A 45,797-nucleotide genomic window follows, 5' to 3' on the forward strand; every position below is an offset into this window, starting at 1 on the left:
AAACGACGATTTAGATGTTATAAGAGATCGCGCTGATTTCGTGATGATAAATAACTTCACTAATGAAATGATGTATCGTGATGGTCAAATTGAAGGCACGATTGATTTAAATCAGTACTATTATAAAAATAGATCAAATGCAGCAAGTTTTATTATGATGGATTATAAAAAAGAAACTAAGTAAACGAACAAAAGAATTTTTTGTTTTTTAATACGTGAATAATAAGATTATTGATATAAAGGTTTTCAAAGGTTATACAAAAAGATAAAACATTTATGATTCGTAGATCAACGTAAAGTAATGTTGATAAATGGTTTAAAACGTTTCATTTACATTACTGTTTATTTATGAATATGTAACAATGCATAGATAAAATTGTTAAACGGTTTTAATAATGTTAAACTTTATTATCGTAGTCAAACTGAATGTATAACAACAATGACCTAAGAGGTGTGGATATGAATAAACACAAGAAAGGTTCTATTTTTGGAATAATAGGACTTGTTGTCATATTTGCTGTTGTCTCATTTTTATTTTTCTCAATGATATCCGATCAGATATTTTTCAAACATGTTAAATCCGACATTAAGATTGAAAAGTTAAATGTTACATTAAACGATGCAGCAAAGAAACAAATAAATAATTATACGAGTCAACAGGTATCAAATAAAAAGAATGATGCATGGAGAGATGCATCTGCAACTGAAATTAAAAGTGCAATGGATAGCGGTACTTTTATCGATAATGAAAAGCAAAAATATCAATTTTTAGATTTATCAAAGTATCAAGGGATTGATAAAAATAGAATTAAACGTATGTTAGTAGATAGACCAACGTTATTGAAACATACGGATGATTTCTTAAAAGCTGCTAAAGATAAGCACGTTAACGAAGTTTATTTAATTTCACATGCATTATTAGAAACTGGCGCAGTTAAAAGTGAATTAGCTAATGGAGTCGAAATTGATGGCAAAAAATACTACAATTTCTATGGAGTAGGAGCCCTTGATAAAGACCCAATTAAAACAGGTGCAGAATATGCTAAAAAGCATGGTTGGGATACACCTGAAAAAGCTATTTCAGGCGGTGCTGATTTCATTCATAAGCACTTCTTATCAAGCACAGATCAAAATACATTGTATAGTATGAGATGGAATCCAAAAAATCCAGGAGAACATCAATATGCTACTGATATTAAGTGGGCAGAAAGTAATGCAACAATTATCGCTGACTTTTATAAGAATATGAAGACTGAAGGAAAATACTTCAAATACTTTGTGTATAAAGATGACAGTAAACATTTGAATAAGTAATTTGATAGAGTTAAGTTATGATATAACTTGCTCAAGTATAAAAAGACGCTTTCTATCGCAATAAATAGAAAGCGTCTTTTTATTTCTTAAAATATGATAAGTGTTAGATACAACCCTATGAGGGTTATAAATAGTACTGGAATTGTAATGATGATACCAGTTTTAAAGTATGTGCCCCAAGAAATCTTAACATCTTTTTGTGTTAAGACGTGTAACCACAGTAATGTAGCTAAAGAGCCTATCGGTGTAATTTTTGGACCTAAATCAGAACCGATAACATTCGCATAAATTAGGCCTTCTTTTAACATGCCATGGACATTTGATTGACCAATAGCAATCGCATCTATTAAAACTGTAGGCATATTATTCATTATTGATGATAAAAACGCTGAAATGAAGCCCATTCCCAAAATGGTGCTAAATAGACCGTAATTGGAAATATATTCTAATATTTTAGCCAATATTAAAGTAATGCCAGCATTTCTTAAGCCGAATACGACGATATACATACCAATTGAAAATAATACTATATTCCAAGGTGCGCCCTTAATGACTTGCTTAATATTTACAGCATTTGATTTACGAGCCAACATTAGAAAAATAAAAGCAATGATTCCAGTGAAAATTGATACCGGAATTTTAGTAAATTCACTGATTAGATAGCCGAAAAGTAATATAACTAGAACAATCCATGAAATTTTAAATAGCTTTAAATCATTAATGGCATCTTTAGGATGCTTTATATTATTATCATCAAACGTTTTAGGTATCGCCTTTCTAAAATATAACCACAATACTATAATACTTGCTAAAAGCGAGAATAAATTAGGTATAATCATTCTACTAAAATATCGAACGAATCCTACATGAAAATAATCAGCAGATATAATATTCACTAGATTGCTCACGATCAAAGGTAAAGAAGTTGTGTCAGCTATAAAACCACTCGCAATAATAAAAGGGAATATGGCCCGCTTACTAAAACCTATATTTTTAACCATCGCTAATACAATAGGCGTTAAGATTAACGCTGCGCCATCATTTGCGAAAAATGCAGCAACAATGGCACCCAATAATATGATATAAACGAACATTTTTAAACCATTTCCTTTTGAAGCATGAAGCATGTGAATAGCTGACCATTCGAATAATCCAACTTTATCTAATATTAATGAAATAAGAATGACTGAGACAAAAGTCAAAGTAGCATTCCAAACAATACCTGTTACTTCGAAAACATCGGAAAAACTTACAACACCAGTAATAACAGCAATAAAGGCACCAGTTAATGCGGTAATGCCAATATCTAGGCCTTTAGGTTGCCATAATACAAATAATAAAGTTACTAGAAAAATGAGTGTCGCTAAAGTTGTCATCATTAGCATTCACCAGTCTTAAGGTTATGACAAAAACATCGTTGGTTAGAGGTATGAACCTTAGACAAGTTATTAATTACGGACTCAAAAATATTATGATTAAGCTGGTATAAATGTTTATTTCCGATTTTTCGTGTCGTAACTAAGTTGGTTTTTACTAATGCTTTCAAATGATAGCTAAGTGTGGGTTGAGAGAATTGAAAATGTGCTAACAAATCACAAGCGCATAACTCTCCACAAGAAAGTAAATCTAGTATTTCTAATCTGCTTGAATCTGATAAAACTTTTAAAAATGTTGCTAGTTCTTTATACGTCATAACATACCTCCTAGACGTTAAATAGATTATCATCTATATAGATGAATGTCTATGTTCCTTTGGTATATTACACGATATGACTATGTAATTTGAATTTGGTTTTAGTATTAAAAGGGTATTAAAGATAAATTATAGATATTGATTTTGCAAAATATACTCTTTGTTTTGCATTGAAAAAGGTGATTAGCCATATCTTGAGTGTATGGCCAATCACCTTAGTTGAATTTATTTTGTAATCAAGGGTATTGATTAAGAAGCTTTGTTTTTACGACTAAAAATCATAAATAGAATTACTAATGAGATTAATATCTTTGCTATAAATTTCAATTTAATTCACCTCGTTAAAAATATTTTAACACAAACACTAAGGTTGATATTAAATGAAAAGTTTTAAATGGTTTAATGGTTGTGAAAGTGAAATAATAGCTTACCTTAATAAATTTTATTGGAAATACCAAATTGCTATAATTATAGGTAATAGTTTAAATATAATATTTTGAATTACAAAAGGATGGATGATATATGCGTGTAGCAATAATAGGCATGGGAACTGCTGGTGTAAGTGTATTGAGAGAGTTAGTTAAGCACCCGAAGTTTAATCAATTAGATATAGATTTATACGATGATAAAGTAAATATGGGACAGGGCGTACCATTTCAAAATGATAGTTCTGAGCTGCTAATTAATATGCCTTCGAAAAAGATGAGTTTAAATTTAGATGATGAGACTGAATTTTGGAAGTGGTATAAACAACAAACTGATTTTAATTTTGATGAACCTGCATATTTACCGAGATTTGTATTCGGACATTATATGAAATCTTATTTATCTATGTTCACGAAAAAATATCCAAATATATCAACTAATTATAATAAAGTTCAAGAGATTTATACAAATTCTAATATCGATGAAACGAATTTAACTTATTACATATGTACTACAAATTCAGAACAATCATGGCAAGCGTACGATTATGTATTTTTAACATGTGGTACATTTGCCTACCATGATCCATATAACTTAAAGGGTAAAAAAGGATATATCGCTACGCCTTATCCAACATATAATACGTTAGACGAAGTAAATGAACTGGACGATATTGCGATTATTGGTACAGGCCTTGCCAGTTTAGATGTTGTCCGTTATGTTGCTGCTCATCATCCGAAATTACCAATTACTATGACGAGTCGTTCTGCTCATTTACCAAGTGTAAGAGGTACAATGATAGACGTGACATTCAAGTACTTAACTAAAGACAAATTAAATGACATTAAAAAACATCATTTCGGCAATGCACCGCTTGATACTATAGTTTCTTTATTTTTAAAAGAATGTGCTGAATATGACATTGATTTTAAAAAATTAGTACATAGACGTACAGGAAATCATATTGCAGATTTGAAGTATGATTTAGCGCGTCCAACAGAAATGGGCATTTTCCAAAGTATGATTGAACATTTGAAAGAGAATTTAAATTGGATATGGAATAGCTTAAGTATTGAAGATCAACATCAATTTAATCAAAAATACTCAAAGATGATTCAATTAAATTCAAATCCAATGCCTCCAAGAACTGCTGAACTAATTATTGAATTAATAGAAAATAAGTCTTTAATTTTGAAAAAAGATTTAGAAGATGTGAAACATGATGGCAAGTTGTATTATTTTTCATACAAAAACCAAGAATCAGTAGACATGTATAATGTTGTCATTAACGCGACAGGTGCAAAAAGTCATTTAAATGAATTGGATCAAGATGATCAATTAATTAAAAATCTTGAAAATAGACAAATTGTACAAGCACATCCAATGGGAGGCATACAAATCATACCGGAAACCAATCAAGTTATTAGTCCAAGGTTTGGAACATTAACAAATATGATTGCGATAGGTCAAATGACAAACGGTGTTAATAAACTACGAAATGGTGTGAAAATGATAGTAGAACAAGTTGCGCATACAGTATCTCAATTATATGATGCTTTAGAATCGAATGAGCAACAACAGCGCAGTTACAATCAATAATTTGTAACTAGAAGATAATAAAGAGAACGCTCTATAGAGACGAATTGAAGGTTTGATTTTAATGTCTGTTAGTAAGAATCATATCAATGAGATGCCTATAGTACTCAGATTATATTAAATTAAAACCGTCATTAATTGTTTTTTCAGAAAACATATAGTATCATTTTAAATGTAGTTGACATACTACGTACTCAAATAATCTATAACAATTTCATATATAATTCTTTCGGGGCAGGGTGAAATTCCCAACCGGCAGTAAATAAAGCCTGCGACCTGCTAGTATGTATCATATTAGTGGCTGATCTAGTGAGATTCTAGAGCCGACAGTTAAAGTCTGGATGGGAGAAAGAATGTTAATTATCGACAAAGATAATGTAGCGTATTTGTAAAAATGTGTACAAATAGGCTTATTTAACGATAAATTTTTCTCCTTGCATCTTAATTCATGATGTGAGGATTTTTGTTTATAGAGGTGATCATTTGAGTCAATTTATGGATTATGCGATTCAACTTGCAAATATGGTACAAGGTCAAACAGGTGTTAATCCACCCGTTGGCGCTGTTGTAGTTAATGAAGGTAGGATTGTTGGTATTGGTGCACACTTGAGAAAAGGTGACAAGCATGCGGAGGTTCAAGCACTTGATATGGCACAACAAAATGCTGAAGGTGCGACGATTTATATTACGTTAGAGCCATGTAGTCATTTTGGTTCAACACCACCCTGTGTTAACAAAATTATTGATTGTAAGATAGCAAAAGTAGTATACGCAACAAAAGACAATTCGTTAGACACACATGGTGATGAGACGTTACGGGCTCACGGTATTGAGGTTGAATGCGTTGATGATGAACGGGCATCACAATTATACCAAGACTTTTTTAAAGCAAAAGCAAAGCAACTGCCACAAATTACAGTGAAAGTATCTGCAAGTTTAGATGGTAAACAAGCGAATGATAATGGACAAAGTCAATGGATTACTAACAAAGAGGTTAAACAAGATGTCTATAAGTTAAGACATCGACACGACGCAGTGTTAACTGGAAGACGTACAGTTGAATTAGATGATCCACAATATACTACACGTATTCAAGATGGAAAAAACCCTATAAAAGTAATATTGTCTAAGTCTGGGAATATTCATTTTAATCAGCAAATTTATCAAGATGAATCAACACCAATTTGGATATATACTGAAAATCCAAATTTAACAAGCAATCAAACACATATTGAAATTATTTACTTGAAGTCTTGTGATTTAACAACAATTCTTCACAATTTATATAAAAGAGGAGTTGGAACTTTGCTAGTCGAGGCAGGTCCAACCACTACTTCAGAATTTCTCCAATCTAATTATATAGATGAATTTATTCTCTATTATGCCCCGAAATTAATTGGCGGATCTGGAAATTATCAATTTTATCAAACAAATGATGTGATTGAGATACCAGATGCGAACCAATTTGAAATTGTTCATTCCGAGTTATTAAATCAAAATGTTAAATTAACTTTACGAAAGAAGTGATGATGCATGTTTACTGGCATCGTTGAAGAAATAGGTGTCATTAAAAGTGTTCAAATTCGTCAATCAGTCAGGACGATTGAAATTGAAGCACATAAGATTACGGCAGATATGCATATTGGTGATTCCATCAGTGTTAATGGTGCATGTTTAACAGTGATTGATTTTAATCAGACATCTTTTACTGTTCAAGTAATTAAAGGCACTGAAAATAAAACCTATTTAGCAGATGTTAAGCGACAATCAGAAGTAAATTTAGAGCGTGCCATGAGTGGTAACGGTAGGTTTGGTGGACATTTTGTCCTCGGTCATGTAGATGAACTAGGAACAGTTTCAAAAATAAATGAAACAGCCAATGCCAAAATTATTACGATTCAATGTAGCCAACATATTAATAATCAGTTAGTTAAGCAAGGGTCTATTACTGTGGATGGTGTTAGTCTAACGGTATTTGATAAGCATGATAACAGTTTTGACATTCATCTTATTCCAGAAACGAGGCGTTCAACGATTTTATCATCCAAAAAATTAGGAGATAAAGTACATTTAGAAACAGACGTTTTGTTTAAATATGTTGAAAATATTTTAAATAAAGATAAAGACCAATTATCTGTAGATAAATTAAGAGCATTTGGTTTTTAGGAGGGGTAGCATGCAATTCGATAATATTGACAGTGCTTTAATGGCTTTAAAAAATGGAGAACCAATTATTGTAGTAGATGATGAGAATCGTGAAAATGAAGGTGATTTAGTAGCGGTTACTGAATGGATGAACGATAATACCATTAATTTTATGGCGAAAGAAGCAAGGGGATTAATATGCGCACCAGTGTCTAAAGATATTGCACAACGTTTGGATTTGGTACAAATGGTTGATGATAACTCCGACATCTTTGGTACGCAATTTACAGTGAGTATTGATCATGTAGATACAACAACAGGAATTAGTGCTTATGAACGTACATTGACTGCCAAAAAGCTCATTGATCCTAGTAGTGAAGCTAAAGATTTTAATCGTCCTGGTCATTTATTTCCATTAGTAGCACAAGATAAAGGCGTATTAGCTAGAAATGGACACACAGAAGCGGCTGTTGATTTAGCTAAACTTACTGGTGCCAAGCCCGCTGGTGTCATTTGTGAGATTATGAATGATGACGGCACGATGGCGAAAGGACAAGATTTACAAAAGTTTAAAGAAAAACATCAATTAAAGATGATTACGATTGATGATTTAATTGAATATCGTAAAAAATTAGAACCAGAAATTGAATTTAAGGCAAAAGTGAAAATGCCTACAGATTTCGGAACATTTGATATGTATGGTTTTAAAGCGACATACACAGATGAAGAGATAGTTGTACTGACAAAAGGTGCAATTCGACAACATGAAAATGTACGCTTACATTCTGCGTGCCTTACAGGCGATATTTTCCATAGTCAACGTTGTGATTGTGGTGCTCAACTTGAATCGTCTATGAAGTATATCAATGAACATGGTGGCATGATTATTTATCTACCTCAAGAAGGTCGTGGCATAGGATTGTTAAACAAATTACGCGCATATGAATTAATTGAGCAAGGATATGATACAGTAACTGCAAATTTAGCATTAGGTTTTGATGAAGATTTACGAGATTATCATATTGCTGCACAGATTTTAAAATATTTTAACATCGAACATATCAATTTATTAAGTAATAATCCAAGTAAATTTGAGGGATTAAAACAATATGGCATTGATATTGCAGAAAGAATTGAAGTTATCGTACCAGAAACGGTACATAATCATGATTATATGGAAACGAAAAAAATAAAAATGGGTCATTTAATATAGGAGGACTTTAACATGAATTTTGAAGGTAAATTAATTGGAAAAGATTTGAAAGTTGCAATCGTAGTTAGTCGATTTAATGATTTTATCACTGGAAGATTACTTGAAGGTGCAAAAGATACTTTGATTCGACATGATGTTAATGAAGACAATATTGATGTAGCATTTGTGCCAGGTGCGTTTGAAATTCCTTTAGTAGCTAAAAAATTAGCCTCATCAGGAAATTATGATGCAGTAATTACATTAGGATGCGTAATTCGCGGTGCTACGTCTCATTATGATTATGTTTGTAATGAAGTCGCGAAAGGTGTTTCTAAAGTGAATGATCAAACTAATGTACCAGTCATATTTGGTATTTTAACGACTGAAAGTATTGAACAAGCTGTGGAAAGAGCAGGTACGAAAGCTGGCAATAAAGGTGCTGAAGCAGCAGTAAGTGCAATTGAAATGGCTAATTTATTAAAATCTATAAAAGCATAGAGCACTGTTGTGAGTTCATAATCAAAGATTTATAAATGTTTCAGAACTGCCAATATAACATTTAGGAGCCTAGAACATTGATTATTGTTCCAGACTCCTAAATTATTGTTTATGTCTTGCTCTATTTACGGCATAATTTTTTAATTGTACTTAAACCTAACATAACTGTAGCTCCTAAAGCTGCAATTATGCCAACACGTTTTAAGCCAGCAGGTTTCACAAATTCTTTTACAGCAAGAGATAGGTTTTGTGGGCGTTCTGCTAATCTTCTCATAAAATACGCAAACCAATCATCGCCATAAGGTACATAAATAGTGAAATTATAGCCTTCATTTGCGATTTCTTCTGCTAACTCTGATCTAAAACCATAGAGCATTTGGAATTCCATACGATCTTTTTCAATGTGATTTTCTTTCATAAATTGTTTTACATGATTAATGATGCGATGGTCATGTGTTGCAATTGAAGTGAAATTGCGTGCGTTTAACAAACGTTGTTCAATTATTTTGATGTAATTTGCATCTACGTCTTCCTTAGATTGAAATGCAATTGATTCGTTTTCTTTATATGCACCTTTAACCAAACGTAATCGTAAATCTTGGTACTTATCAACTAATTCGTGGCTATCGTATAAATATGCTTGAATTACAGTACCAACATTTCTAAATTCGCCTTTTAAGCGATCTAAAACTTGAACAATTTGTTGCAGGCTAGCATATTTTTCAGTATCAATATTTATATGCATATTGTTGTAAGTATTTGCTTTAAGTAAAATCTCTCTTAAATTTTGGTAAGCTAATTCTAAGTCGAATTCTGCACCTAACTGACTCAATTTAACAGACATATGTGCCTTTACGCCATGTTGATGAAGCGCGTCCATAATTGTTAAAATTTGTTCTTTAGCATGATTACTTTCTTCAACTGTACCGACAAATTCCCCTAAATTGTCTACCGTAACAGCGATATTCTTGTCATTTAAGTATTCGATTGTATTAATTAACTCTGGAATTGTATTTCCGGCAACGACTTTATTGGCGCCCAAACGTGGGCCCACTTTTTTTGCTGCGTTGTTTAAAAAACTATTATTAGATAATCCGATAAAAAAATTCTTTAATAGTGCCATTGCTACTCCTCCAAACCCTTGTGTTTACAATAAGTTTAGCATGAAAAAAATATTCGAGAAAGCGTTTTCATCAAAAACAATCAAAAATAATTATGTATAATTACACTATTATTGATGTTGATTTCATTTATATATAATAATATGGACAACAATAATACTATAAATAGAAATCTACATAGTGAATTTGCTATAATTATGTTATTGAAGATTAATGAAAAAGGGGCAGTATAATAATGTGGAAGTGGGAAGCTGAAAATGATGCGAAAGGCGTCGTTGTTATTGCTCATAATATATTAGAACATACGGGAAGATATGCATATGTTATTACGATGTTAAGAAGAAATGGCTATCATGTGATTATGGGAGATTTGCCTGGTCAAGGTCAAACTTCAAGAGCTAATAAAGGACAAATTGAAAACTTTCAAACGTATCACGAAAGTTTGCTAGACTGGTTAAAGATAGCTAATGAATATAAAATTCCTACTTATGTATTAGGGGTAGGACTTGGCGGTTTGATTTTATTAAATTTACTTGAAAAAGTAGAATTGCCAATCGAGGGGATGATGTTAATTTCTCCTATGCTAGAACTTCAAAAGAATGGAAAAAATCGTAAAGATAAACTTGTTTCAAATATAGGTAAAATTTCAAAAGACACACGTTTTAATGTTGGTGTAGAACCAAAAGATTTAACACGTAATTTAGAAATTGTTGAAGAAACAGTTAACGATGGTTTAATGTTAAAAAAAGCAACGTATCATTGGTATAATACAATTAATGAGACGATGAAAGATACGATGGCTCATATTCATGACATTCAACCAATGCCAACGCTATTAATGTATGGAACGAAGGATTTAATTGTTGATACTAGGGCAATTGATGAGTTTAAAGAAAAATATCAAACACCTGAATTATATTTTAAAGCTTGGCAAGGTTTTTACCACGAGGTTCACAATGAGCCAGAACGTGATGAAGTAATGCGTTATATTCTGACTTTCTTAAATAACAGCGTCAATACAATGGGCTTTATTGTTGAAGATGACGAAATTGTAGAAATTTAATATTCTAAAAAGATGAGACAGTAGATGCTCATCTTTTTTTTTACTTTTTTAAGGTTGAGAATGTATATCACATTTTATACACATTTGATTTGTAAGAAATGTTTTGATTTATACAAATCATATCTTGAAAAATAACCAATTTAGCCTCATTCGGTTTGATTTAATTTGTTAAATTTAAGGCTAACTAATTAATTTAGTTTAATCAATTTTCATGAGAGTTATATGTAATAAAAATTCAATGCGTATCTTTTTTGAAGAAATATATGTAGAATTGTTGCAATTTAATGGTAATATTGATATATTTTCTTTGTATATAAATTATAAAATTAATATGTAATAGAGTGATTTGTTTTATGTACTATTATCTTATTTCTAAATATTAACTCTATTGATTATTGGTTTTTATACTTATTTAATTTTATTCAACTTTGACAATTGAATAGAAAGCAAGTTTATTTACACTTGTAGTTTTATGCATAAGTTAGCACATACAAGTTTCGGGATTGTTGGGATGTTTGTTAATACTTGTATGGTAGCTAAATATGTGATTATTAATTGGGAGATGTTTAGCATGAAAAAAGTAAATAACGACACTGTATTTGGGATTTTGCAATTAGAAACACTTTTGGGTGACATTAACTCAATTTTCAGCGAGATTGAAAGCGAATACAAAATGTCTAGAGAAGAAATTTTAATTTTACTAACTTTATGGCAAAAAGGTTCTATGACGCTTAAAGAAATGGACAGATTTGTTGAAGTTAAACCGTATAAGCGTACGAGAACGTATAATAATTTAGTTGAATTAGAATGGATTTACAAAGAGCGTCCTGTTGACGATGAAAGAACAGTTATTATTCATTTCAATGAAAAGTTACAACAAGAGAAAGTAGAGTTGTTGAATTTCATCAGTGATGCGATTGCAAGTAGAGCAACAGCAATGCAAAATAGTTTAAACGCAATTATTGCTGTGTAAGTTTAATAGCATAAAAAGAGGTTTTCATTAAGTTGAAAACCTCTTTTTGTTGTTGGTATTAATTTTTCAAATGTTGACTACTCAATCCTAAATTATAAATAGTATAGCGCAGCAAATGCTTAAGAAATTTTTTCTATGGCACAAATGAATGGAGCATGATTACGTTGGTTTAAAAATTGATATTGCAAAACTTGCGCATGCTTTTGATCCAAAGTACTCAAGTAATCAAGCAATGCATGCTTCTCAATTTGTCCTTCGCTATGACCATGATATATAACAAGTACAATAATACCTTCAATTGACATTAATGATAGCAATGAATTAATAGCTTGGATTGTCGTGTCAGGCTTTGTCACGATAGATTTATCACCTTTAGGCAAATAACCTAGGTTAAAGATGGCTGCATCAATATGACCTTTATGTGCATCATTTATATGATGTTCAATATTTTCATGTCCATCTTTTATTAAAGAAACATGATTGAAATCCTTAACTTTATCACGTGTATTTTCCAAAGCTAAATCTTGAATGTCGAAACCATAAACATGTCCTTCTGGTACTTGTTCGGCTAAAAATAAAGTGTCATTGCCGTTACCGCAAGTTGCGTCTACAACAATACTTTCTGGTGTTATATGTTGTTTAATAAGTGTTTTTGAAAAAGGGAGTATACGTTCTAATTTCATTGCTTCACCTTAGACTTGTAACGCAAGCCTTGATAAGAATTTCTACGTGCTAATTCAGCATCGATGCCATTTAATACTTCCCATTTATTAACACTCCACATTGGACCTACCATGATATCTATTGGACCATCACCGGTAATTCGGTGAACGATCATTTCAGGGGGAATCACTTCTAATTGGTCCACAACTAGGTTTGTGTACTCTTCTTGAGTCATAAAAGTTAATAAACCTTTATCGTATTGTTTTACCATCGGTGTACCTTTTAACAAATGAAGTAAATGAATTTTAATACCTTGTACATCCATTTGTGCAACTTCTTTGGCAGTAGCCATCATCATGTCATAGTCTTCGCTAGGTAAGCCATTAATGATGTGTGTACATACATTGATATTATGCTTACGTAATTTTGCCACACCATCATAATAAGTTTTCATATCATGGGCACGATTGATTAAATCAGATGTTGACTGATGGATTGTTTGTAGTCCTAATTCAACCCATAAGTATGTTCGTTGATTCAAATCTGCTAAATATTCGACAACATCGTCTGGTAGACAGTCAGGACGCGTACCAATAGATAATCCCACAACACCCGGTTCTTTAAGTACAGGTTCGAATTTTTCTTTTAATACTTCAACCGGTGCATGTGTATTTGTAAATGCCTGAAAATAAGCAATATATTTTCCTTCGTGCCATTTCTCATGCATCTTTTCTTTAATTTCTTTAAATTGTACTGCGATTGAATCTGCACGATTACCTGCAAAGTCTCCGCTACCTGCAGCAGAACAAAATGTACATCCACCATGTGCTACAGTGCCATCGCGGTTAGGACAGTCAAACCCGCCATCCAATGCAACTTTAAATATTTTTTGTCCAAATTTATTTTTTAAATGGTAATTCCATGTGTGATAACGTTTGTTTTCAAAAGCGTATTGGAAATGATTGCCCATATGTCATTTTCCTTTCTATAAAAAAAGAGTTCTAAGTACAGATTTTAACATATTTTAATGTTATAGTGTTTATTATAGTTTGACAAAAAAGAGAGAGGAACTATGAAATATGAATATACCTAAATCAGTCTGGTGGCTAGTAATTGGCATGGCGTTAAATATTACTGGTTCCAGTTTTTTGTGGCCTTTAAATACAATTTATATGAAACAAGAACTTGGAAAAAGTTTAACTGTTGCTGGTTTAGTGCTAATGATAAATTCATTTGGCATGGTTATTGGAAACTTATTAGGTGGTTCACTATTTGATAAATTAGGTGGATACAAGACGATTTTAATTGGAACTTTCACTTGTCTTTGTAGTACAACGCTACTTAATTTCTTTCACGGGTGGCCTTGGTATGCTGTATGGCTTGTAATGTTAGGCTTTGGTGGCGGAATGATTATTCCTGCGATATACGCTATGGCTGGAGCAGTGTGGCCGAATGGCGGAAGACAAACGTTTAATGCGATATACTTAGCGCAAAATATTGGTGTGGCTGTCGGTGCTGCAATGGGCGGCTTTGTCGCAGAATTTAGCTTTAACTATATCTTTTTAGCCAATCTTATTATGTATGTTGTGTTTGCGCTTGTCGCGGTAACGCAATTTAATATTGAAATTAATGCAAAAGTTAAATATCCAACTCATTTAGATATTACTGGTAAAAAGAATAAAGCAAGATTTATTTCATTAGTACTAATTTGTGCAATGTTTGCAATTTGTTGGGTTGCATATATTCAATGGGAGTCTACAATCGCATCATTTACACAATCTATTAATATTTCAATGGCACAATATAGTGTCTTATGGACAATTAACGGAATAATGATTTTAGTAGCACAACCATTAATTAAACCGATTCTCTATCTGTTAAAAGGAAACTTAAAGAAGCAAATGTTTGTCGGCATCATCATTTTTATGTTGTCGTTCTTTGTCACGAGTTTTGCTGAAAACTTTACAATATTTGTTGTCGGTATGATTATTTTAACTTTTGGAGAAATGTTTGTATGGCCAGCAGTTCCAACTATAGCCAATCAGTTAGCGCCAGATGGTAAGCAAGGACAGTACCAAGGTTTTGTGAATTCAGCTGCTACAGTAGGAAAAGCATTTGGTCCATTTCTTGGTGGTGTATTAGTTGATGCGTTTAATATGCGCATGATGTTTATCGGTATGATGCTACTACTTGTATTTGCATTAATATTATTAATGGTTTTCAAGGAGAATAATACGCAACCTAAAAAAATAGATGCATAATGAGTAAATAGAATTAACGTTATAGACTTGAAATAAATGTCGTTATAACATAATATTAATTTGTATAATTTAATTTCGTTTGGAGCTTTTCTACAGAAAGCTAGTGATGCTGAGAGCTAGTGTTAAGGACTAAATGTAAATCGTATTAATTTTAAATTGAATGAATGACATCTCTTACTATTAAAATGAGTGCACAATTTTTGTGAAATAGGGTGGTAACGCGGCAAATGTCGTCCCTATGTAAATAGAATAGTTAGAGGTGTCTTTTTTATTGAATAGGAGGAAATGTGTTGAATTACAACCACAATCAAATTGAAAAGAAATGGCAAGACTATTGGGACGAAAATAAAACATTTAAAACAAATGATAACTTAGGTCAAAAGAAATTTTATGCTTTAGACATGTTTCCATATCCATCAGGTGCTGGTTTACATGTTGGACATCCTGAGGGTTATACAGCAACAGATATCATTTCAAGATATAAAAGGATGCAAGGTTATAATGTATTACATCCGATGGGGTGGGATGCATTCGGATTACCAGCAGAGCAATATGCTTTAGACACTGGCAACGACCCACGTGAATTTACAAAGAAAAATATCCAAACTTTTAAACGACAAATTAAAGAATTAGGGTTCAGTTATGATTGGGATCGTGAAGTTAATACAACAGATCCAGAATACTATAAATGGACACAGTGGATTTTCATACAGTTATATAACAAAGGTTTAGCATACGTTGATGAAGTTGCAGTTAACTGGTGTCCAGCATTAGGCACTGTTTTATCTAACGAAGAAGTGATTGATGGTGTCTCTGAACGTGGTGGACATCCAGTTTATCGTAAGCCGATGAAACAATGGGTACTTAAAATCACAGAATATGCAGATCAATTATTAGCAGATTTAGATGATTTAGATTGGCCTGAGTCTTTAAAAGATATGCAGCGCAATTGGATTGGACGTTCTGAAGGGGCCAAAGTTTCATTTGATGTAGATAATACGGAAGGAAAAGTAGAAGTATTTACGACTAGACCAGATACTATCTATGGTGCATCATTCTTAGTCTTAAGTCCTGAACATGCATTAGTTAATTCAATTACAACTGATGAATATAAAGAAAAAGTAAAAGCTTATCAAACAGAAGCTTCTAAAAAGTCAGATTTAGAACGTACAGATTTAGCAAAAGATAAATCAGGTGTGTTTACTGGTGCATATGCAATTAATCCTTTATCTGGTGAAAAAGTACAAATTTGGATTGCTGATTATGTATTATCAACATATGGTACTGGAGCAATTATGGCAGTACCAGCGCATGATGACAGAGATTATGAATTTGCTAAAAAGTTTGATTTGCCAATCATTGAAGTCATCGAAGGTGGAAATGTTGAAGAAGCAGCATACACTGGTGAAGGTAAACATATTAATTCTGGTGAACTTGATGGTTTAGAAAATGAAGCGGCAATTACTAAAGCTATTCAATTATTAGAGCAAAAAGGTGCTGGCGAAAAGAAAGTTAATTACAAATTAAGAGATTGGTTATTCAGTCGTCAGCGTTATTGGGGCGAACCAATTCCTGTCATTCATTGGGAAGATGGAACAATGACAACTGTTCCTGAAGAAGAGCTACCATTGTTGTTACCTGAAACAGATGAAATCAAGCCATCAGGGACTGGTGAGTCTCCACTAGCTAATATTGATTCATTTGTAAATGTTGTAGATGAAAAAACAGGTATGAAAGGACGTCGTGAAACAAATACAATGCCACAATGGGCAGGTAGTTGTTGGTATTATTTACGTTACATCGATCCTAAAAATGAAAAAATGTTAGCAGATCCTGAAAAATTAAAACATTGGTTACCTGTTGATTTATATATCGGTGGAGTAGAACATGCGGTTCTTCACTTATTATATGCAAGATTTTGGCATAAAGTCCTTTATGATTTGGGTATCGTACCTACTAAAGAACCTTTCCAAAAATTATTTAACCAAGGTATGATTTTAGGAGAAGGTAATGAGAAGATGAGTAAATCTAAAGGAAATGTAATCAATCCTGATGATATAGTACAGTCTCATGGTGCAGATACTTTACGTCTTTACGAAATGTTTATGGGACCTTTAGATGCTGCAATTGCATGGAGTGAAAAAGGATTAGATGGGTCTCGTCGATTCTTAGATCGCGTATGGCGTTTAATGGTAAATGAAGATGGAACATTGAGTTCAAAAATTGTAACTACAAATAATAAATCTTTAGATAAAGTTTATAACCAAACTGTTAAAAAGGTAACAGAAGACTTTGAAACATTAGGATTTAATACTGCTATTAGTCAATTAATGGTATTTATTAATGAGTGTTATAAAGTTGATGAAGTTTATAAACCTTACATTGAAGGCTTCGTTAAAATGTTAGCACCTATTGCACCACATATCGGTGAAGAATTATGGTCAAAATTAGGACATGAAGAGTCTATTACGTACCAACCTTGGCCAACTTATGACGAAGCACTACTTGTAGATGATGAAGTAGAAATCGTTGTTCAAGTAAATGGTAAATTGAGAGCTAAAATTAAAATTGCTAAAGATACATCAAAAGAAGAAATGCAAGAAATTGCCTTATCTAATGACAATGTTAAAGCGAGTATTGAAGGTAAAGACATCATGAAAGTCATCGCTGTTCCTCAAAAATTAGTCAATATTGTAGCTAAATAATGTTTTAAGGAGGACTTTGAAATGAAGTCAATTACTACAGATGAATTAAAAAACAAACTTTTAGAATCTAAACCAGTTCAAATTGTTGATGTTCGTACTGACGAAGAAACAGCAATGGGATATATTCCTAATGCAAAGTTGATTCCAATGGATACCATTCCGGATCATTTAAATTCATTTAATAAAAATGAAATATATTATATTGTATGTGCTGGTGGAGTTCGAAGCGCTAAAGTTGTAGAATATTTAGAGGCAAATGGCATTGATGCCGTAAATGTCGAAGGCGGCATGCACGCATGGGGCGATGAAGGTTTGGAAATAAAAAGTATTTAAAGTAGTGACATAATTTAAAATAATATTACATTTGTAATGACACCAAGTAACGTTTCGGTTGCTTGGTGTTTTTTGGTATGAATTACTTTCTGTTACAAAACAATCTAAAGCGTTCTTGTTATGTTTTATTAAGATTTTAATTACAAAACGGAAACTAAATTGTAATAAAATAAAACTTTATTTTATAAAATGATGATGATAAAATTGAGTGAACTTAAAATATTGTACAAAATAATATAGCTATAAACATAATATGAGGGAGCGTATATTTTTAGCATAATTCTTAACAACACAGCAGAGAACAGACAACCAGGAGGAAAATGAAATGAATTTGTTAAAGAAAAATAAATATAGTATTAGGAAGTATAAAGTAGGCATATTCTCTACTTTAATCGGAACAGTTTTATTACTTTCAAACCCAAATGGTGCACAAGCCTTAACTACGGATAATAATGTACAAAGCGATACTAATCAAGCAACACCTGTAAATTCACAAGATAAAGATGTTGCTAATAATAGAGGTTTAGCAAATAGTGCGCAGAATACACCTAATCAATCTGCAACAACCAATCAAGCAACGAATCAAGCATTGGTTAATCATAATAATGGTAGTATAGTAAATCAAGCTACGCCAACATCAGTGCAATCAAGTACGCCTTCAGCACAAAACAATAATCATACAGATGGCAATACAACAGCAACTGAGACAGTGTCAAACGCTAATAATAATGATGCAGTGTCGAATAATACCACATTAAATGTACCAAATAAAACAAATGAAAATGGTTCAGGAGGACATCTAACTTTAAAGGAAATTCAAGAAGATGTTCGTCATTCTTCAGATAAACCAGAGCTAGTTGCAATTGCTGAACCAGCATCTAATAGACCGAAAAAGAGAAGTAGACGTGCGGCACCGGCAGATCCTAATGCAACTCCAGCAGATCCAGCGGCTGCAGCGGCAGGAAACGGTGGTGCACCAGTAGCAATTACAGCGCCATACACGCCGACAACTGATCCTAATGCCAATAATGCAGGACAAAATGCACCTAACGAAGTGCTGTCTTTTGATGACAATGGTATTAGACCAAGTACCAACCGTTCTGTACCATCAGTAACAGTTGTTGATAATTTACCAGGCTTTACACTTATCAATGGTGGTAAAGTAGGTGTGTTTAGTCATGCGATGGTTAGAACAAGTATGTTTGATTCAGGAGATGCTAAGAACTATCAAGCACAAGGAAATGTAATTGCATTAGGTCGTATTAAGGGAAATGATACAAATGATCATGGTGATTTTAATGGAATTGAAAAATCTTTAACAGTAAATCCAAATTCTGAATTAATTTTCGAATTTAATACGATGACTACAAAAAACTATCAAGGTGTGACAAATTTAATAATTAAAAATGCTGATAATGATACTGTTATTGCAGAAAAATCAGTAGCTTATGGTCCGATTTGGCGTTTGTTTAAAGTGCCTGAAAATGTTAGTCACTTAAAAATTCAATTTGTACCTAAAAATGATGCAATAACAGATGCGCGTGGCATTTATCAACTAAGAGACGGTTATAAATACTATGACTTTGTTGACTCAATTGGTCTACATTCTGGTTCGCATGTTTATGTTGAAAGACGAACAATGGAACCCACAGCTACTAATAATAAAGAATTTACAGTCACAACTTCATTAAAGAATAATGGTAACTTCGGCGCTTCATTTAATACAGATGATTTTGTATATAAAGTTCAATTACCTGAAGGGGTAGAATATGTTAATAACTCATTGACTAAAGATTTTCCAAGCAGTAATTCAGGTGTTGATATGAATGATTTTAATGTGACGTATGATGCGGCGAATCGAGTGATAACAATTAAAAGTACTGGTGGAGGTTCAGGTAACTCGCCGGCACGATTAATGCCTGATAAAATATTGGATTTAAAATATAAGTTGCGTGTTAATAATGTACCGACACCAAGAACAGTAACATTTAATGATACATTAACATATAAAACGTATACACAAGATTTTATTAATTCACCTGCTGAAAGTCATACTGTAAGTACAAATCCATATACTATCGATATCATCATGAATAAAGATGCATTACAAGCCGAAGTTGACAGACGCATTCAACAAGCTGATTATACATTTGCGTCATTAGATATCTTTAATGGTCTGAAACGACGCGCACAAACGATTTTAGATGAAAATCGTAACAATGTACCATTAAATAAAAGAGTTTCTCAAGCAGATATTGATTCATTAACTAATCAAATGCAACATACGTTAATTCGAAGTGTTGATGCTGAAAATGCAGTTAATAAAAAGGTTGACCAAATGGAGGATTTAGTTAATCAAAATGATGAATTGACAGATGAAGAAAAACAAGCAGCAATACAAGTTATCGAGGAACATAAAAATGAAATAATTGGTAACATTGGTGACCAAACGACTGATGATGGCGTTACTAGAATCAAAGATCAAGGTATACAGACCTTAAGTGGGGATACTGCAACACCGGTTGTTAAACCAAATGCTAAAAAAGCAATACGTGATAAAGCAACGAAACAAAGGGAAATTATCAATGCAACACCAGATGCTACTGAAGACGAGATTCAAGATGCACTAAATCAATTAGCTACGGATGAAACAGATGCTATTGATAATGTTACGAATGCTACTACAAATGCTGACGTTGGAACAGCTAAAAATAATGGCATCAATACTATTGGAGCAGTTGTTCCTCAAGTAACTCATAAAAAAGCTGCAAGAGATGCAATTAACCAAGCAACAGCAACGAAAAGACAACAAATAAATAGTAATAGAGAAGCAACTCAGGAAGAGAAAAATGCAGCATTGAACGAATTAACTCAAGCAACCAACCATGCTTTAGAACAAATCAATCAAGCAACAACAAATGCTGATGTTGATAACGCCAAAGGAGATGGTCTAAATGCCATTAATCCAATTGCTCCTGTAACTGTTGTTAAGCAAGCTGCAAGGGATGCCGTATCACATGATGCACAACAACATATCGCAGAGATCAATGCTAATCCTGATGCGACTCAAGAAGAAAGACAAGCAGCAATTGACAAAGTGAATGCTGCTGTAACTGCAGCAAACACAAACATTTTAAACGCTAATACCAATGCTGATGTTGAACAAGTAAAGACAAATGCGATTCAAGGAATACAAGCAATTACACCAGCTACAAAAGTAAAAACAGATGCAAAAAATGCCATCGATAAAAGTGCGGAAACGCAACATAATACGATATTTAATAATAATGATGCGACGCTCGAAGAACAACAAGCAGCACAACAATTACTTGATCAAGCTGTAGCCACAGCGAAGCAAAATATTAATGCAGCAGATACGAATCAAGAAGTTGCACAAGCAAAAGATCAGGGCACACAAAATATAGTTGTGATTCAACCGGCAACACAAGTTAAAACGGATGCTCGCAATGCTGTAAATGATAAAGCGCGAGAGGCGATAACAAATATCAATGCTACACCTGGTGCAACTCGAGAAGAGAAACAAGAAGCGATAAATCGTGTCAATACACTTAAAAATAGAGCATTAACTGATATTGGTGTGACGTCTACTACTGCGATGGTCAATAGTATTAGAGACGATGCAGTCAATCAAATCGGTGCAGTTCAACCGCATGTAACGAAGAAACAAACTGCTACAGGTGTATTAAATGATTTAGCAACTGCTAAAAAGCAAGAAATTAATCAAAACACAGATGCAACAACTGAAGAAAAGCAAGTGGCTTTAAATCAAGTGGATCAAGAGTTAGCAACGGCAATTAATAATATAAATCAAGCTGATACAAATGCGGAAGTAGATCAAGCGCAACAATTAGGTACAAAAGCAATTAATGCGATTCAGCCAAATATTGTTAAAAAACCTGCAGCATTAGCACAAATCAATCAGCATTATAATGTTAAATTAGCTGAAATCAATGCTACACCAGATGCAACGAATGATGAGAAAAATGCTGCGATCAATACTTTAAATCAAGACAGACAACAAGCTATTGAAAGTATTAAACAAGCTAACACAAATGCAGAAGTAGACCAAGCTGCGACAACAGCAGAAAATAATATTGATGCTGTTCAAGTTGACGTAGTGAAAAAGCAAGCAGCACGAGATAAAATCACTGCTGAAGTGGCGAAGCGTATTGAAGCGGTTAAACAAACACCTAATGCAACTGATGAAGAAAAGCAGGCTGCTGTTAATCAAATCAATCAACTTAAAGATCAAGCATTTAATCAAATTAATCAAAACCAAACAAATGATCAGGTAGACGCAACTACAAATCAAGCGATAAATGCTATAGACAATGTTGAAGCTGAAGTAGTAATTAAACCAAAGGCAATTGCAGATATTGAAAAAGCTGTTAAAGAAAAGCAACAGCAAATTGATAATAGTCTTGATTCAACAGATAACGAGAAAGAAGTTGCTTCACAAGCATTAGCTAAAGAAAAAGAAAAAGCACTTGCAGCTATTGACCAAGCTCAAACGAATAGTCAGGTCAATCAAGCGGCAACAAATGGTGTATCAGCGATTAAAATTATTCAACCTGAAACAAAAGTTAAACCAGCAGCACGTGAAAAAATCAATCAAAAAGCGAATGAATTACGTGCGCAAATTAATCAAGATAAAGAAGCGACAGCAGAAGAAAGACAAGCGGCACTAGATAAAATCAATGAATTTGTAAATCAAGCCATGACAGATATTACGAATAATAGAACAAATCAACAAGTTGATGATACAACAAGTCAAGCGCTTGATAGCATTGCTTTAGTGACGCCTGACCATATTGTTAGAGCAGCTGCTAGAGATGCAGTTAAGCAACAATATGAAGCTAAAAAGCGCGAAATTGAGCAAGCGGAACATGCGACTGATGAAGAAAAACAAGTTGCTTTAAATCAATTAGCGAATAATGAAAAACGTGCATTACAAAACATCGATCAAGCAATAGCGAATAATGATGTGAAACGTGTTGAATCAAATGGTATTGCTACGTTAAAAGGCGTAGAACCGCACATTGTGGTTAAGCCTGAAGCACAACAAGCAATAAAAGCAAGTGCAGAAAATCAAGTAGAATCAATAAAAGATACACCACATGCAACAGTTGATGAATTAGATGAAGCGAATCAATTAATTAGCGACACACTCAAACAAGCGCAACAAGAAATAGAAAATACAAATCAAGATGCTGCTGTTACTGATGTTAGAAATCAAACAATCAAGGCAATAGAGCAAATAAAACCTAAAGTAAGACGTAAACGAGCTGCGCTTGATAGCATTGAAGAAAATAATAAAAATCAACTCGATGCAATCCGAAATACGTTGGATACTACTCAAGATGAAAGAGATGTTGCTATTGATACTTTAAATAAAATTGTAAATACAATTAAAAATGACATTGCACAAAACAAAACGAATGCAGAAGTGGATCGAACTGAGACTGATGGCAACGACAACATCAAAGTGATTTTACCTAAAGTTCAAGTTAAACCAGCAGCGCGTCAATCTGTTGGTGTAAAAGCCGAAGCTCAAAATGCACTAATCGATCAAAGCGATTTATCAACTGAAGAAGAAAGACTAGCTGCTAAACATTTAGTAGAACAAGCACTTAATCAGGCTATTGATCAGATCAATCATGCAGATAAGACTGCCCAAGTTAATCAAGATAGTATAAATGCTCAAAATATTATTTCAAAAATTAAACCAGCGACAACAGTTAAAGCAACAGCATTACAACAAATTCAAAATATCGCTACAAATAAAATTAATTTAATTAAAGCAAATAACGAAGCGACAGATGAAGAACAAAATATTGCAATTGCACAAGTTGAAAAAGAGTTAATTAAAGCTAAACAACAAATTGCTAGTGCAGTGACTAATGCTGATGTGGCATATTTATTGCATGATGAGAAAAACGAAATTCGTGAAATCGAACCTGTTATTAGCAGAAAGGCGTCTGCTCGAGAACAATTGACAACATTATTCAACGATAAAAAACAAGCAATTGAAGCGAATATTCAAGCAACGGTAGAAGAAAGAAATAGTATATTAGCACAGTTACAAAATATTTATGACACTGCTATTGGACAAATTGATCAAGATCGTAGCAATGCACAAGTTGATAAAACAGCATCATTAAATCTACAAACAATACATGATTTAGATGTACATCCTATTAAAAAGCCAGATGCTGAAAAAACGATTAATGATGATCTTGCACGCGTCACTGCTTTAGTGCAAAATTATCGAAAAGTAAGTAATCGTAATAAGGCTGATGCATTAAAAGCTATAACTGCTTTAAAATTACAAATGGATGAAGAATTAAAAACAGCACGCACTAATGCTGATGTTGATGCAGTTTTAAAACGATTTAATGTTGCATTAAGCGATATAGAAGCAGTAATTACTGAAAAAGAAAATAGCTTACTGCGAATTGATAACATTGCTCAACAAACATATGCGAAATTCAAAGCGATCGCAACACCAGAACAATTAGCTAAAGTAAAAGTATTAATTGATCAATATGTTGCAGATGGCAATAGAATGATTGATGAAGATGCGACATTAAATGACATCAAACAACACACGCAATTCATTGTTGATGAAATTTTAGCAATTAAATTACCAGCTGAAGCGACGAAAGTATCACCAAAAGAAATTCAGCCAGCTCCAAAAGTTTGTACGCCTATTAAAAAAGAAGAGACACATGAATCGCGCAAAGTTGAAAAAGAACTTCCAAATACAGGTTCTGAAGGAATGGATTTACCATTGAAAGAATTTGCACTGATTACAGGTGCGGCTTTGTTAGCTAGAAGACGTACTAAAAACGAAAAAGAATCATAATTAACGAAATGACCTTAATATAACGACACTTTTTAGTGACTCAGTTATATTAAGGTCATTTTTAATTGAATGAAAAAGTTGATCTACTAAAGAGAATCGAACCAAATTTTATACTATTATTCCATTGATGTATGTGAGTAATGACCGGCATATAATCCAGCGACATGTCCTGTTACGAGTGCACTTGTAATATTATAACCACCAGTATAACCATGTATATCTAATACTTCACCACATAAAAATAATCCCGGAACTAATTTAGACATCATTGTTTTAGGTTGAATTTCTTTAAGTGACACACCACCACCTGTGACAAATGCCTTATCTATAGGTAATGTCCCGTTCACCTTAAATACAAATCCTTTAAACATATTTACTAAGTCGTTCAATTGTTGATTTGATAAGTGATGTGATGTGGTATTTTCATCGATTCCAGCTTGTTCCAGCATGAACAGTAAGTAGCGCTCTTCAATTAGACCATGCAAACTGTTTTTAATGATTTTATCTGGTGTGTCCGATAATAATGATGTGATGTGTTGTTTTAATTGTTCATGGTTTAATTCAGGAAATGCATCGATTGCCATAGAAATGTGCTGTGTCTTTTGATTTTTTTGTTCTTTATAAACAAACTGACTACATCTTAATGCAGCTGGACCACTGATACCAAAATGAGTAAATAACATATCCATTTGATGACTGATGCGTTTTTTACCATTTTTCTTAAGTACTGACAATTCAACATCTTTTAAACTTAAACCTTTTAGACGATTGGATTTGATGAAAGGTTCAGCTGATGTAATTGGAACTTCGGTCGGGAATAACTCAGTAATGGTATGACCTAAATCTTTTGCGAACTTATAACCATCACCAGTTGAACCAGTTTGAGGGACACTTGTTCCACCTGTAGCAATCACTAGCGAATGGCTTTCATAACTATTATTTTGAGTATGTACAGTGAAAGTTTGGTCTGTATTAACTTCGATTCTACTAACAGCTTCTTCTTCTTTAATCGTTACATGTTGGCGTTCGATAGTTGTCACTAATGTATCAACCACGTCTTGTGCTTTGTTGGAAACTGGAAACATACGTCCGTGATCTTCTTCTTTTAATTTAACACCCCTAGACTCAAAAAAATCTATGATGGATTCATTATCAAAAATTGAAAAGGGACTATATAAAAATTTCCCATTTCCAGGAATGTTCTTAATAATTTCAGCATATGGTAATCGATTAGTTACGTTACATCTACCGCCACCAGATATTTTGAGTTTACGACCTAGACCTTTCTTTTTTTCAATGAGTAACACACTGCTACTTTGTTCGCTTGCAGCTACTGCCGCCATTAAGCCGCTAGGTCCGCCTCCGATAATAATTGTTTGATACATATACGCTTCCTCCAAATTTGTTACTGGACATTCAATTGCTATTTTATAGTACTTTTTTAAACTTTGCTATATCTCTTGTGTTATGAGATGACAATTATGTTGAATATATTTATAATGTGAACTTCATAAAAAATGAAGATGTATGTGTATGATAAGAATGATTTTTCTACTGTTATGCGATGTTCATCTCAAATAGTAGTATAATGTTTATATGAAATTTCGTAATATTCTAATCAAAATCGAGTATTCAATGACAATGCGTTGATAATTTTGTTATGATAATTCATTGAATATACGACAATGAAATAAAGTTTTGTGATATATTCATAATAATGAAAAATGATTTTACAGAGAAATAGCTTTGAGTTTACAAAACTTTAATAAACATGAGATAGGGAGATTCGTAATGAGTGAAAGTAAAGAAATGGTGCGTGGAACCTTTTTAATTACCATTAGTATATTAATTACCAAGGTATTGGGCGTACTTTTTATCATTCCATTCAACTATTTAATTGGTGGACAAGAAAATATGGCGCCGTTCACATACGCTTATGCACCATATAATATTGCAATTGCAGTTGCGACAGCAGGTGTACCTTTAGCAGCTTCGAAATATGTTGCGAAATATAATGCTATTGGGGCATATAAAGTCAGTCAGAAATTTTATAAATCGAGTTTTATTGTAATGAGTATTACCGGTGTTTTAGGTTTCTTGGTACTGTATTTCCTAGCACCTTATATTTCTGAATTAACATTAGCTAGAAACGTTCATGATAAAAACGGTTGGTCAGTCGATGATATTACTTGGATTATAAGAATCATTAGTATGGTTGTTATCTTTATTCCTGTATTAGCGACATGGAGAGGTATATTCCAAGGTTATAAATCTATGGGGCCAACAGCAGTGTCAGAAGTAACTGAGCAAATTGCACGCGTGATTTTCATATTAATCGGAAGTTATTTAGTACTAAATGTCTTTGATGGCTCTATTTTATTAGCCAATGGTATTGCTACTTTTGCAGCAGCAGTTGGTGCGATTATTGGTATATTCACACTCTGGTATTACTGGAGAAAGCGTAAGCATAATATTGATCGTATGGTCGAATCTGATTACACAGATATAGATGTGTCATATGGCAAGATGTATAAAGAAATTATTGCTTATAGTATACCGTGCGTTATTGTAAGTTTGAATTATCCATTATTTAACTTAGTAGATCAATTTACACATAACGGTGCTTTATCTTTAGTTGGTATACCTTCACAGTTACAAGATATATTCTTTAATATGCTAAATATGTCAACTAATAAAATTGTAATGATTCCGACATCATTAAGTGCTGGTTTTGCAGTGAGTTTAATTCCTTATATTACAAAAACATTTGCAGAAGGTCGCTTACATGAAATGCATCATCAAATTAGAACATCTATTGGTGTATTAATGTTTATAACTGTTCCAGCTAGTATTGGAATTATGGCCTTGGCACAACCATTATTCACAGTTTTCTATGGTTACGATCCAATTGTTTTAGGTCATGACCCTAACCATGATGGTAGTCGCTTATTATTCTATTATGCGCCTGTAGCAATACTAATTTCACTATTAAGTGTAACGGCATCAATGTTACAAGGTATAGATAAACAGAAATTAACAGTTTATGTTATTTTAGCTTCTGTAGTTATCAAGTTAGCGTTAAACTATCCATTAATTATGTTATTCCATACACCTGGTGCAATTTTAAGTACTAGTATCGCATTATTATTTGCAATTGGATGTAATTTCTATATTCTTAAAAAATATGCGAAGTTTAAATTCAGCTATAGTTGGATTCATTTTGCAAAAATATTCTTGTATTCATTTATTATGATGCTAGGTGTAGAATTAGTATTTTTCCTTGCAAATCTATTCTTAGAACCTACTAAACTTGGTTACTTAATCATTATTATTTTAGGTGTTACAGTAGGTATTCTAATTTACGGTACAATCACAATTAAAACGCGTCTTGCGGACGAATTCTTAGGTGAAATTCCTGAAAAATTAAGACGTAGAGTTAGGTTTTTACGATGAGAATAGATAAATTTTTAGCAAATATGGGCGTCGGTACACGTAATGAGGTCAAACAGTTACTTAAAAAAGGCCTTGTAAATGTCAACGAACAAGTAATTAAATCACCAAAAACACATATAGAACCAGAAAACGATAAGATAACAGTTCGTGGAGAATTAATAGAATACGTTGAAAATGTCTATATTATGTTAAATAAGCCAAAAGGTTATATATCGGCAACTGAAGATCATCATTCAAAAACCGTTATTGATTTAATACCTGAATACCAACATCTAAATATTTTTCCGGTTGGTCGTCTTGATAAAGATACAGAAGGGCTTTTATTGATAACGAATGATGGTGATTTTAATCATGAGTTAATGAGTCCAAAGAAACATGTTTCTAAAAAATATGAAGTTATTTCAGCAAATCCTATCACTGAAGACGACATTCAAGCTTTTAAAGAGGGTGTAACACTGTCTGATGGCAAGGTTAAGCCTGCAATATTAACTTATATTGATAATCAAACGTCACACGTAACAATTTATGAAGGAAAATATCATCAAGTTAAACGAATGTTTCATAGCATTCAAAATGAGGTATTACATTTAAGACGTATCAAAATTGCTGATTTAGAATTGGACAGCAATTTAGATTCAGGAGAATATCGTTTATTAACTGAAAATGATTTTGACAAATTAAATTATAAATAAAAGGGAGACGATTGATATGGCAAAAGGTAATTTATTTAAAGCGATTTTAGGTATAGGTGGCGCTGTAGCAGCTGTACTTGTTACACGTAAAGATAGTCGTGACAAGCTGAAAGCAGAATATAATAAATATAAACAAGATCCTCAAAGCTATAAAGATAATGCTAAGGATAAAGCGACGCAATTAGGAACAATTGCTAATGAAACAATTAAAGAAGTAAAAACAAATCCGAAAGAATATGCTAATAGATTAAAAAATAATCCAAAAGCATTTTTCGAAGAAGAAAAATCAAAATTTACCGAATATGACAATAAGACTGACGAAAGTATTGAAAAAGGTAAATTTGATGATGAAGGTGGCGCAGCACCAAATAATAATTTACGTATCGTCACTGAAGAAGATTTAAAAAAGAATAAAAATGCATTATCTGATAAAGAATAAGATGTGAGTAGGATAGAAATGATAAGGGAGTGGGACAGAAATCATATTTTCGCAAAATTTATTTCGTCGTCCCACCCCGGCAAGGTTGACTAGAATTGAAAAAAGCTTATTACAAGCGTATTTTCATTCAGTCAACTACTGCCAATATAATATTGTAAACTATAGGACATTTATTAGTGTTTCAGGTTCTTTATCGTTAGTCATAGCTAATATGCATATAGAAAGAAGAATACATGCGTGAAACTCATTCATAAGAAATACTAATATCTAAAGAAAACGTATTTCTTTATCTTTTCGAAATTCTCTGTGTTGGGGCCCTTACCCCAACTTGCACATTATTGAAAGCTGACTATTGGCCAGCTTCTGTGTTGGGGCCCCGCCAACTTGCACATTATTGAAAGCTGACTATTGGCCAGCTTCTATGTTGGGGCCCCGCCAACTTGCATTGTCTGTAGAATTTCTTTTCGAAATTCTCTATGTTGGGGCCCCGGGGCGCATTTTCGTTCGGTTAATTACTGTCAATATTAAATTGTGCGCCTAGTACATTGACTTATATCTCGAGCTCTTGAATATGTGTATTTTAAATATATAAATTAAAAAAGGAACAAAGCAGCTATTTATGATTTGTGTCATATCGATAGCATCGTTTTGTTCCTTTTTATTATTTTCTGACATCTTATTGTAGTTTTTATATCATTTCATGTAAAATAGAATTTAACTTATAGAAAAAAGGAAGTCGATTTCGAATGTGGAAAGAAAAAGTTCAACAATACGAAGATCAAATCATTAATGACTTAAAAGGATTATTAGCAATTGAAAGTGTGAGAGATGATGCAAAAGCATCAGAAGACGCACCAGTTGGTCCAGGTCCTCGTAAGGCATTAGACTACATGTATGAAATTGCACATAGAGATGGATTTACAACACATGATGTGGATCATATTGCAGGAAGAATTGAGGCAGGTAAAGGAAATGACGTATTAGGTATCTTATGTCATGTTGACGTTGTTCCTGCTGGTGATGGATGGGATAGTAATCCGTTCGAGCCGGTTGTAACAGAAGATGCTATCATAGCTAGAGGTACACTTGATGACAAAGGTCCAACAATTGCTGCTTATTATGCAATTAAGATACTAGAAGATATGAATGTGGATTGGAAGAAACGTATTCATATGATTATTGGTACGGATGAAGAATCTGATTGGAAATGTACGGATCGCTATTTTAAAACAGAAGAAATGCCAACATTAGGTTTTGCACCAGATGCGGAATTTCCATGTATTCATGGTGAAAAAGGCATTACAACATTTGATTTAGTTCAAAATAAACTTACTGAAGATCAAGATGAACCTGATTATGAATTAATAACTTTTAAATCTGGTGAACGTTACAACATGGTACCTGATCATGCAGAAGCAAGAGTGCTTGTTAAAGAAAATATGACAGATGTTATTCAAGACTTTGAGTACTTTTTAGAACAAAATCATTTACAAGGTGATAGTACTGTTGATAGTGGCATTCTAGTTTTAACAGTTGAAGGTAAAGCGGTTCATGGTATGGATCCATCTATCGGTGTGAATGCGGGTCTTTACTTACTAAAATTCTTAGCATCATTAAATCTTGATAATAATGCACAAGCGTTTGTAGCATTTAGTAATCGCTACTTATTTAATTCAGATTTTGGTGAAAAGATGGGAATGAAATTCCATACAGATGTCATGGGTGACGTGACAACTAACATTGGTGTTATTACATATGATAATGAAAACGCAGGTCTTTTCGGTATCAACTTACGCTACCCAGAAGGATTTGAATTTGAAAAAGCTATGGATCGTTTTGCAAATGAGATTCAACAATATGGCTTTGAAGTGAAATTAGGTAAAGTCCAACCACCACATTATGTTGATAAAAATGATCCTTTTGTACAAAAGTTAGTTACTGCATATAGAAATCAAACAAATGATATGACTGAACCTTATACTATAGGTGGCGGTACTTATGCGAGAAACTTAGACAAGGGTGTAGCATTTGGCGCAATGTTTAGTGATTCTGAAGATTTAATGCATCAGAAAAATGAATATATCACTAAAAAACAGTTATTTAACGCAACTAGTATTTACTTAGAAGCAATTTATTCATTATGCGTGGAGGAATAATATATGGAAAAAATTTTTTTAAATGGTGAGTTTGTAAGTCCAAGTGAAGCAAAGGTTTCATACAACGACAGAGGATACGTATTTGGCGATGGTATTTATGAATACATTCGAGTATATAATGGTAAGTTATTTACAGTAACAGAACATTATGAAAGATTTTTACGTAGTGCCAATGAGATTGGTTTAGATTTAAATTATTCTGTAGAAGAATTAATTGAACTATCTCGTAAATTAGTTGATATGAATCAAATTGAAACTGGGGCAATTTATATTCAAGCAACGCGTGGTGTAGCTGAAAGGAATCATAGCTTCCCGACACCTGAAGTAGAACCAGCAATTGTTGCTTATACAAAGAGTTATGATCGTCCTTATGATCATTTAGAAAATGGTGTGAATGGTGTTACCGTTGAAGATATCCGATGGTTACGTTGCGACATTAAAAGCTTGAACTTATTAGGAAATGTATTAGCAAAAGAATATGCTGTGAAATATAATGCAGTTGAAGCAATTCAACATCGAGGTGAAACTGTAACTGAAGGATCTTCAAGTAATGCTTATGCAATTAAAGACGGTGTGATTTATACACATCCGATTAACAACTATATTCTTAATGGTATTACACGAATTGTAATTAAAAAAATTGCCGAAGACTATAACATCCCATTTAAAGAAGAAACGTTTACTGTAGATTTCTTGAAAAACGCAGATGAAGTTATTGTTTCAAGTACTTCAGCTGAGGTTACACCTGTTATTAAATTAGATGGTGAACCAGTTAATGATGGTAAAGTTGGCCCAATTACACGTCAACTACAAGAAGGATTTGAAAAGTATATAGAGTCACACAGTATTTAAAATTCTTTCATCATATTTTTAGATTAAATTACTTAAATTTATCAACTTTCGTAAGTGAATTATGTTATAATTTAAAACGAAGCTTAAAAGTGTTGTTTAGAAAACACATATTAGTAAAAAGTGCCATTTTGTTTCTCATTTTCAGTTGAAATATAATGATAAAAATTATAAAATTTTCTATGAGTTACAAATATGATGTGCATCATATTTTACTAAGTACGTAAATGTTACAGTTCATAAATTTATGCTAACCATGAAAATGGGATAGCAATTATTTTGAAAACTAGAGTTTATCGCCTACAGAGATTCAAAAACATGTAGTTTTAGACACGGTAACATTATATGTCATGTAAGCGACTTTAGAATGTATGGTGTCAATGACAGACATATTGATTTAATTTAAGTTGTTTAATGTAGGCATTAGTTTAGGATTTACAATAATTATCTGGACATAATATTTGTACCAGTATGGTGTTATAAATTAGAATATATGGCTCTTGAAAAACCTATTTCTAGAGCCATTTTCTAATTGAAAGTGAGGTGGACGAGTTGGAGCAGTTTTATCAATTAGGGTGGACACTTGATTCAGCAGGTGGTGCATCTGGTGAAGCATATATGGCTGAACAAGATGGACAAAAGTTGTTTTTAAAACGAAATTCAAATCCATTTATTGCGGCATTATCAGCAGAAGGTATTGTGCCCAAATTAGTATGGACGAAACGCATAGAAACAGGCGAGGTTGTTACAGCACAACATTGGAAAAATGGGCGTGAACTATCTTCAAACGAAATGAAGCAAACAAGAGTTGCACATTTATTAAAGAAGATACACAATTCTAGACCTTTATTAAGTATGTTAAAGCGTATGGAAATGGAACCTATTACTCCTGAGATTATGCTTAATAAAATTAATGCCTCTTTATCAAGAGAAGTTTTAACACATCATATTGTGAGAAAATCATTAACCTATTTAGAAGAGCATATACCGAGTTTAGATTCGCGTTTCTTCACTGTTGTACATGGTGATGTGAATCATAATAATTGGTTATTATCCGATCGAGATGAACTATTTTTAGTCGATTGGGAAGGTGCAATGATTGCAGACCCGGCAATTGATATCGGAATGCTGCTTTACAACTATGTTCCACAACAACAATGGTCTGAATGGCTTGAAACATATGGTGTTCAAGAGAGCTTGAATTTAAATAAACGTATGAAATGGTATACGGTAATTCAATCTATAGGTCTTGTTCAATGGTATGAAGAGCAAAAAAGATATAAGGATATGAACACTTGGCTTAAATTCCTAAATGAAGTTATGAATAGTAACATGTTTATTTAAGAGGAGAATAAAATATGAGAGTTCGATACAAACCATGGGCTGAAGATTATTTAAAAGATCATCCTGAATTGGTTGACATGGACGGTCAACATGCAGGGAAAATGACTGAATGGTTTGATAAAACGCAACCGATACACATTGAAATTGGTTCGGGTATGGGGCAGTTTATTACAACATTAGCTGCTCAAAATCCTCATATTAACTATATTTCAATGGAACGTGAGAAAAGTATCGTTTATAAAGTATTGGATAAAGTTAAAGAGATGGGTTTAACAAATTTAAAGATTATTTGTAATGACGCCATTGAATTAAATGAATATTTTAAAGACGGCGAAGTTTCGCGTATTTATTTGAACTTTTCAGATCCATGGCCAAAAAATCGTCATGCAAAACGACGTTTAACGTATCATACGTTTTTAGCGTTGTATCAACAAATCTTAAATGATGAAGGAGATTTACATTTTAAAACTGATAACAGAGGACTATTTGCCTACAGTTTAGAAAGTATGTCTCAATTTGGAATGTATTTTACAAAAATAAATCTAAATTTACATCAAGAAGACGATGGCAGTAATATTTTAACAGAATATGAAAAGAAATTTTCGGATAAAGGGTCACGTATTTATCGTATGGAAGCGAAATTCCATTCACAAAAATAGAGCACTTATGAGGGTATGTACACATACAATCATAAGTGTTTTTTCGTACTATAATGGTTATATAGATAAAGGTTCTATAATAAATCGGACTGATGGAAAAAAGTATTTTACTTTTCATCTGTCCGATTTTTTGATTTTGAATATAAAAAAAGCGCAATTATCTCTATAATTAAAAGTGACTAAACAAATAACTAAAGGAGATAATGCGCCTATGAATAATGTTACACTAAATACCTTTGATTTAAAAGAATACAGCTTGCATTTTACTTGTAAATTTTAATTATTAATTTAAAATTACAGGCCGATGGTTATGATGCATTTACATATAATATGATTGCATTAATCTTTATAAGTAGTTAGAAGTGTATTAGTGTGGGGCGTTTCGTTTTTGTTCGCATTTATGAATAGTGATATGATGTAATAAACACATGCTAATTGTAATAACGAATACAGAAAGAATAGGTGATGTTGTGAAAATCGGGGATATATCTATTCATTATCTAAATGGCGGCAATACAAAAATGGATGGCGGTGCAATGTTTGGTGTTGTTCCGAAGCCGTTGTGGTCAAAGCAATACAATGCAAATGAACGAAATCAAATCAATTTACCGACACATCCAATTTTGATTCAAACGGCTCAATATAATTTGATTATAGATGCGGGTATTGGTAATGGTAAATTATCTGAAAAGCAATTACGTAATTTTGGAGTAGATGAAGAAAGTCATATTATTACTGATTTGGCAAATTATAATTTAACGCCAAAGGATATTGATTATGTGCTAATGACACATATGCATTTTGATCATGCTGCCGGTTTGACTGATCAAGCGGGACATGCAATTTTTGAAAATGCGATTCATGTTGTGCAACAAGATGAGTGGCATGAGTTTATTGCACCTAATATAAGAAGTAAATCAACTTACTGGGATAAGAATAAAGGCGATTATAGTAACAAGTTGATTTTATTCGAAAAACATTTTGAACCGGTTCCGGGTATCAAGATGCAACATAGTGGAGGTCATAGCTTTGGCCACACGATTATTACGATTGAAAGTCAAGGAGATAAAGCAGTTCATATGGGTGATATATTCCCAACTACTGCACATAAAAATCCTCTATGGGTAACGGCATATGATGATTATCCTATGCAATCGATTCGTGAAAAAGAACGCATGATACCATATTTTATTCAGCAACAATATTGGTTCTTGTTTTATCATGATGAAAACTACTTTGCTGTAAAATACAGCGATGATGGTGAAAACATAGATGCATATATTTTACGTGAAACATTAGTTGATAATAACTAAAATAAAGATGTATTACTAAACAAATTTTCAAAAATAAAAAATTGAGCCACATCCAATCTTACTAATTAGGGTGTGGCTCATTTTTAAGTTTTACGATCCAAATCAAATATGGATAAAATTCGTATTAACGCTCTACAATGTTAATGACTTCACCAGTATATGCATCTGCATAAAAATCATAATGAATATTTTGACCATTTTTAATAGTTGTAATTCCACCTTGATAAACTAAACGGTATTTATCAGTTTCAGGATGAACGAATGGTTCATAAACGATATATGAGCCTTTGACATTCATAAAATATGATTTTACTTCATTAAGTACTTTAACGGGATTATAGCGTTTACGATTAATATATTGGATGATTGAAATGGTAGAAATAATTACAATGGCTACTGCAATTATTGTTGGAATTATATATTTCAGTTTAGTCATCATTTATGCTCCCTTGATTTCAAATTCATATCATTAGTTTACCATATTGAAGATGATATAATAACTTATAAGGAGTGAGAACTTTTATGAACATAAATAAAAAAGTAACATTACAACGAATTCAAACTTTAACTGAGCTTCATGGGGCACCAGGTTTTGAAGAAGAAGTAAAAAATTATATGACTCAGCAAATGGCGCCGTACGTAGATGAATTTATTGAAAATCGTATGGGTGGATTTTTTGGTGTGAAAAAATCTAAAAATCCAAATGCAAAACGTGTAATGATTGCAGCACATATGGATGAAATCGGATTTATGATTACAAATATCACTAAAAATGGAATGATTCAATTCACAAATTTAGGTGGTGTTGCAAATGATATTTGGCAAGGACAACGCTTAGTAATTAAAAATAGAAATGGCGATAAAATTATCGGTGTTGTTTCTAATATACCTAAACATTTTCGTACTGGTAGTGAAGGCGCACCGGAAATTAAAGATTTAACATTAGATATAGGTGCTCAAAATGAAGATGAGGTGCGTGAGCGCGGAATAGATATAGGAGATACAATTGTACCTCACACGCCATTCACACAGTTATCTGAACATCGATATAGTGCTAAAGCATGGGATAATCGTTATGGTTGTGTCTTGGCAATTGAAATACTAGAATTATTAAAAGATATAGAATTAGATGTAGACTTGTATGTTGGCGCAAATGTTCAAGAAGAGGTTGGATTACGAGGTGCGAAAGCATCTGCAGAGATGATAGACCCAGACGTTGCATTTGTAGTTGATTGTTCACCTGCCAATGACGTTAAAGGAAACCAACCATTATCTGGTGAACTTGGTAAAGGGACGTTAATTCGCATAAAAGACGGTACAATGATTTTAAAGCCTGTATTTAGAGACTATTTATTAAAGTTAGTAGAAGCACATGACATTGAACATCAATACTATATGTCACCAGGTGGAACAGATGGTGGAGAAATTCATAAAGCTAATATTGGTATTCCGACTGCAGTTATTGGTGTATGTGCACGATATATTCATAGTACAGACTCAGTATTTGATATAAGAGACTATTTTGCAGCTAGATCTTTACTTTCAGAAGCCATTTGTAATTTAGATAATAATCAAATAGAAACATTACAATATAAATAATCGGGTAATAACAACTATTATCTCTAAATAGTTATATATAATCATTAATTAAGGAGACATAAAAATGAAACAACTTGAATCAGAACAACAATTTGAATCTTTAAAACAAGGTGCTACAGTATTTGAATTCACTGCAGGCTGGTGTCCAGATTGTAGAGTGATAGAACCAGATTTACCGGAATTAGAAGCGAGATATCCTATGTTTGACTTCGTATCAGTAGACCGTGATAAATTTATGGATATTTGTATTGAAAATGGTATTATGGGTATTCCAAGTTTTCTAGTATATAAAAATGGAGAACTGCTTGGAAGTTATATTGGAAAAGAACGAAAATCAATTGAACAGATAGATGCATTTTTAGCTCAATACGTGTAATTTAGACTAGAGAAAAACGGGGTAATACTCGTTTTTCTCTGTTACTATGTGTTGATTTATTGTAAACTATTATAAGGTGCGAAATTAGGAGTGTTACATATGAATACCTTTCAAATGAGAGATAAATTAAAGGAACGTTTAAGCCATTTAGACGTTGATTTTAAATTTAATCGTGAAGAAGAAACTTTGCGTATTTATCGAACAGATAATAACAAAGGTATCACGATTAAACTTAACGCTATAGTCGCAAAATATGAAGATAAAAAAGAAAAAATTGTAGATGAAATTGTTTATTACGTTGATGAAGCTATTGCACAAATGGCAGATAAAACCCTTGAGAGTATATCATCTAGTCAAATTATGCCTGTCATTAGAGCGACTAGCTTTGATAAAAAAACTAAACAAGGTGTTCCTTTTATCTATGATGAGCATACTGCAGAAACAGCAGTTTATTATGCAGTCGATTTAGGGAAATCATATCGTCTAATTGACGAAAGCATGTTAGAGGATTTGAAGTTAACTGAACAACAAATAAGAGAAATGTCTCTGTTTAATGTTAGAAAATTGTCAAATTCATATACGACTGATGAAGTAAAAGGTAATATTTTTTATTTTATTAACTCAAATGACGGGTATGATGCAAGTAGGATACTAAATACTGCATTTTTAAATGAAATTGAGGCACAATGTCAAGGCGAAATGCTCGTAGCAGTGCCACACCAAGATGTGTTAATTATTGCAGATATACGCAATAAAACAGGATATGATGTGATGGCACATTTAACAATGGAATTTTTCACTAAAGGTCTAGTTCCAATTACATCATTATCCTTTGGATATAAACAGGGTCATCTTGAACCAATATTTATTTTAGGTAAAAATAATAAACAAAAAAGAGATCCAAACGTGATTCAGCGTTTAGAAGCAAATCGTCGTAAATTTAATAAAGATAAATAGAAATAATTGGATAAGGAGTTTTGTCATAATGAATTTATTTTACAATCCTAAATATGTAGGAGATGTCGCATTTTTACAAATTGAACCAGTTGAAGGTGAATTAAACTACAATAAAAAAGGTAATGTTGTTGAAATTACTAATGAAGGTAATGTTGTAGGTTATAATATTTTTGAAATTTCAAAAGATATAACAATTGAAGAAAAAGGTCATATTAAATTAACTGATGAACTTGTAAATGTATTCCAAAAGCGTATTTCAGAAGCTGGTTTTGATTATAAATTAAATGCTGATCTATCACCGAAATTTGTAGTTGGCTACGTTGAAACTAAAGACAAACATCCTGATGCAGATAAATTAAGTGTACTAAATGTAAACGTTGGAAATGACACATTACAAATTGTATGTGGCGCGCCTAACGTTGAAGCTGGACAGAAAGTTGTTGTTGCTAAAGTAGGTGCAGTGATGCCTAGCGGTATGGTAATTAAAGATGCTGAATTACGTGGTGTTGCCTCAAGCGGTATGATTTGTTCAATGAAAGAATTGAATTTACCTAATGCACCTGAAGAAAAAGGTATTATGGTATTAAATGACAGCTATGAAATTGGACAAGCATTTTTTGAATAATTAAGGAAGGTAGTGAAAATATGAGCTGGTTTGATAAATTATTCGGCGAAGATAATGATTCAAATGATGACTTGATTCATAGAAAGAAAAAAAGACGTCAAGAATCACAAAATATAGATAACGATCATGACTCATTACTGCCTCAAAATAATGATATTTATAGTCGTCCGAGGGGAAAATTCCGTTTTCCTATGAGCGTAGCTTATGAAAATGAAAATGTTGAACAATCTGCAGGTACTATTTCAGATGAAAAAGAACAATACCATCGAGACTATCGCAAACAAAGCCACGATTCTCGTTCACAAAAACGACATCGCCGTAGAAGAAATCAAACAACTGAAGAACAAAATTATAGTGAACAACGTGGGAATTCTAAAATATCACAGCAAAGTATAAAATATAAAGATCATTCACATTACCATACGAATAAGCCAGGTACATATGTTTCTGCAATTAATGGTATTGAGAAGGAAACGCACAAGTCAAAAACACATAATATGTATTCTAATAATACAAATCATCGTGCTAAAGATTCAACTCCAGATTATCACAAAGAAAGTTTCAAGACTTCAGAGGTACCGTCAGCTATTTTTGGCACAATGAAACCTAAAAAGTTAGAAAATGGTCGTATCCCTGTAAGTAAACCTTCAGAAAAAGTTGAGTCAGATAAACAAAAATATGATAAATATGTAGCTAAGACGCAAACGTCTCAAAATAAACAATTAGAACAAGAAAAACAAAATGATAGTGTTGTCATACAAGGAACTGCATCTAAATCATCTGATGAAAATGTATCATCAACAACAAAATCAATGCCTAATTATTCAAAAGTTGATAATACTATCAAAATTGAAAATATTTATGCTTCACAAATTGTTGAAGAAATTAGACGTGAACGAGAACGTAAAGTGCTTCAAAAGCGTCGATTTAAAAAAGCGTTGCAACAAAAGCGTGAAGAACATAAAAACGAAGAGCAAGATGCAATACAACGTGCAATTGATGAAATGTATGCTAAACAAGCGGAACGCTATGTTGGTGATAGTTCATTAAATGATGATAGTGACTTAACAGATAATAGTACAGATGCTAGTCAGCTTCATACAAATGGCATAGAGAATGAAACTGTATCAAATGATGAAAATAAACAAGCGTCAATACAAAATGAAGACACTAATGACACTCATGTAGATGAAAGTCCATACAATTATGAGGAAGTTAGTTTGAATCAAGTATCGACAACAAAACAATTGTCAGATGATGAAGTTACGGTTTCGAATGTAACGTCTCAACATCAATCAGCACTACAACATAACGTTGAAGTAAATGATAAAGATGAACTAAAAAATCAATCCAGATTAATTGCTGATTCAGAAGAAGATGGAGCAACGAATAAAGAAGAATATTCAGGAAGTCAAATCGATGATGCAGAATTTTATGAATTAAATGATACAGAAGTAGAAGAGGATACTACTTCAAATATCGAAGATAATACCAATAGAAACGCGTCTGAAATGCATGTAGACGCTCCTAAAACGCAAGAGCACGTAGTAACTGAATCTCAAGTTAATAATATCGATAAAACGGTTGATAATGAAATTGAATTAGCACCGCGTCATAAAAAAGATGACCAAACAAACTTAAGTGTCAACTCATTGAAAACGAATGATGTGAATGATGGTCATGTTGTGGAAGATTCAAGCATGAATGAAATAGAAAAGCATAACGCAGAAATTACAGAAAATGTGGAAAACGAAGCAGCTGAAAGTGAACAAAATGTCGAAGAGAAAACTATTGAAAACGTAAATCCAAAGAAACAGACTGAAAAGGTTTCAACTTTAAGTAAAAGACCATTTAATGTTGTCATGACGCCATCTGATAAAAAGCGTATGATGGATCGTAAAAAGCATTCAAAAGTCAATGTGCCTGAATTAAAGCCTGTACAAAGTAAGCAAGCTGTGAGTGAAAGAATGCCTGCGAGTCAAGCCACACCATCATCAAGCACTGATTCACAAGAGTCAAATACAAATGCATATAAAACAAATAATATGACATCAAACAATGTTGAGAACAATCAACTTATTGGTCATGCAGAAACAGAAAATGATTATCAAAATGCACAACAATATTCAGAGCAGAAACCTTCTGTTGATTCAACTCAAACGGAAATATTTGAAGAAAGTCAAGATGATAATCAATTGGAAAATGAGCAAGTTGATCAATCAACTTCGTCTTCAGTTTCAGAAGTAAGCGACATAACTGAAGAAAGCGAAGAAACAACACATCCAAACAATACTAGTGGACAACAAGATAATGATGATCAACAAAAAGATTTACAGTCATCATTTTCAAATCAAAATGAAGATACAGCTAATGAAAATAGACCTCGGACGAACCAACAAGATGTTGCAACAAATCAAGCTGTACAAACATCTAAGCCGATGATTCGTAAAGGCCCAAATATTAAATTGCCAAGTGTTTCATTACTAGAAGAACCACAAGTTATTGAGCCGGACGTGGACTGGATTACAGATAAAAAGAAAGAACTGAATGACGCATTATTTTACTTTAATGTACCTGCAGAAGTACAAGATGTAACTGAAGGTCCAAGTGTTACAAGATTTGAATTATCAGTTGAAAAAGGTGTTAAAGTTTCAAGAATTACGGCATTACAAGATGACATTAAAATGGCATTGGCAGCGAAAGATATTCGTATAGAAGCGCCAATTCCAGGAACTAGTCGTGTTGGTATTGAAGTTCCGAACCAAAATCCAACGACGGTCAACTTACGTTCTATTATTGAATCTCCAAGTTTTAAAAATGCTGAATCTAAATTAACAGTTGCGATGGGGTATAGAATTAATAATGAACCATTACTTATGGATATTGCTAAAACGCCACACGCACTAATTGCAGGTGCAACTGGATCAGGGAAATCAGTTTGTATCAATAGTATTTTGATGTCTTTACTATATAAAAATCACCCTGAGGAATTAAGATTATTACTTATCGATCCAAAAATGGTTGAATTAGCTCCTTATAATGGTTTGCCACATTTAGTTGCACCGGTAATTACAGATGTCAAAGCAGCTACACAGAGTTTAAAATGGGCCGTAGAAGAAATGGAACGACGTTATAAGTTATTTGCACATTACCATGTACGTAATATAACAGCATTTAACAAAAAAGCACCATATGATGAAAGAATGCCAAAAATTGTCATTGTAATTGATGAGTTGGCTGATTTAATGATGATGGCTCCGCAAGAAGTTGAGCAGTCTATTGCTAGAATTGCTCAAAAAGCGAGAGCATGTGGTATTCATATGTTAGTAGCTACGCAAAGACCATCTGTCAATGTAATTACAGGTTTAATTAAAGCCAACATACCAACAAGAATTGCATTTATGGTATCATCAAGTGTAGATTCGAGAACGATATTAGACAGTGGTGGAGCAGAACGCTTGTTAGGATATGGCGATATGTTATATCTTGGTAGCGGTATGAATAAACCGATTAGAGTTCAAGGTACATTTGTTTCTGATGACGAAATTGATGATGTTGTTGATTTTATCAAACAACAAAGAGAACCGGACTATCTATTTGAAGAAAAAGAATTGTTGAAAAAAACACAAACACAATCACAAGATGAATTATTTGATGATGTTTGTGCATTTATGGTTAATGAAGGACATATTTCAACATCATTAATCCAAAGACATTTCCAAATTGGCTATAATAGAGCAGCAAGAATTATCGATCAATTAGAGCAACTCGGTTATGTTTCGAGTGCTAATGGTTCAAAACCAAGGGATGTTTATGTTACGGAAGCAGATTTAAATAAAGAATAATTATGAGTAAGGAGTTTTATATAATGACACACTATCATTTTGTCGGAATTAAAGGTTCTGGCATGAGTTCATTAGCACAAATCATGCATGATTTAGGACATGAAGTTCAAGGATCGGATATTGAGAACTACGTATTTACAGAAGTTGCTCTTAGAAATAAGGGGATAAAAATATTACCATTTGATGCTAATAACATAAAAGAAGATATGGTAGTTATACAAGGTAATGCATTCGCGAGTAGCCATGAAGAAATAGTACGTGCACATCAATTGAAATTAGATGTTGTAAGTTATAATGATTTTTTAGGACAGATTATTGATCAATATACTTCAGTAGCTGTAACTGGTGCACATGGTAAAACTTCTACAACAGGTTTATTATCACATGTTATGAATGGTGATAAAAAAACTTCATTTTTAATTGGTGATGGCACAGGTATGGGATTGCCTGAAAGTGATTATTTCGCTTTTGAGGCATGTGAATATAGACGTCACTTTTTAAGTTATAAACCTGATTACGCAATTATGACAAATATTGATTTCGATCATCCTGATTATTTTAAAGATATTAATGATGTTTTTGATGCATTCCAAGAAATGGCACATAATGTTAAAAAAGGTATTATTGCTTGGGGTGATGATGAACATCTACGTAAAATTGAAGCAGATGTTCCAATTTATTACTATGGATTTAAAGATTCGGATGACATTTATGCTCAAAATATTCAAATTACGGATAAAGGTACTGCTTTTGATGTGTATGTGGATGGTGAGTTTTATGATCACTTCCTGTCTCCACAATATGGTGACCATACAGTTTTAAATGCATTAGCTGTAATTGCGATTAGTTATTTAGAGAAGCTAGATGTTACAAATATTAAAGAAGCATTAGAAACGTTTGGTGGTGTTAAACGTCGTTTCAATGAAACTACAATTGCAAATCAAGTTATTGTAGATGATTATGCACACCATCCAAGAGAAATTAGTGCTACAATTGAAACAGCACGAAAGAAATATCCGCATAAAGAAGTTGTTGCAGTATTTCAACCACACACTTTCTCTAGAACACAAGCATTTTTAAATGAATTTGCAGAAAGTTTAAGTAAAGCAGATCGTGTATTCTTATGTGAAATTTTTGGATCAATTAGAGAAAATACTGGCGCATTAACGATACAAGATTTAATTGATAAAATTGAAGGTGCATCGTTAATTAATGAAGATTCTATTAATGTATTAGAACAATTTGATAATGCTGTTGTTTTATTTATGGGTGCAGGTGATATTCAAAAATTACAAAATGCATATTTAGATAAATTAGGCATGAAAAATGCGTTTTAATATGTTTATAATAGAGTAGTATGGGTATTTATTATTAATGACATTATTACATGTTAATTAGGAGGCGTTTTTAATGGATTGGATTTTACCAATTGCTGGAATTATCGCTGCGATTGCATTCTTAATTTTATGTATCGGTATCGTAGCTGTATTAAATTCTGTTAAGAAAAACTTAGATTATGTTGCAAAAACACTTGACGGTGTAGAAGGTCAAGTTCAAGGTATTACTCGTGAAACAACAGATTTACTTCATAAAGTAAACCGTTTAACTGAGGATATCCAAGGTAAAGTAGATCGTTTAAACTCAGTTGTAGATGCTGTTAAAGGTATCGGTGACTCAGTACAAACGTTAAACAGCTCTGTAGATCGTGTAACAAATTCAATTACACATAATATTTCTCAAAATGAAGATAAAATCTCACAAGTTGTTCAATGGTCAAATGTTGCAATGGAAATTGCAGACAAATGGCAAAATAGACACTACCGTCGTGGAAGTGCAAATTACAAAGCTAATAATGTAGCAACTGATGCAAATCATAGCTATACATCTCGAGTAGATAAATAATTAATAATTAAACAAATGCACTTAAATGAGGTTGTTACTTATTTAAGTGCATTTGTTATAGGAGGATACACAAATGACGCAACAACAAAATAATAAAAGAACATTAAAAAATAAACACACTTATCAAAATGAACCATTACCCAACCGTAAAGATTTTGTTGTTAGTTTTATAACTGGCGCGCTTGTTGGTTCAGCTTTAGGTTTGTATTTTAAAAATAAAGTTTATCAAAAAGCAGATGATTTAAAAGTCAAAGAACAAGAACTGTCGCAAAAATTTGAAGAAAGAAAAACGCAACTTGAAGAAACGGTTGCCTTTACAAAAGAACGTGTTGAAGGATTTTTAAACAAATCTAAAAATGAGCAAGCAGCATTAAAAGCACAACAAGCAGCAATAAAAGAAGAAGCAAGTGCAAATAATTTAAGTGATACATCACAAGAGGCACAAGAGATTCAAGAAGCTAAAAAAGAAGCACAAGCAGAAACGGATAAAAGTGCAGAAGTATCAAATGAAGAGTCAAAAGCATCGGCATTAAAAGTACAACAAGCAGCAATAAAAGAAGAAGCAAGTGCAAATAATTTAAGTGATACATCACAAGAGGCACAAGAGATTCAAGAAGCTAAAAAAGAAGCACAAGCAGAAACAGATAAAAGTGCAGCTGTATCAAATGAAGAACCAAAAGCAGTGGCATTAAAAGCACAACAAGCAGCAATAAAAGAAG

At 32.7% G+C, this 45,797-nt stretch carries 36 protein-coding genes, 1 pseudogene and 1 riboswitch; of the genes and pseudogenes, 30 read left to right on the forward strand and 7 right to left on the reverse strand.

Annotation, left to right across the window (positions count from 1 at the left end; translation table 11 throughout):
- Together HMPREF3247_RS06600 and HMPREF3247_RS06605 are read left to right on the forward strand one after the other, a co-directional pair.
- Positions 1-184 (forward strand): hypothetical protein (locus HMPREF3247_RS06600; RefSeq protein WP_070862791.1); only part of this gene is annotated, 184 nt, incomplete at its 5' end.
- A gap of 275 nt (positions 185-459) precedes the next feature.
- Positions 460-1,314, forward strand: a complete 855-nt coding sequence (locus tag HMPREF3247_RS06605) for a peptidoglycan release complex glucosaminidase SagB (protein WP_001032833.1) — start codon at positions 460-462, stop codon at positions 1,312-1,314.
- Positions 1,315-1,400: 86 nt separating this feature from the next.
- Here HMPREF3247_RS06605 and arsB read toward each other — a convergent pair whose 3' ends face one another.
- Positions 1,401-2,693: an arsenite efflux transporter membrane subunit ArsB gene (gene arsB, locus HMPREF3247_RS06610; protein ID WP_000989121.1), complete on the reverse strand. Its 1,293-nt coding sequence runs from the start codon at positions 2,691-2,693 to the stop codon at positions 1,401-1,403.
- Positions 2,693-3,007 carry an ArsR/SmtB family transcription factor gene (locus tag HMPREF3247_RS06615; protein WP_000221177.1) on the reverse strand — a complete coding sequence of 105 codons (315 nt, stop codon included), beginning with the start codon at positions 3,005-3,007 and terminating at the stop codon, positions 2,693-2,695. The genes arsB and HMPREF3247_RS06615 overlap by 1 nt, the downstream gene beginning before the upstream one ends.
- Before the next feature lie 522 nt (positions 3,008-3,529).
- Between HMPREF3247_RS06615 and HMPREF3247_RS06620 the strand changes: the two genes are divergently transcribed.
- From HMPREF3247_RS06620 to ribE, 5 genes are all read left to right on the forward strand, one after another.
- A complete protein-coding gene (locus HMPREF3247_RS06620; RefSeq protein ID WP_001261668.1) occupies positions 3,530-5,032 on the forward strand; it encodes an FAD/NAD(P)-binding protein in 1,503 nt (500 codons plus the stop codon).
- Positions 5,033-5,250: 218 nt separating this feature from the next.
- A riboswitch (FMN riboswitch) is annotated at positions 5,251-5,386 on the forward strand.
- A gap of 126 nt (positions 5,387-5,512) precedes the next feature.
- Positions 5,513-6,556: a bifunctional diaminohydroxyphosphoribosylaminopyrimidine deaminase/5-amino-6-(5-phosphoribosylamino)uracil reductase RibD gene (ribD, locus tag HMPREF3247_RS06625; protein ID WP_000077358.1), complete on the forward strand. Its 1,044-nt coding sequence runs from the start codon at positions 5,513-5,515 to the stop codon at positions 6,554-6,556.
- A gap of 6 nt (positions 6,557-6,562) precedes the next feature.
- A complete protein-coding gene (locus tag HMPREF3247_RS06630) occupies positions 6,563-7,195 on the forward strand; it encodes a riboflavin synthase (protein ID WP_000493878.1) in 633 nt (210 codons plus the stop codon).
- Positions 7,196-7,205: 10 nt separating this feature from the next.
- Entirely contained in the window at positions 7,206-8,387 is a 1,182-nt protein-coding gene (gene ribB, locus HMPREF3247_RS06635; RefSeq protein WP_001159022.1) for a 3,4-dihydroxy-2-butanone-4-phosphate synthase, read from the forward strand.
- A 12-nt stretch (positions 8,388-8,399) separates the two neighbouring features.
- On the forward strand, positions 8,400-8,864 hold the full coding sequence (gene ribE / locus HMPREF3247_RS06640) for a 6,7-dimethyl-8-ribityllumazine synthase (protein WP_001008551.1): 465 nt from the start codon (positions 8,400-8,402) through the stop codon (positions 8,862-8,864).
- A gap of 121 nt (positions 8,865-8,985) precedes the next feature.
- Here ribE and HMPREF3247_RS06645 read toward each other — a convergent pair whose 3' ends face one another.
- Positions 8,986-9,987 carry a proline dehydrogenase family protein gene (locus HMPREF3247_RS06645; protein ID WP_001196354.1) on the reverse strand — a complete coding sequence of 334 codons (1,002 nt, stop codon included), beginning with the start codon at positions 9,985-9,987 and terminating at the stop codon, positions 8,986-8,988.
- A gap of 111 nt (positions 9,988-10,098) precedes the next feature.
- Between HMPREF3247_RS06645 and HMPREF3247_RS06650 the strand changes: the two genes are divergently transcribed.
- From HMPREF3247_RS06650 to HMPREF3247_RS06660, 3 genes are all read left to right on the forward strand, one after another.
- Positions 10,099-10,218, forward strand: coding sequence for a hypothetical protein (locus tag HMPREF3247_RS06650; RefSeq protein WP_001790712.1), 120 nt, complete (start codon positions 10,099-10,101; stop codon positions 10,216-10,218).
- Between the two features lie 2 nt (positions 10,219-10,220).
- Complete coding sequence (locus HMPREF3247_RS06655; RefSeq protein WP_000266096.1) at positions 10,221-11,048, forward strand: alpha/beta fold hydrolase; 828 nt, start codon at positions 10,221-10,223, stop codon at positions 11,046-11,048.
- A gap of 571 nt (positions 11,049-11,619) precedes the next feature.
- Positions 11,620-12,021 carry a transcriptional regulator, SarA/Rot family gene (locus tag HMPREF3247_RS06660; protein ID WP_000757543.1) on the forward strand — a complete coding sequence of 134 codons (402 nt, stop codon included), beginning with the start codon at positions 11,620-11,622 and terminating at the stop codon, positions 12,019-12,021.
- Between the two features lie 119 nt (positions 12,022-12,140).
- Here HMPREF3247_RS06660 and HMPREF3247_RS06665 read toward each other — a convergent pair whose 3' ends face one another.
- Positions 12,141-12,704, reverse strand: coding sequence for a tRNA 5-(aminomethyl)-2-thiouridylate-methyltransferase MnmM (locus tag HMPREF3247_RS06665; protein ID WP_000764419.1), 564 nt, complete (start codon positions 12,702-12,704; stop codon positions 12,141-12,143).
- Positions 12,701-13,654: a tRNA modification radical SAM protein MnmL/YtqA gene (locus tag HMPREF3247_RS06670; RefSeq protein WP_000526540.1), complete on the reverse strand. Its 954-nt coding sequence runs from the start codon at positions 13,652-13,654 to the stop codon at positions 12,701-12,703. The genes HMPREF3247_RS06665 and HMPREF3247_RS06670 overlap by 4 nt, the downstream gene beginning before the upstream one ends.
- Positions 13,655-13,763: 109 nt before the next feature.
- Here HMPREF3247_RS06670 and HMPREF3247_RS06675 point away from each other — a divergent pair, with 109 nt between their 5' ends.
- The 4 genes from HMPREF3247_RS06675 (at position 13,764) to sasC (ending at position 24,869) form a co-directional block, all read left to right on the forward strand.
- Positions 13,764-14,945, forward strand: a complete 1,182-nt coding sequence (locus HMPREF3247_RS06675) for an MDR family MFS transporter (RefSeq protein ID WP_001025061.1) — start codon at positions 13,764-13,766, stop codon at positions 14,943-14,945.
- Between the two features lie 287 nt (positions 14,946-15,232).
- A complete protein-coding gene (gene leuS / locus HMPREF3247_RS06680) occupies positions 15,233-17,650 on the forward strand; it encodes a leucine--tRNA ligase (RefSeq protein WP_001566684.1) in 2,418 nt (805 codons plus the stop codon).
- 21 nt (positions 17,651-17,671) lie between these two features.
- Positions 17,672-17,983 carry a rhodanese-like domain-containing protein gene (locus HMPREF3247_RS06685; protein WP_000836463.1) on the forward strand — a complete coding sequence of 104 codons (312 nt, stop codon included), beginning with the start codon at positions 17,672-17,674 and terminating at the stop codon, positions 17,981-17,983.
- Positions 17,984-18,308: 325 nt separating this feature from the next.
- Positions 18,309-24,869 (forward strand): LPXTG-anchored aggregation protein SasC, encoded by a 6,561-nt coding sequence (gene sasC / locus HMPREF3247_RS06690; protein ID WP_049311740.1) that lies wholly within the window; start codon positions 18,309-18,311, stop codon positions 24,867-24,869.
- Positions 24,870-24,985: 116 nt separating this feature from the next.
- Here sasC and HMPREF3247_RS06695 read toward each other — a convergent pair whose 3' ends face one another.
- Positions 24,986-26,254: a BaiN/RdsA family NAD(P)/FAD-dependent oxidoreductase gene (locus tag HMPREF3247_RS06695; RefSeq protein WP_001566682.1), complete on the reverse strand. Its 1,269-nt coding sequence runs from the start codon at positions 26,252-26,254 to the stop codon at positions 24,986-24,988.
- A 406-nt stretch (positions 26,255-26,660) separates the two neighbouring features.
- Here HMPREF3247_RS06695 and HMPREF3247_RS06700 point away from each other — a divergent pair, with 406 nt between their 5' ends.
- The 8 genes from HMPREF3247_RS06700 to HMPREF3247_RS06735 all read left to right on the forward strand — a co-directional run bounded on the left by HMPREF3247_RS06700 (position 26,661) and on the right by HMPREF3247_RS06735 (position 35,774).
- On the forward strand, positions 26,661-28,322 hold the full coding sequence (locus tag HMPREF3247_RS06700; protein ID WP_070866211.1) for a putative polysaccharide biosynthesis protein: 1,662 nt from the start codon (positions 26,661-26,663) through the stop codon (positions 28,320-28,322).
- Positions 28,319-29,014 (forward strand): pseudouridine synthase, encoded by a 696-nt coding sequence (locus HMPREF3247_RS06705; RefSeq protein ID WP_070866212.1) that lies wholly within the window; start codon positions 28,319-28,321, stop codon positions 29,012-29,014. The genes HMPREF3247_RS06700 and HMPREF3247_RS06705 overlap by 4 nt, the downstream gene beginning before the upstream one ends.
- A 16-nt stretch (positions 29,015-29,030) precedes the next feature.
- Positions 29,031-29,453, forward strand: coding sequence for a YtxH domain-containing protein (locus tag HMPREF3247_RS06710; protein WP_001051856.1), 423 nt, complete (start codon positions 29,031-29,033; stop codon positions 29,451-29,453).
- A 746-nt stretch (positions 29,454-30,199) separates the two neighbouring features.
- A complete protein-coding gene (gene sapep / locus HMPREF3247_RS06715) occupies positions 30,200-31,609 on the forward strand; it encodes an Mn(2+)-dependent dipeptidase Sapep (protein WP_000265417.1) in 1,410 nt (469 codons plus the stop codon).
- Between the two features lie 3 nt (positions 31,610-31,612).
- Complete coding sequence (gene dat, locus HMPREF3247_RS06720) at positions 31,613-32,461, forward strand: D-amino-acid transaminase (RefSeq protein ID WP_000411085.1); 849 nt, start codon at positions 31,613-31,615, stop codon at positions 32,459-32,461.
- Positions 32,462-33,010: 549 nt separating this feature from the next.
- On the forward strand, positions 33,011-33,802 hold the full coding sequence (locus HMPREF3247_RS06725; RefSeq protein ID WP_000434765.1) for a phosphotransferase family protein: 792 nt from the start codon (positions 33,011-33,013) through the stop codon (positions 33,800-33,802).
- Between the two features lie 14 nt (positions 33,803-33,816).
- Positions 33,817-34,461: a tRNA (guanosine(46)-N7)-methyltransferase TrmB gene (gene trmB, locus HMPREF3247_RS06730; RefSeq protein WP_001266157.1), complete on the forward strand. Its 645-nt coding sequence runs from the start codon at positions 33,817-33,819 to the stop codon at positions 34,459-34,461.
- A 470-nt stretch (positions 34,462-34,931) separates the two neighbouring features.
- On the forward strand, positions 34,932-35,774 hold the full coding sequence (locus HMPREF3247_RS06735; RefSeq protein WP_001823213.1) for a YtnP family quorum-quenching lactonase: 843 nt from the start codon (positions 34,932-34,934) through the stop codon (positions 35,772-35,774).
- Positions 35,775-35,898: 124 nt separating this feature from the next.
- Here HMPREF3247_RS06735 and HMPREF3247_RS06740 read toward each other — a convergent pair whose 3' ends face one another.
- Positions 35,899-36,210, reverse strand: a complete 312-nt coding sequence (locus HMPREF3247_RS06740) for a PepSY domain-containing protein (RefSeq protein ID WP_000163829.1) — start codon at positions 36,208-36,210, stop codon at positions 35,899-35,901.
- Positions 36,211-36,296: 86 nt separating this feature from the next.
- Here HMPREF3247_RS06740 and HMPREF3247_RS06745 point away from each other — a divergent pair, with 86 nt between their 5' ends.
- The 8 genes and pseudogenes from HMPREF3247_RS06745 to HMPREF3247_RS06780 form a co-directional block, all read left to right on the forward strand.
- Entirely contained in the window at positions 36,297-37,373 is a 1,077-nt protein-coding gene (locus HMPREF3247_RS06745; RefSeq protein WP_001024576.1) for a M42 family metallopeptidase, read from the forward strand.
- Positions 37,374-37,437: 64 nt separating this feature from the next.
- The gene (locus HMPREF3247_RS06750) at positions 37,438-37,749 is read left to right on the forward strand and encodes a thioredoxin family protein (RefSeq protein WP_000811163.1); all 312 of its coding nucleotides are present in this window, start codon (positions 37,438-37,440) and stop codon (positions 37,747-37,749) included.
- A gap of 99 nt (positions 37,750-37,848) precedes the next feature.
- Positions 37,849-38,706 carry a DUF1444 domain-containing protein gene (locus HMPREF3247_RS06755; RefSeq protein WP_001091387.1) on the forward strand — a complete coding sequence of 286 codons (858 nt, stop codon included), beginning with the start codon at positions 37,849-37,851 and terminating at the stop codon, positions 38,704-38,706.
- Between the two features lie 28 nt (positions 38,707-38,734).
- Positions 38,735-39,331: a YtpR family tRNA-binding protein gene (ytpR, locus tag HMPREF3247_RS06760; protein WP_001048368.1), complete on the forward strand. Its 597-nt coding sequence runs from the start codon at positions 38,735-38,737 to the stop codon at positions 39,329-39,331.
- 20 nt (positions 39,332-39,351) lie between these two features.
- Entirely contained in the window at positions 39,352-43,176 is a 3,825-nt protein-coding gene (locus HMPREF3247_RS06765; RefSeq protein WP_000118326.1) for a DNA translocase FtsK, read from the forward strand.
- A 23-nt stretch (positions 43,177-43,199) separates the two neighbouring features.
- Entirely contained in the window at positions 43,200-44,513 is a 1,314-nt protein-coding gene (gene murC, locus HMPREF3247_RS06770; protein WP_000150169.1) for a UDP-N-acetylmuramate--L-alanine ligase, read from the forward strand.
- A gap of 73 nt (positions 44,514-44,586) precedes the next feature.
- Positions 44,587-45,078, forward strand: coding sequence for a DUF948 domain-containing protein (locus HMPREF3247_RS06775; RefSeq protein ID WP_000383814.1), 492 nt, complete (start codon positions 44,587-44,589; stop codon positions 45,076-45,078).
- 73 nt (positions 45,079-45,151) lie between these two features.
- Positions 45,152-45,797: pseudogene (locus tag HMPREF3247_RS06780) on the forward strand (hypothetical protein); the annotation flags it as partial.

This window comes from Staphylococcus sp. HMSC36A10 (genome assembly GCF_001838845.1).
Lineage (GTDB): Bacteria > Bacillota > Bacilli > Staphylococcales > Staphylococcaceae > Staphylococcus > Staphylococcus aureus.

Bases quoted from the DNA above. Each gene is read 5' to 3' on its own strand.
- sasC (WP_049311740.1), top strand. From the start codon at position 18,309: ATGAATTTGTTAAAGAAAAATAAATATAGTATTAGGAAGTATAAAGTA.
- trmB (WP_001266157.1), top strand. From the start codon at position 33,817: ATGAGAGTTCGATACAAACCATGGGCTGAAGATTATTTAAAAGATCAT.
- HMPREF3247_RS06605 (WP_001032833.1), top strand. From the start codon at position 460: ATGAATAAACACAAGAAAGGTTCTATTTTTGGAATAATAGGACTTGTT.
- HMPREF3247_RS06695 (WP_001566682.1), bottom strand. From the start codon at position 26,254: ATGTATCAAACAATTATTATCGGAGGCGGACCTAGCGGCTTAATGGCG.
- HMPREF3247_RS06755 (WP_001091387.1), top strand. From the start codon at position 37,849: ATGAATACCTTTCAAATGAGAGATAAATTAAAGGAACGTTTAAGCCAT.
- HMPREF3247_RS06750 (WP_000811163.1), top strand. From the start codon at position 37,438: ATGAAACAACTTGAATCAGAACAACAATTTGAATCTTTAAAACAAGGT.
- HMPREF3247_RS06620 (WP_001261668.1), top strand. From the start codon at position 3,530: ATGCGTGTAGCAATAATAGGCATGGGAACTGCTGGTGTAAGTGTATTG.
- sapep (WP_000265417.1), top strand. From the start codon at position 30,200: ATGTGGAAAGAAAAAGTTCAACAATACGAAGATCAAATCATTAATGAC.
- dat (WP_000411085.1), top strand. From the start codon at position 31,613: ATGGAAAAAATTTTTTTAAATGGTGAGTTTGTAAGTCCAAGTGAAGCA.
- ribB (WP_001159022.1), top strand. From the start codon at position 7,206: ATGCAATTCGATAATATTGACAGTGCTTTAATGGCTTTAAAAAATGGA.
- HMPREF3247_RS06700 (WP_070866211.1), top strand. From the start codon at position 26,661: ATGAGTGAAAGTAAAGAAATGGTGCGTGGAACCTTTTTAATTACCATT.
- murC (WP_000150169.1), top strand. From the start codon at position 43,200: ATGACACACTATCATTTTGTCGGAATTAAAGGTTCTGGCATGAGTTCA.
- ytpR (WP_001048368.1), top strand. From the start codon at position 38,735: ATGAATTTATTTTACAATCCTAAATATGTAGGAGATGTCGCATTTTTA.
- HMPREF3247_RS06775 (WP_000383814.1), top strand. From the start codon at position 44,587: ATGGATTGGATTTTACCAATTGCTGGAATTATCGCTGCGATTGCATTC.
- ribE (WP_001008551.1), top strand. From the start codon at position 8,400: ATGAATTTTGAAGGTAAATTAATTGGAAAAGATTTGAAAGTTGCAATC.
- HMPREF3247_RS06660 (WP_000757543.1), top strand. From the start codon at position 11,620: ATGAAAAAAGTAAATAACGACACTGTATTTGGGATTTTGCAATTAGAA.
- arsB (WP_000989121.1), bottom strand. From the start codon at position 2,693: ATGATGACAACTTTAGCGACACTCATTTTTCTAGTAACTTTATTATTT.
- HMPREF3247_RS06615 (WP_000221177.1), bottom strand. From the start codon at position 3,007: ATGACGTATAAAGAACTAGCAACATTTTTAAAAGTTTTATCAGATTCA.
- HMPREF3247_RS06765 (WP_000118326.1), top strand. From the start codon at position 39,352: ATGAGCTGGTTTGATAAATTATTCGGCGAAGATAATGATTCAAATGAT.
- HMPREF3247_RS06645 (WP_001196354.1), bottom strand. From the start codon at position 9,987: ATGGCACTATTAAAGAATTTTTTTATCGGATTATCTAATAATAGTTTT.
- HMPREF3247_RS06675 (WP_001025061.1), top strand. From the start codon at position 13,764: ATGAATATACCTAAATCAGTCTGGTGGCTAGTAATTGGCATGGCGTTA.
- HMPREF3247_RS06630 (WP_000493878.1), top strand. From the start codon at position 6,563: ATGTTTACTGGCATCGTTGAAGAAATAGGTGTCATTAAAAGTGTTCAA.
- HMPREF3247_RS06685 (WP_000836463.1), top strand. From the start codon at position 17,672: ATGAAGTCAATTACTACAGATGAATTAAAAAACAAACTTTTAGAATCT.
- HMPREF3247_RS06655 (WP_000266096.1), top strand. From the start codon at position 10,221: ATGTGGAAGTGGGAAGCTGAAAATGATGCGAAAGGCGTCGTTGTTATT.
- HMPREF3247_RS06705 (WP_070866212.1), top strand. From the start codon at position 28,319: ATGAGAATAGATAAATTTTTAGCAAATATGGGCGTCGGTACACGTAAT.
- HMPREF3247_RS06665 (WP_000764419.1), bottom strand. From the start codon at position 12,704: ATGAAATTAGAACGTATACTCCCTTTTTCAAAAACACTTATTAAACAA.
- HMPREF3247_RS06740 (WP_000163829.1), bottom strand. From the start codon at position 36,210: ATGACTAAACTGAAATATATAATTCCAACAATAATTGCAGTAGCCATT.
- HMPREF3247_RS06670 (WP_000526540.1), bottom strand. From the start codon at position 13,654: ATGGGCAATCATTTCCAATACGCTTTTGAAAACAAACGTTATCACACA.
- HMPREF3247_RS06745 (WP_001024576.1), top strand. From the start codon at position 36,297: ATGAACATAAATAAAAAAGTAACATTACAACGAATTCAAACTTTAACT.
- HMPREF3247_RS06710 (WP_001051856.1), top strand. From the start codon at position 29,031: ATGGCAAAAGGTAATTTATTTAAAGCGATTTTAGGTATAGGTGGCGCT.